This window comes from Pseudomonas sp. TE31087 (assembly GCF_057284075.1).
Genome location: NZ_JBXVNN010000001.1, coordinates 1,854,919 through 1,911,447 on the forward strand (window position 1 = coordinate 1,854,919; position 56,529 = coordinate 1,911,447).

The following is a 56,529-nucleotide window of genomic DNA, read 5'->3' on the forward strand; positions in this document are numbered from 1 at the left end:
GAACAGATCGGCCAGCCGCGTTTCTGGCGCCAGTTGATCCTGCTGTTGCAGCAGTGGCTGGTGTTCGACAACGCCCTGGCGATGTTCTACCCCCGCGCCGGCCTGCCCCGGGCGCTGGAGATCTTCGATGCCCGGGGTGAAGGCAACCCCGAGGCCATGGCCCTGTACCTGAGCGGCCTGTACCAGCTCGACCCGTTCTACCAGGCCTGCCAGGAGCGCATCGGCGACGGTCTGCACAGGCTCGAGGAAGTGGCACCGGACCAGTTCCGCCAGAGCGAGTACTACCTCAAGTACTTTCACGACCATGTGCTGGAAGACGAGGTGCAGTTCATCGTGCAGTTGGCTGACAGTGGCGCCCTGTCGCTGTCGCTGGGACGCCGCGAGCGGTTCGACAGCGCCAGCCATGGATTGCTGGCGGTGGTCTGCCCGTGGGTGGTTGCGCTGATGGCCCAGCACTGGCTGCAGCAGAGCCTGCGCCCGACGCCCGTGGCAGGCATGGCCCATCAGGTGCGCGACGCCATGAGCCTGTTCGGCGCCAAGGTGTTGTCCGAGCGCGAGCTGGAGATCGCCCGGCTGATCCTGCGCGGCTATTCATCCAAGGCCATGGCCGAGCGCCTGGCCATTTCCCCGGAAACCATCAAGGTCCATCGTCGGCATCTCTATGCCAAGCTGGATATCTCGTCGCAACCGGAGTTGTTCTCGTTGTTCCTGCAATCGCTGGGGCATGATCCGCAGGATCCCTGAGCCCGCCGCACAGCGTTTGCCAAGACGCTCACGGACGCGCCGGATCTGCCAGCCCCTGCCAGGCACGCAGCACGGCATAGCCACGCCAGGGCCGCCAACCCTGCGCAGCCTGTGTCGCGGCCTTGGCGCTGTTCACCCCCAGCGCCTTCTGCAGTGCCACGTCACCCGCCGGAAACGCATCGGGCCAGCGCAACGCGCGCAAGGCGATGTACTGGGCCGTCCAGTCGCCGATGCCGGGCAAGTCCCGCAACTGGGCGCAGGTAGCCGCGACATCGACACCGGGGCTCAGCAGCAGGCGCCCCTCCCCCACGGCCTCGGCCAAGCCCTTGAGGGCGGCCTGGCGCTGGCGCGTGATGCCCAGTCGGCCAAGGGCGTCACCACTGGCCGCCGCCAGGCTGGTCGGTGTGGGAAACAGACGGTCCAGCGCTGCAACGGGCGTCTGGATAGACTCGCCAAAAGCCGCGACAAGGCGCGCGCCCAGCGTGCGCGCAGCGGCCACGGTGATCTGTTGGCCAAGCACGGCACGCACCGCCAGCTCGAAACCGTCCAGCGTACCGGGCACACGCATGCCTTCGCTCGCCGGGAACGTCGCCTGCAACACACTGTGGATCGCCACCGGGTCGGCATCCAGGTCGAACGCGGCCCGCACGCGGTTGATCAGCGTGGGCAAAACGCCTGCCAGGCTGTCACTGATGGTCACCTGCGCCTGGGCACGCTGGTCGTCAAGGCTCACTCTCAGCCAGCCGCTGCACGCCTGCTGGCCCTGCACAAGGCGCAGGGTGCGCATGTACTGCCGGCCCTCCACCCATTCCAGGCCCGGGATGGCGCGCAGGCGCAGGAAGCCCAGCATCGCCTCCACGTCATAGGGCGGGCGCCAGCCCAGGCGAACGCTCACCCCTTGCCCATTGGCGGTCGAGCGGGCGCGACGCAACGTACTGGGATTCAGGCCATAGTGCTGGGAGAACGCATCGTTGAAGCGCCGCACACTGCCAAAGCCACTGGCCAACGCCACCTGGGTCATCGGCAGCTGCGTGTCGGCGATCAGTTGCTTGGCCGCCAGCAGCCGACGTGTCTGCAGGTACTGCAGCGGCGAAACCCCGAAATGCGCCTCGAAGATGCGTCGCAGATGGCGGTCGCTCACCCCCAGGTGCCGGGCGATATCGACCATCGTACGTACGTTCTGCGGCTCGTCCAGCATGCGCGCCGCCTGCACGGCCAGGATGCGCGAGGCATCCTCGGTGCTCCACGCCACCGCACGCGGCGCCAGCTCAGGGCGGCAGCGCAGGCACGGCCTGAAACCCGCCGCCTCGGCCTGGGCGGCATGCCGGTAGAACCGCAGGTTGTCACGCCGTGGCGTCTTGACCCGGCACACCGGCCGGCAATAGATGCCGGTGCTGGTGACCGCGGCGAAGAAGGCGCCATCGAAGCGCGCATCGTGCGCCTTGAGAGCCAGGTAGCAGGCATCGCTTTCGGGGGAATCGATGAGGTTGGTCATGAGCGACATCCTATGCCCTGGATGCGCTTGAGGCTCGCCATTTTCGGACATATGGCTCGCAGGGCTTCCCCTGTCTTGCAGACAACAAAAAATCCGATGCCTTGCGGCATCGGATTCTCATCGATCGATCACATCGGCAGGCCTCGACTGCCGGGCATCAGGCACGTCTGCCCGATGCAGGTTCGATCAGGCGCCGGTCGGTGCCTTGCGGGTGCGTGCGGGCGCCTTGGTGCCGTTGATCAGCGGCCCGTAGCGTCGGCTGAACTCCTGGTTGTAGGGCACGTGGTCCTTGTTGACCCCATTATCCCAGTTGACCGACCAGGTCATCAGGCCCTTGATCGACACGCCCTTGGCGTACAGGCGCTTGAACGCGTTGGTCACCGCCGTCGGGTTGACCACATAGCCGGTGGCGGCGGCATCGACGTTGGCCGGCAGGCCGATGACGAACTTGTCGGCCGGAATCCGGGTGAAGCCGCGGGTGCCGCTGACCAGGCTTTCGGTCAGGTAGAAGAGGAAGTCCTCTTTGAGCGCATCGTTGTTCTGGGCGATCCAGGCGCCCCTGCCGTTGTTGGCCTCCTGCACCCACAACCCGTCGCCACCCTGGTTGTAGAACTGCGGGGCGATGAAGTCGTAGTAGCCCTCCAGTGCCTTGAGGTAGTCGACGTAGCGCCCGGCGCTGGTCAGGTAGGGGAACTCCGGTGCCATGCTGATGATGAAATGCTTGCCCTCGGCGGCATAGTGATCCTTCACCAGCTTCAGCGCGGCGGGCAGGACGGTCTTGTTGGCGGCGAAGTCGATCGCGCTCTGTTCAAGATCGATGTCCAGCCCGTCGAAACCGTAGGTTTCCACCAGGCGGATGATTTCATTGGCCAGCGGCTGTTCGTGGCCCGGGTTCAGCGCGATATGCGCATCGGCACCGCCCAGCGACATCAGCACCGCCCTGCCCTGGCTGTTGAGCACGCCGACCTGACGGCGGAACTCGGCATCGGACAGGTTGTACGGCTTGAAGGTCGGAATGCCGCTGCCCTTCATGAATGCCACGGCCACCACGTTGTAGTCGCGCGGCACCTCCTCCAGGCTCATGTTGGCGAACTGCCCGCGCTGGTAGCCGTCCGCAGGGCCCGCCGGCCAGTTGTGCCAGTAGCCCATGAGGATCTTCTTGCCCTCGAGGCTGGGCATGCGCGAGGCGGCGTCGTCGCGCGCGGCCTTCAGTTGGGTAAAGTCAATCTTTGACATGTTCCAATCCTTTAGAACGTGTGGAAGATCCGCGGACTTACTTGAAGTCGACGTCGAAGGCCTGGTAGAAGGCGTTGCCGGTGTTGGCGACGATCCACATCAGGACGATCACATGACGGCCCTTCTTGTTGGCCGGCAGCTTCACTTCGTGGTCGACCTTGGCCTTCAACTCGCCGGCATGGCTGTAGTACGGCACCTGTGGGTAGAAGTCCTCGGCGAACGGCTTGTCCTCCAGCTGCGCACGGCTGATGCGCTGTTTCGGATCCCAGCCGTCCTTGGTGATCAGCCAGCGGTAGCCGCGGGTGGTGTGCGGCGCGGTGTAGCGCCAGGTCACCTTGAACAGCTGCCCGGGGTCGACGTTGACCAGCGGCCAGGTGAAGGCGCGGTTGAGCTTCTTGCTCATCTCCTCGTCGGTGAAGTTGACGCAGTCGCGGGCGTCGGTCTTGCCACCGCTGAGGATGTAGCCGTCGGCGGGCGGGGCGACGCTCGGGTTGTCCGACTGGAACGGTGCGGGGAACGGGCCGGCCGCCAGGGCCGGGAAGTTCTTGCCGCCTTCCATTTCGTCGACCTGCCAGCCGCTGAGCACGCCGAGGTCGATGGCGACGGCGCCGCGGGAGGCCGGAGAAGTGACGCGGCCGTGGCGAAGTGGGTTCTGGTTTTGTGGTTGGTTCATGTTCATAGCTCCATTTGATTTGAGAACTCTCCCTTTCCGAAGGAGAGGCCTTCAAACTAACGGAGCTGGATTTAATGTCCACGGGGCGATTTTGCGCACCGAAGCCGGGCGTTGGAAGAAACCCCAATGAATACTGGATATTCATACAGTATCGCTATGCTTCTCCTACCCATCATGGAGCAAATCACCTACATGCCCAGGCGGCGCATGGCCCTGTAGGAGCGGCCTTGTGCCGCGAAAGGGGCGCGCAGCGGCCCCAGGTTCTGAGTCATCCTCGAAATTGCCGGGGCTGCTTCGCAGCCCTTTCGCGGCACAAGGCCGCTCCTACAAGGGATTGCGCATGGCCTGTGGGACTGTCAGCCGACCAGATAGCGCCGCCGCTTCGACCGGTAGTTCGCCGGATCCAGGTGCGCGGGCAGCCATTGCCCGGCCTGCGGCTTGAGGTAGTTGCCGGTGCTCCCGGGCCGGGCCTGGTACTTCGCCGCCAGGTAGCGCGCATAGTGGTGATCGAACAGGCGCATGAACTCGCCGAAGTAGATGTCCGCCACCCGGGTATCGCCGTGGATCACCAGCATGTTCTCGTCGTTCTTCTCCTGGGAGGCGGCGCTGAAGTTCGCCGACCCGGTCACCACCGTGGGCTGCTCGCCCAGGGGGTCGACCAGCAGGTACTTGGTATGCACGTAGTCGTTGCTGTTCAGCGGGTTGTCACGCTCCTTGAGCGCGTTGGTCAGCGGGTTGTCCTCCCCCAGGAAGCTGCCGGCGGCAAAGATCACGTCACCGTCGGTGCCGATGTTCTCGGTCTTCCTGAGCGGGTCGTCCTTGATCACGTAGCGCAGCACGTCGTTCTGCGCCTGGAGCACCTCCTGGAACTCCCGAGCGATCTCGAACGCGGCGGTAAAACACACCAGCTGACGGGCTGCGCCGGCCAGGTCCGCGTACCACTGCAAGGTCTTCTGCGCCTGGGGCGTTTCCTTGCGCTCGCGGGGACTGAACAGCGGGTAGGTGCCCGGCTGCAACGGCAAGGCGGGCAGCGGGGTAGCCTGGGTATTGGGCGCACGCAGCCTGGCTGGGGTCATGTTCTGTTGCAGCCGCGTCCAGTAGTCCAGGTATTGCCGGGCGATGATGGGGTCGTGGACAACATGGCCGACATTGGAGTGGCCGAAGATCCCGCCAGCCGAGATATTGGTCGAGCCGGTCCAGACGCTGACCGGCTGGCCATCCTTGAGCAGCACGATGAACTTGTTGTGGCGGATGCCTTCGCTGACCGTGCGCGGATGCACCCAGGCCTGCAGGCCGGCCTGCTCGATGGTGCCCAGGTTGTTCGCCTTGTACTTGCTCTGGGCATCGAAGACGACCTGCACGTCGCCTTCACGGGCGGCCTCGCGCAGGGCCTGGGCGACCGGCAGGTACTGGAACTCGTAGAATGCCGCGCGCAGGCCCATGCCTTTCGCGCCGCCGCGCCCGATGAAGTCGAGCAGGGCCTCGTACAGGCCCCGCGAAAGCCATTTCATCGGTTTGGAGGCCGGCGCATCGGGATCGGGAGCGACGTTATCGAATTCCCTGGCATAAGCCTGGGAGCCGATCACGCCGCGGTTGAAATGGATATCGTGCCTCAGGCCCTCGCCGCCCGGCGCAAGCGTGGGCTCACAGCGCACGCGCACCGCGACGCCTCGGGCGTCGTCGATGCGCAGGTTCCTGGGCTCGCCGAACACCGGCTGCACCGTGTAGGCGTACTCCCCTTCGGGCGCGACGGTGTAGTCGGCCCACAGGAAACTCTGGATCGGATGCTCGCTGGTCGGCACCAGCGTGCCCGGTGGCAGCCCCTTGTCCTTGTCGGCGAAGCGCTTGAGGCCGCGCAGATAGTATTGGGTCCGCAGCTTGCCGGCCGCGTCGAAGTACCGACGGTGTACGGCAAAGCCCAGCAGGTTCTGCTCGCCGACCAGGGTCTCGAGGCTCGGCGGCGTGACGAAGTCCCAGGCCAGGAACACGACATGGGTGCCGGCGATGGCCCGTACCCGCAGATAGTTGCCAGTGGCGGATGCTCGCATGGGTGCACTCCTTGCAGGCCGGTTACTGGAACGGCGTCCTGACCTTGATCTGCTGATTGTCGGGGGTCCCGCCGCTCGGGCACGGGATCGCAGCGAGCTGCTTGTCCAGGCACACCCAAAGCTCCTTCAGACGGTTGCCCGAACCCACCGAGACCCGCAGGCTCTGTGCCGGCAATGCAGGGTTGCGGGCCAGGAAGGCCTGCTTGATGTCGCTGACCTTGGCGTTAACCAGTTGATTGGGGCCAGGGTTGCTGCCGAGCATGGCTTGCGTGTCGGGACGGCGCAGCGTGTCGTACACCCGCTGGATATCGGCGAAGTAGCGGTTGGCGGACGACCAGCCACAGGTGCCGTGGGCCTGCCATTCGTTCTGCATCAGGTCCGGCCCCGGCATCATGCACAGGTGCTGCCTGACCAGTGGCGCCGGCAGCGAGCCGACGCTCTGGCAGTTGCGAGGATGGTCCTGGTTGGACTTGGCATAACGGTTCTGCGGCCACAGGCCATGCACCACCCATTCGAAACGATTGCCCGAGAAGCACTGGAAGGCATGCTTGTCCCGTTGCGCCTTGGGCTTGTTGCGCTGGCTCTCGCAGTGCTCCGGCGACCAAGACAGCACCAGCGCCAGGTAGTCGGTGGGCAAGTCCTTGTTGACGTAGTCCACCGGGCGCACCGGCGCGGGCTCGACGGCGTCGGGCAACGCGCAGATTTCCTCGGCGAAGATCGGTGAGGTGGCGGCCAGCCAGCCCCAGAGCAGCGTTCTGACCCAGGCGCAATGCCGTGGTGATCCTTGCATGATGACCTCCTTGTCGGGTTCGACAGGCTCCGTGCCTGTCGCTCGTACAACCCCGTCAGGTGATGGTGTAGCGCGAATATGACGATTCGTCAGTGGCGCTTTGTTGTATCGTTCGTCCCTGCCGTACCACCAGGCGCCAATGAAGCGAAAAAACATGAACCGTCGTAAAAAGATCAACCAGCTGTTGAAAGCCCACGCCAAGAAGGCCAACGCCAAACTGGCGCCGAAAAACCGCAACACCTACATCTCCAAGGCCGACCGGCTGAAACTGGCGGCCGAAGCCAGCCTGGGCGCCGAGCAGGCCACCGCAGACAGTGCCTCCCCCGCACAGCCCTGAGCCTGATAATGACAACACCTGCCGATAGAGCGAGCGATGCAATGGACCTGAAATTCAGCCACGTGGATGTGCTGGTCGCCGATCTGCAGGCCGCTTGTACCTACTACGCCCAGGTGCTGGGCGCCGAGATCTCGCGCACGCTCGTCTGGGAGCGCGGCGGCCTGCATGTGCACTACGCCATCGCCCGGATCGGCCAGGAGCGTTTCATGCTGGTGCAGCCGCTGGCGGGCAACCTCAAGGACCTGCTCGACAGCCATGGCGAAGGGATGATCTACCGCCATTGCTACTCCACGCCGGACATCGAACAGGCCTATGACCAACTGACGGCCAACGGCATCCAGCCCGAGGACGAAAACGGCAAGCCACTGGCGCGCGAGCACCTGCAGTCGCCTGCCGGTGCCCGCATCATCTGGCTGCCGAAGCGTTTTGGGCATTTCTCGATCGAGATCATCGAGGCACAGGCGCTCGAAGCCTTCATCGAGGAGGCGTTCCTCCCGCAAGCCTGAATCAGAATGCGTACTGCACCCCGACGGTCGAGGTGACCGGCGTATCCCGGCGAATGATCGGGCTGTGGCGGACCTGGTCGGTGTAGTGCATCACGTTCACGCTGGCGATGGTCGACCAGTGCGGGTCGAACCGGTGCATCCACGACAGCTCGCCCGAGTAGGCATAGATGCCCTTGTCCGCCTTGAATCGATCGAAATCGGTGTTGTCGCTTTGCTGGGCAGTGACGCCGAAGTAGGTCTGGTTGTACTTGGCCTGCCCCGCATGCGCATTGAGGCCCAGGGTGACCATGTCGGCATCGCTCTGGTGCAGCGTGTTCAGCAGGCCGAACTGGTAGCTGTTGCCGCGCTTGTAGCCACCGGTGCGCAACTCGGCTCCGGCGGTGACCGCCAGCCAGGGCAGGACCTGCTGGGCCAGGTCGATGTTGACCACCGTCGCTCCCCCTACCGCCCCCATGCCTTTCAAATCGTCCGAGCCAGCGCGGTACTTGCTGTCACCGTCGGCACGGCCGAAGTCGTAGCCGAGCGAGAGACTGGCGCTGAAGCCGCTGTCGAACTGATGCTGGACGCCCAAGCCCTTGAGGCTGTCGGCGAAGAAGATGCCGCGCTGGAGGGTCACCGATGGCAACAGGTGGCCCTGGCTGCCCTTCGCGCCCATGTAGCGCGGCGCGGCATGCAGGGCGAAGCCTGCGGTGACCTGGGTCTCGTCGCCCCAGATGATGTCCGGCGCAGTCTTTTCCTGGGCACTGGCCTGGCTGCAGGCAAGCGCCGCGTTGAGGGCAAGCGAAGTGCCCAGTATCTTCCTGATGGACGTTGATTCGAACATGATCATGACTCGCTGGATAAGGTTTTCGACACTGCGGGAAACGCACCGGGATTGCCCGGCGCATTTCAACTGGCGCGCACTCTAGCGAGGGTCTGTCAATGTTCCTTCCAGCGATTGTCAAGGTCGTGTGAAGATGGCTGAATTTTCCAGGTAGGCCTCAGCTGTCCTGGCCCAGCACATAGCGGTCGAAGTGCTGGATATGCTCGTCGAGGTTGTCCTCGAGCATCATCCGGTACTGCTCGCAGAAGTACTTCAACAACTCCTCCCGCGCCGCGGCCATCTCCTGCGCTGACTTGAAGCTGCGCGCCGTCATCCAGGCGTTGAAGCGACTGGCGGCGAAGGTCATCGAAGCGCTGACCTTGCCGAGGTCTTCGAGCTTCTCGATCTGCTGGTTGGCCAGCTCGATATGCGCATCAGCGCGGTCGTAGAAGGCCTGGTCGGTGGCTTGTGCCATGGCGGTATACCTATTGGAGATGTTTGTCTCAGGCCGTCTTGGCCTGAACAGTGAACAGCCGGCTCATCAGGCGCGCACAGTTGGGTACGGCCTGCATCCCCAGACCGATAGATTGAGGCGGCGACTGTAACAGAATGCTGTCCTGCCCCGGATACAAGGCTCGAAATCCCTGCCTGTGGGAGCGGGTTTATCGGACCGCCGCACCGCCGCGAACACCGGCAGAGCCGGTGCCATCCACCGCGCCGCCTGCTTCGCGGGTGAACCCGCTCCCACAGAGGTCCCTTCGCCTTAAACCGAGCGCAGGTTCAAAGGGCTCGGATCAACAGACTGCCGCGCATCGTGGCCACAGGCGACGAAATCCTCCTTGCGCAGCACCACCAGCGCCACCAGCGACGCCACACCGGTGCCCACGTAGAAGTACCACGGCGCGGTGATATCCCCGGTCACCTTGATCAGCCAGGTAGAGATCAACGGCGCGCTGCCGCCGAACACCGCCACCGGGATGTTGTAGGCCATGGCGATGCCGGTGGAGCGGATCCGCGTCGGCAGCAGTTCGCTCATCAACGCGTAGGTCGACGAAGCGTACAGCCCGAACAGGATCGCCACCGCCATCAGCGGCCAGAACAGGGTGGCCGGGGTGGCGCCGGGCGCGGTCTTGAAGAACCAGTACATGGCCAGGGTCGCCAGGGTGCCGATCACCATCAGGAACGGCTTGCGCCCATAGCGGTCGGTGAAGGCGCCGCCCAATGGCATCACCAGCGCCGCCGACAGGCTGGCGACGAACACGTAGAGCAAGGTGGTGCCGCTGTCGAACTTCAGCGTGTTGGACATGTAGGTCGAGGCGAAAGTCAGCACCAGGTAGAAGATCGAGCTGTGCAGGGTGATGATGAAGAACACCAGGGCGATCGAGCGCTTCCACTGCCATACCTCGCGCAGCGGCGCCTTGGAGGTCTGCCCGGCTTCCACCAGGGCGAGGAACTCGGGGCTGTCCTCGAGCTTGAGGCGAATGTACAGCGAGATGAAGCCCAGGGGACCTGCGATCAGGAACGGGATCCGCCAGCCCCAGTCCTGCATCAGTTCGGCGCCCAGCGCCCAGGTCATGCCATTGGCCACGGCGCCGCCCAGCAGCAGGCCGAGCACTGCGGTGACCATCAGCCAGCAGGTGGCGAAGCCGCGTCGACCGGGGCCGGCGTATTCGGAAATGAAGCTGGTGATGGTGCCGATCTCACCGCCGGCAGAGAAGCCCTGCACGCAGCGGATCAGTACCAGGATCACCGGCGCGGCGATGCCGATGCTGGCGTAGGTCGGCAGCAGACCGAGCAGGAAGGTGGAGCCGGCCATCATCACCAGCACCGTGATCAGCGTGCGGCGACGGCCGATCTTGTCCGCCAGCGGGCCGAAGAACAAGCCGCCCAGCGGGCGGATGAAGAAGCTCAGGGCAAAGGCCGCGAAGCTCGCCAGCAGGCTGCTGGTGGGGTCGTCGGAAACGAAGAAGGCCTTGCCGATGTACAAGGCCAGGAAGCCGTAGACGCCGTAGTCGTACCACTCGATCAAGTGGCCGGTGGTGGCGCCGATAAAGGCCCGGCGCCGCTGGCGCTGGGTGTTGCCGGGTGACATGCCCATGTCGGGAACTCCTGTCGTGGTGCTTTCCATGAAAGATGCGGGTCAGTGGCTGGCGAACGCCCCGTCGGGGTCCTGCAGCCACTGGCGCACCTGGGTCTTGAGAATCTTGCCGTAGCTGTTCTTCGGCAGCTCGGCGCAGAACAGGTACTTCTTCGGTTTCTTGAACGAGGCCATGCGCGCCAGGAACCATTGGTTGAGCGCCTGGGCATCGAGGCTGCCCGGTGTGCGCGGCACGACGAAGGCCACCACCGACTCGCCCCACTCGGCGTCGGCCTCCCCCACCACGCAGGCCTCGAACACCTCGGGGTGCTGGATCAGCACTTCCTCGACTTCGCGCGGGTAGATGTTGCTGCCGCCGGAGATGATCACATCCTTGCTGCGGTCGGTCAGGCTCAGGTAGCCGCGCTCGTCGAGGTAGCCGATGTCGCCGGTGCGCAGCCAGCCGTCCACCAGGGTCGCCTGGGTGGCCTGCGGATCATTCCAGTAACCCTGCATCACCACCGGCCCGCGCACGCTGATCTCGCCGGGTTCGCCGGCCGCCAGCGGCTGGCCCGCGCCGTCCACCACGCGCACCTCGACACAGGCCTGGGCCCGCCCCACCGAGGCGGCGATGGCGGGCCAGTCGGGGTGCTCACGGTCGGCGATGACCTCACGCGACAGCGCGCTGATGGTCATCGGGCATTCGCCCTGGCCGTAGATCTGCACCAGGCGCGGGCCGAAGGTGTCCAGGGCCTCGCTGAGGTCCGCCAGGTACATCGGGCCACCGCCGTAGACGATGGTCTTGATGCCCGCGCCGTCATAACCCTGTTGGCGGGCCTGCTCGACCATGCGCTTGACCATGGTCGGCGCGGCGAACAGGCTGACCTGTCCCAGGGTCTGCGCCAGGCCGAACAGCTCGGCGGCCTGGAAGCCCCGGGACTGCGGCACCACGTGCCGGGCGCCGCAGCGCACGTGGACGAAGTTGTACAGCCCGGCGCCATGGGACATCGGCGCGGCGTAGACCACGGCATCGACGGCGGTTACCGGGTCGACGTCCAGCGGGTAGCACAGCGACATGGCGACCAGGTTGCCATGGGACAGCATCACGCCCTTGGAACGCCCCGTGGTGCCGGAGGTGTAGAACAGCCAGGCCAGGTCGCTGTGCTGACGCGGGTGCGGCTGCGCCAGTTGATCGCTGTCGAGCGCGCCGGGCGCGGCCAGGACAGGCGCAGCCAGCTCACGGCAGCCGACTGGCAGGGTCGCGCTGTCGAAGAGCTCGCCCTCGTCGGTATAGATCAGACGCGCCCCGGCATTGCCGGCAATCCAGGCCGCTTCCAGGGCGTGCAGCTTGCTGTTGATCGGCACCGCCACCGCCCCGCTCCACCAGATGGCGTAGAGCAGTTCCAGGTAGACGCAGCTGTTCTTCATCAGCAACGCCACCCGGTCGCCCGGTTCGATGCCATGCACGTCACGCAGTTCCAGTGCCCGTGCCCGCACCTGGGCGGCGAACATCCGGTAATCGGCCACCTGACGCTCCCCGTCGAACAGCGCCGGACGCTCGGGCCAGCGCTGGGCTGCATCCTGCAGCCAATGGGCGATGTTCATCCTCAGACCCTGACCGCTTGCAACACGCTGGCATAGTTGGCCACCGCCATGCCGCCCATGTTGAACAGCAGGCCGAACTCGGCGTTGGGCACGCCCAGGCCGATGGGCTTGCCGGTCAACTGGGCGAAGCCCAGGGCATGCATCGACACCCCGGTGGCGCCCACCGGATGGCCCTTGGCCTTGAGCCCGCCGGACAGGTTCACCGGCAGCCGTCCGCCCTGGCGCACGATGCCGTCGTCCAGCGCCCGGTGCCCCTCGCCCCTTGGCGCCAGGCCCATGGCCTCGTAGATCAGCAGTTCGGCGATGGTAAAGCAGTCGTGCACCTCGGCGAAGCTCAGGTCGTTCAGGGTCACCCCCGCCTCGCGCAACGCCCCGTGGATCGCCCGTTGCGGCCCCTCGAAGGCCAGCATGTCGCGACGCGACAGCGGCAGGAAGTCGTTGACCTGGACCATCGAGCGGATCGCCACCTGGCGGCGCATCGAGCGGGCGCGCTCGGGCGAGGCCAGGACGATCGCCGCCGCGCCGTCGCTGATCAGCGAGCAGTCGGTCAGGCGCAGGGGCGCGGCGATCAGTGGGTTGCTTGGCGACACCTGGTTGCAGTGCTCGAAATCCATCACCCGGTGCATCTGCGCCAGCGGGTTGGCCATGGCGTTGGCGTGGTTCTTCACGGCGATGGCCGCCATCGACGCCAACGGGCTGTGGTAGCGCTCGGTGTACTGCTGCGCTACCTGGCCGAACAGCTGGGCGAAGCTAAGCCCGGCTTCCGCCAGGTCGTTCTGGTAGCCAGCGCCGGCCAGCGCCCGGGTGACCTCGACCGTGCTGTTGCCGGTCATTTTCTCCGCGCCGACCACCAGCACCAGCTCGGCGGCGCCGCTGCGGATCGCGTTGATCCCGGCCTGGATCGCCGCCGAGCCCGAGGCGCAGGCGTTTTCGCAGCGGGTGGCGGGCTTGAAGCGCAGTTGCGGGTCGGCCTGTAGCATCAGCGAGGCCGGGAAGCCGTCGGCCACCAGGCCCGAGTTGAAGTGGCCGAGGAACAGCGCGTCGATCTCGGCGGCGTCGATGGCCGCGTCCTGCAGGGCATCGCGGGTGACCTGGACGATCAGGTCCTCGAGGTTCAGGCCATCCAGGCGGCCGAAGGGACTGTGCGCGGCGGCGACGATGGAGATGGAATCGTGGAGCATGGTGGTTTTCTTCTGTCCTTGAAGCGGGTATTGCATACAATGTGGCAGTACCCGAATCCCACGCTAGTTGGGGCAACTACGTACGCGAGTAAGTAGTGAGCCGTACGGGACACCACCACAAGCACCAAGGCAGGAAGCCTGATGACCGTACCCACCCACGCCTCCCCGGACCTCGAACGCCTGGCGTTCCAGGTTTCACCGGCGCCGCAACTGATCACCGGCCACCGGCGCATGCTTGACTGCAACGAGGCCTTCTCCCGGCTGTTCGGCTATACCCGTGAAGAACTGCGCGGGCATCTGACCTTGCTGCTCTACCCTTCCCACGCTGATTACCAGAGCATCGGCGAGCGCAGCGAGCACTGGCTGCGCAACGGGCTGGGCGCCTTCTACTCCGACGAACGCTTCATGCAGCACCGCAATGGCGAGGTGTTCTGGGCCCGGGCCCAGGGCTTCACGCTGACGGTGGAGGATCCGTTCAAGCTGATGATCTGGCATTTCGAACGGCTCGACCGGCAGCCGGCGCCGACGGTGCAACTGACGCCACGCGAGCGGGAGATTTCGTTGCATATCGTCAATGGGCTGACCTGCAAGGAGGTGGCGCGGCGGTTGGGGATCTCGCATCGGACAGTGGAAGTGCATCGGGCACGGCTGATGAAAAAATTGCAGGCGAAGAACAGCGCGGAGTTGGTGTCGAAGATCATTTTCATCAGTTGATTGCGGGTCATCAGCAACCCGCAAACAGGTCGCTTGCCTGAACGGACCCTACCTTTGCAGCAGGGCCACCATCTCCTGGTATCCGCGCTGGCGGGCATGCTCCAGCGCGGTCACGCCATCCTTGTCGGCGATCCGTGGATCCGCCCCGGCCGCCAGCAGCCGGCGCACGATCTCCACATGCCGCGGGCCGCCATCGCCGAGGATCACCGCCTCGAGCAGCGCGGTCCAGTGCAGGCGGTTGAGATGGTTCACGTCGACGCCGGCATCGATCAGCAGCTGCACGGTCTCGACATGGCCGCGCTCGGCCGCCGGGATCAGCGCGGTGCCGCCGTAGCGGTTGGTACTCCTCAGGTCGGCGCCATGGGCCAGGGTCAGGCGCAGGATGTCGTTCAGCCCGCGGGCGCCGGCATACAGGTAGGGGCTGTCGTTGATATTGTCCTTGGCGTTGACGTCGGCCCCGGCCTCGATCAGCACCTTGGCCACATCCACCTGGTTGGCGTGGGTCGCCACCAAGAGCGCGGTCTGGCCCTGCTCGTCGCGGGTGTCCGGCGGTGCGCCCTGCTCCAGCAACTGGCGCACGACTGGCGCATCACCCCGTTGGGCGGCATCGAGCAAGGCGGTGTTCATGGTCGTGGTCTCGGCATGGGTGGCAAGGCTCAGGCTCAACAGCAAGGCGGCGAACGGCAGGCGCATGGGCATCGGTTCCTTGTGCGACGAAGCTCCAATGTAGGGCCCTGATCGTTGTAGCAGAAGTGAATTATCTGGATGCAACCCAGTGTATTTGCGCATGTTGCCGGGTAGCGGTTCCCATGGTAGAAGTCAGGTTTGTCATTCAGAAGCTGAATACCAAGATGTCTTCCAGCGTAAAACCGAATAGGGCCCTGTTCGACCTCGACCTGCTGCGCGCCATCGTCGTGGTGGCCGACTGCGGCAGTTTCACCACCGCCGCCGCACGGCTGCACTCCACCCAGTCGACCATCAGCCAGAAGGTTCGCCGCCTCGAAGACATGGTCGGTCATCGCCTGCTGGTGCGCGGCAACCGCGACGTGCTGCCCACCGATGCCGGGCAGACCTTGCTCGGCTATGCCCGCCACATGCTGGCCTTGAACGACCAGATGCTCGAAGCCCTGGCCGGGGCCATGGTCGGCGTCACCGTGCGCCTGGGGGTGCCGGAGGATTTCGTCGGCGGACGCACCACCAACGCGCTGTCCGCGTTCAGCCGGCGCCATCCGCAGGTCAAGCTGGAGGTTACCAGCGGCCTGTGCCGCGACCTCAGCCAGGCCTACGACAACGGCGAGCTCGACCTGGTGCTGCTCAAGCAGCGGCGCAACAGTCGCGAGGGCGTGGCCTGCTGGCCGGAGCGGTTGCAGTGGATCGACAGCGTACGCACGCCGTCCTTCGAACTCGATCCGATTCCGCTGGTGACCTTCCCGCCACGCGGGCTGTACCGCGACGACATGATCAATGCGATCGAAGGCATGGGCCGGCGCTGGCGCATCAGCTTCACCAGTTCCAGCCTCAGCGGGATCCAGGCGGCGGTGGCCGACGGCATGGGCATCAGCCTGCTTCCTCCACGCGCGGCGCTGGCCGAGCACCGGGTATTGGGTGCCGAGCAAGGGCTGCCTGAAGTGGACAGCTACGAGATCGTGATCGTGCATCGGCCGACGGCGGACGTGATGGTCAAGGCGCTGGCCGAGGTGCTGACGGAGTTGCTGGCGCTGCGGGCGATCTGATACGGCCATCGCGACTTGCCCCGCGATGGCACTCTCTCAGTCCCCACAACAGTGGGGTTTGTCCTGGGCGTCCTCATAGCGATCATGATGCCGCACCCAGTCCATCGTCCCTTCCTCGTTGCGCCCCAGGGGCGCCAGGTCGAGGAAGTTGTAGGCGTTGACCAGGATGTCCAGCCCCCGGGCATAGGTGGAATAGGTGTGGTACAGGTTGCCGTCGGCCTCCCGGTAGAACGCGCTCAGCCCGGGCAGCTCCGCCTCGTTGCCGGTATAGGGTTCGTAGTTGTACTGGGCGCTGCCGTCGGTGGCGACACTGACCCCGAAGTCCTGGTTGAAGGGGCTGCCATGCGAGGAGTACCACGGGAAGCGCCAGCCCATGCGCTGGCGGAACGCCTGGAACTCGGCATAGGGTGCCCGCGACACCGCCACCAGGGACACGTCATGGTGGGCCAGGTGCAGGTTGGCGCCGTCGAAGTGGTCGGCGAGGAACGAACAGCCCGGACAGCCTTCGTTCCAGCCTTCGGCGAACATGAAGTGATAGACCAGCAACTGGCTGCGTCCGGCGAACAGCTCGGTCAGGCCCAGCTCGCCGTGCGGGCCGTGGAATCGATAGTCCTGTTCCACCCGCACCCAGGGCAGGGCGCGGCGGGCGGCGGCGAGTTCATCGCGTTGATGGGTGAAGGCTTTCTCGTGCAGCCAGAGCTGCTGGCGGGCGGCAAGCCACTGGCTGCGCGTGACCACGGCATGCTTGGGGATGGGATGGCTCATGGGCGTGACTCCACGCTGGGGGTTCACCAGGTGGTCGAACAGGTACCGAATGTTTCGACAGGCTTTGTGCCGTTACCGACGGATGGTCACGCAAAGCGGGGAAAAAGGAACCGCGGCGCCAGGGAGAGCAAACACCGCGGTCCAAGGGGGGAGCCCGTCACTGCTGGGTCACAGTCGCCGAGTTGGCATTGCCATACTGGGTAATGGTGGCGGTCTGGCTTGCGCCACTCTGGTCGACGAACGCCTGGTTGCCGTTGCCACCCTGGGTCACGTAGGCAAGGTTGGCCACGTCGGTCTGCTTGATGGTGGCCTCGTTGCCATTGCCGTACAGCTGGTAGGTGTAGCTCTGGTTGCCACTGCCCGACTGGTCGAGGGTGATGCTGCCGCCATTGCCGGCGGCCAGGCCTTCGGCGTAGTTGGCGGTGCCGCGCTGGTCGGCGATGAGCAGGTTGTCGCTGCCGTTCTGCTCGAAGTACAGCTCATTGTTGCTGTCGGCCTGGCGGGTTTCCATCTGGTTGCGGTTGCCGTTCTGGTCCAGCCGCGCGACCTGGGCGTTGCCTTCCTGGGTGATGTTGACGCCGTTGCCATTCCCGGTCTGGTTGATCTGCGCCTGTTGGCCGACGCCGAACTGCCCACCGGATTTTTCGCCCTTCCAGTTGCTGGCCATGATCTTGTTGGCATTGCCCGCCGTGCTGATGGTCAGGCTGTGGTTGTCGCCGGTCTGGTAGGTGAAATGCAGGTTGTTGTTGCCTACTTGGGAAATACTGGTCACCGCCTGGCTGGTCTCGTACTGGTCCGACCAGCTGGCATTGCCGCGACCGGTCTGGCTGAGGCCTGCGCTGTTGCCCTGGCCGAAGCTCTGGTCGATGTAGCCTTCGTTGGCCTGGCCATTCTGGTACACGCTGGCCTGGCTGGCGGCCTGGTTGTCCTGCCACACCTCCACCGAGTTGCCGGTGCCGTACTGGTCGATGCCGATGGTCCCGCCCAGGCCGTCGCGCTGGTCGCCATAGGCCCAGTTCTGCTTGCCCTCCTGGTAGATCGCGATATCGCCGTCCTGGTGAGTCATGTGCTCGGCGGCCGCCTGGTTGCCGGTGCCACCCTGCATGATCACGCTCTTGTTGTTGCTGCCGCCGAACAGCTGCTCGACCGTGGCGTCGTTGCCATGGCCCGATTGCAGGGTGGTGGCCTGGCTGCCCAGCTGGGTGTCCTGCCAGATGACCGAACGGTTGCCGCTGCCCAGCTGGATCTGCAGGGCCTCGTTGTTCTCGCCCACCGACTGGCTGGCGAAGGCGTCGTTGAGGCTGCCGCCGGACTGCTGGGTGATCTGGCTGCCGTTCTCGTACAGCTGCTCGGCGTAGCCGGCGTTGAACGAGCCGGTGGCGCTCTGCTGGATATGGCTGGTGCTGTTGTCCTGCAGCGCCATGTGGTTGTGGTCGTGGCCGGCCTGGTCCTGCGTGGCCGAGGCGAACGGCGCCTGGCTCTGCTTGACCTCGGCGATGTTCTGGTTGCCCTGCTGGGACTGGGTCGAGATGCTGTCGTCGGCCATGGCCTGGCCGGCAAGGGCCAGGACGATGGCAGCGCTCAGGGGGGCGAGCTTGTGCATGGTGTTGCCTCCAGATCTGTCGTGTTGGGCCTAGCGGTATTGGCTGACATGGACCTGCTGGCCGTTGCCGGCCTGGGTCACGGTGCTGTTCAGCCCCGTGCCGCGCTGGTCGATGGTGGCGCTGTTGTGGTTGCCGATCTGCTCGATGGCGGCGCTGTTGTCGCTGCCGGTCTGGCGGATCGTGGCGTTGTTGCCCTGGCCCTGCTGGCTGATCGCGGCCGAAAGGTCGCTGCCTTCCTGCAGGATGTACGCTTCCTGCGCGCTCCCGGCCTGGACGATCCGGCCCAGCAGGGCCTGGCCGTTCTGGTCGAGGGCGGCGCGGTTGCCCGTGCCCAGCTGCTCGATCACCGCCACCTGGCCGGCACCGGTCGGTAGCAGGCGCAGTACCATCGGTGCGCCAAGGTCGCTGCCGGCGGCGAGGTCGGCGTTGTCCATCAGGTCGTCGGCCAGGGCCTGGCCGGTGAGGGCCAGGCTCAGCAGCAGTGGGTACAGGGCGTTCATGGCATCCCTCCGGGGTTTACTGCACCACCACGTTGACCGTGCGCGTGGTGCCCTGGCTGCTGGTCACCGTGGCGGTCGGCGCGGCGGTGGGCACCAGGGTCGTGCTGTTGCTCACCGTCAGGCGCCAGCGGCCGGTGACCGGCACGGTGGTGGTACCGAGGGTCTGCACGCCGGTGGTGGTGGTCACGCGCACGGTGATGGTGTTGCCGGTGGTCACCGAGGACGTGCCGCTGATATCCCAGTTGAAGCGGTTGTTCGAGCGCGCCGTGACCGTCGCCGCGGTGACCGCGAAGGTTTCCTGGGCCGGCCGTGGCGACACCTGCACGGTGACCGTGCCGGGCGTCGAGGTGGCGCCGATCGAGTCACGGGCGACGTAGCTGAAGCTGGTGGTGAACGCCGCGCTCACCGTGGCCGGTGGCGTGTAGGTGATCACGTTGCCGTCGGTGCTGACCGTGCCGCGCCCGGCCGGGGTCGGCTGGGTGACGCTGGCGATGGTCAGCGGCAGGTTGCCTTCCGGGTCGGTGTCGTTGGCCAGGGCGTTGATGGTCACGGGCACGCCGAGGGTGGCGACGCTGTCGGCCACCGCGCTTGGTGGACGGTTCGGCGCGACGTTGACGGTCACCGTGGCCGGGGTCGACTTCAGTCCCTTGGCGTCCTGGGCGCGGTAGCTGAAGGTCGCCACCACGGGCGCGGTGGCGCCGGCCGGTGGGGTGTAGGTCACCGCGGTGGTGCCGTTGAGCACCACGCCGCCCAGGCCGGTGCCCGGCTGGGTAAGGTCGCTGATGCTCAACGGCACGTTGCCGTCCGGGTCGCTGTCGTTGGCCAGCAGGTTGAGGGTGATCGGCACCCCGACACTGGTGCTGCCGCTGTCGGCCTGGGCCACGGGGGCCTGGTTCTCGGTTGGCACCGGGGCATTGCCGACCACCACCACCGGCTCCACGTCGATACCGCCGTGGGCCGACTTGACGGTGATGCTGGCGGGTGGCTGGGCCAGGTCGTTGACCGTCAGGCTCTGCTGCACGCCGGACTTGGACATGCGCCCGAAGCCCTGTACCAGCAGGTCGGGCACCACCACTTCATCGCTGGAACGGGCCTCGACCAGCAGGCGCTTGGCGCTCCAGTCGTAGCGTGCGGTGGCGACCTTGACCACGTCGCTGAGCTTGCTCGACAGCGCCGTCGGCCGCGTGGTGCCGGCCGGGCTGCTGGCGGTGACCACCACCACCGACGGTGGCACGGCCTGGCTCAGCTGTTGGCTGAAGAACAGCCCGTTGTTGTCGGCAAGCATGCTGAACTGGCACGGTGAAGGCGGCGAGCCGATCAGCGCCAGGCCGTTGCGCAGGCACAGGCTGGCGCTGTTCGGCGCCTTGGCGAAGACCTCGACGCGGGTGCCCGCGACGTTGCGCTGGTAGGTGGCGCGCTCCAGCGTCACCGGGGTCTGCTGGCGCTGGTCGAGGACCTTGCCGGAGACGGTGAAGACGTTGGTCTGGATGGTGCCCGCCGGGCCCTGGATGCGCACGAAGTTGGTGTTGTTCGGGCTGCCGGTCACCGCCTCGGTGATGTTCGGGTCGCCGACGAAGGTCTCGGTGGCGCCGGTGTCCGGGTTGACCTCGGTGTAGGGGCCGCCGACGCCGCGCAGGAATGGGCCGAGGTTGCCGTTCAGGGCGCCGCTGAAGTTGCCCGGCGCGCCGATGCCGATGTCGCGGGTGATGTTGATCGCCCGTCGGCCGGCGGTGGTCACGTTGACTGTCTCGACCCCGAACGGGTGAGTGATGATGTAGGTGCCGGTGCGCGGCACCGAGGCACGGATGCGGATGCGGGCGAAGCTCTGCTGGTCGCCGTTGACCGGGTTCTCGGCGGCGAAGGCCGCCTCGAGGCCGGCGACATAGACTTCCAGCTCGTAGCCGCTGTTGCCCACCTGCGGGATCTCGGTCTCGGCCAGGAACCAGAACATCTCCGGCGGCCAGTTGTCCGGGAACACCAGCGGCAGGGCGTCGTCGTAGACCCCGGGCTCGGGCAGCAGGGTGCACATGTAGGCCGGGGCACCCGGAGCACCCGGTGCCCGCGAGCTGGTGGCGCGTGACTGGCACAGCTCCAGGGCAAGGTTGTTGGCGTCCTTGTACCACATCGGGTAGCCCCCGGTGGCGAAGGTGTAGGGGCCGGGATCGACCTCGCTCAGCGCGGCCCAGGCCGCGCTGCTGACGGTAAGGGTGAAACCGGCGGCGCACAGCGCCCGACGCGACCAAGTATTCATGCGGCCTCCTTGAAGGCGGTGTCTGTTCATGGCACCAGCACCACGTCTTCGTTGTCGCTGCCGCCGTGGCTGCTGGTGACTTGCACCTGCGCTGGCGGGATGGGTGACAGCCCGGTGGTCAGGGACTTGACCGCGCCGTTGCCGCTCAGGTTGCCGATCAGCGCGCCGTTGCCGGTGCGGGCGGTGAGTGCGGGCGGGCTGGTCTCGTCGCTGCTGCTGGCGACCAGGGTCAGCTGGCCGCTGGCCAGGCTGTATTCGGCGCGGCTGATGGTCACCAGGTCGGTCAGCGGCATGGCGGCGCTGGTCGGCGTGCTGGTGGCGATGGCCAGGCTGTTGTCGGCGGTCACCTGCAGGGTCAGCGGCAGGGTTGGATTGAGCGCCGACTGGGCGTACCAGGCGCCGGTGCCGTTGGCCTCGCCCAGGGGCAGGGTCGGCGTCTGGCTGGTCAGGGTGACCGTGGCCGGCGCTGGCGGCGCCATGACGAATACATCCTGCTGGGCGCGCAGGTCGCCGTTGACGGTGTGCCGCGAGTAGGTGCTGCGCTGCGGGATCAACGGCGTCGGACGGTTGACCGTGGACAGCTTGCCGGAGATGGCGAACAGTTCGGTGCGCAGGTCGATGCCGTTGGGGCCCTCGATGCGCACGAAGTTGGTATTGAACGGGCTGCCGGTGACCGGCTCTTCCAGGTTCGGGTCGCCGATGTAGCGTTCGCTGGCGCCGGTGCCCGGGTTGGTTTCGGTGTAGGGGCCGTTGACACTGCGCAGGAACGGCCCGACGTCGCCTTTGAGCGCGCCGCTGTAGTCGCCGGGAGAGCCGATGCCGATGTCGCGGGTCATGTTGATCGCCCGGCGCCCGCCCGCCGGCACGTCGAACACGTCGACGCCGTAGGGATGGGTGATGGTGTAGGTGCCGGCCACCGGCACATCGACGCGGATGCGCACCCGAGCGAAGCTGACCTGGTCGCCATCCACCGGCTCCTCGGCGCTGAAGGCGGCCTCGATGGCCGAGCCGAAGCTCAGGTCGATGCCGCGGGCGGCATCGACGATGGCGGCGTCGGCGGTAAACCAGAAGGCCTCGTCGGGGAAGTTGCTGGGGAAGACGATCGGTTGGGTATCGTCGAACACGCCGGGTGTGGGCAGCAGCGTGCACATGTACGACGGCGCGCCGGGGGCACCGGCGACCCGTGAGCTCACCGCCTTGGACAGGCACAGGTCGAGCACTCGGCCATGGCTGTCCTGGTACCAGGCGGGGAACTTGCCGGTGGGCAGGGTATAGGGGCCGCTGTCGACCGCATACAGCGCAGCCTGGGCCGGTAGCTGGAGCAGGCCGGCAAAGATCGCCACGGCCAGCGGGTGGGGAGTCGGTCGGTGCATGAGTTGCTTCCTCCTGCAAACGGGCCCATGGGTTGGGGCGTCTGCAGAGGCATCGGCAACTGTTGTGCCAGGTTTCCCATGGCCTTGAGAAATGGCTCTGGAGCAAGGGTTCCAGCGTGCCTGACCGGTATCCGGCGAAGTGTTGCAGATGGGCGGGTGGACCCAGCATTGGGGAATGGGGCCAGGGTGGCGTGGTATTCACCGCAAGGGATTGTGCGCCGGTTAGATCGAGCGCTATGCGCGTGGTGCTCGATCTGGCCGGCGTTACAAGGCGTGCAGCGAACGCCTTGAATACGCTACCTCTCGGTACGACGTTCCATCAGCGTGTGCGGCAGGACCCTGGAATACGCACCCTGGTGATAGAGCAGCGGCGAGCCGCCCAGGTCGTCGAAGGCCAGCACCCGGCCGAGGAGGATCCAGTGATCGCCGCCATCGATCTGCTGGAACTTCTCGCAGCGAAAACGCGCCGCGCAGCCTGGCAGCAAGGGCGCCCCACCCTCTCCGGTCTCGTGTTCGATTCCGGCGAAGCGGTCTTCGCTGGGGCGGGCAAAGGTGTTGGACAGGTCGATCTGGTCGGCGGCCAACACATTCACGGCGAAGTGCCCGGCGGCCTCGAACACCGCATGGCTGCCTGAGCGTTTGTCGATGCTCCAGAGCACCAGCGGCGGATCGAGGGATACCGAGTTGAAGCTGTTGGCGGTGACGCCGACCTTGCGCCCGGAGGCGTCGGCGGCGGTGATCACGGTGACGCCGGTGGCGAAGTTGCCCAGGGCGCGGCGGAAGGCGCGGCTATCGAAGGGAGTGGACATGCAAGGCTCCGTCATTGTTATCGGGCTGGGTCGGTTTGCGGGCGCGGGCTTGTCTGGTCGAGCGCTATCGCGGGGCAAGCCCGCTCCCACGTTGTTCCGTCCATGTTTATCGGTTGCAGATCAGGTCATCGCCGGGTCCGGCTCCAGCCCCATCAGCTCGCGCCCGAGGATCTGCGCGCAGACGTCGTAGTCGGTGTAGGCATGCGCGCCGGTCATGTGCGCATCGCGGAACAGTCGCTGCAGCTCGTTGCCGTCGAACCAGGCGCCGCCGCCGGCCGCCTCCATCAGCCGATCCACGGCCTGGATGCACAGCTTGACCGCGTAGCCCTGGTTGGTGCGCCAGTAGGTAAGCTCGGTGCGGGTCGGGTATTGGTGCCGGGCACTGTACTCGCCGATCTGCTCCCAGCTCTTTTCCAGCAGCGCACGCGCCGCGGCGACCTGGTGGGTGGACTCGGCCAGGCGCATCAGCGCCGGGGTGGCCGCGCCGACGGCGGCGCCGGTGTAGGCGCGCACGCGGTTGCGGGTCTTGTCCCTGAAGACCTCGAGCATGCGCTCGGCGATGCCCAGGCTGACCGTGGAGAATCCGCTGGCGAAGTACGGCCGGTACGGGTTGAAGTAGATCGCACTGTCCGGGTACAGCCCGAAGCCCGCCGACTGGCCCTCCATCATGTCCCTCGCCTTCTGGATACGGTGTTCGGGCACGAAGGCACGCTCGACGATCAGCGTGCGGCTGCCACTGGCGCGCATGCCGGCGGCGAACCAGTCGTCGCGGATCTGGTAGTCGCTGCGCGGCAGCACGGCGAAGCAGTAGTCCTGGCCGCCCTCGGGGTTGCCCCGGCGAAAGCCCATGATCGCCCACTCGGCGTGGTCGCAGCCGCTGCTCCAGCCCATCTCGCCGCTGAACAGCACACCGCCCTCGACCTCCTCGGTGCGGCCGAACGGCGCGATGCTGCTGCTGGCGGTGGCGTCCGGGTCGCGGCCCCAGATCTCGTCCTGCAAGCGTGCCGGGAACATCGCCAGCTGATGGCTGTGGGTGCACAGCAGGCTCATCGCCCAAGCGGTGCTGGCGCAGGCGCCGGCCAATGCGGCGATGCACTCGGCGAACTGCGGCAGGCTGATTTCCAGGCCGCCGTAATGCCTGGGCAGGAAGGCCTTGTGCAGGCCGATGGCCTTGAGCGCGGCGATGTTCTCGGCGGGCACGCTGCGCTCGCGCTCGGCCTGGTCGGCGCGGGCGGCGATGGCCGGCAACAGGGGCTTGAGGTCTTCGAGCAGGGAGTTTGGCTTTTTCATGGTCTGGCTCATTGTTATTGGACCCTGGCGAACGCTGCCTGGAAGGGGCCGCTCGCTGATGAATGCCGGGTCAGTATGGGAGCCGTGGCCGAGGTGGAAAATGCAACTTCCGCACCTCGGATTGCACTTTTCGTGGCGCCTGGCAGGCAGGGTCATGGGGGCGGCATGGGCAGACAAGATCACCAGTGTGTTGCGCTTTAAGCTGGGGGAAATCGGGCCGCGACGCGGCCCATCGCGGGGCAAGCCCGCTCCCACGAAGCCCTCGGCAAACCACCCGGAGCACTGCCATGAGCGACATCGCCCTCCTCCCCAGCGTCAGCGCTTTCCTGGCCCGCGACCACGGTCTGTACATCCATGGTGTATCGGTCGCCAGCCAATCCAGCGCCCGCATCACCGTGCACAACCCAGCCAACGGCGAAGCCATCGCCCAGGTCGCCGATGCCAACCTGGCCGACGTCGAGCGCGCCGTCGAATCCTCCCGCCAGGGCTTTGCCAGCTGGTCGCGCACCAGCCCCGCCAACCGTGCCGCGGTGTTGTTCCGCCTGGCCGACCTGCTCGAGGCCAACCGCGAGGAGCTGGCCCAGCTGGAAACCCTGCAGTCGGGCAAGCTGATCGGCATCGCCCGCGCCTTCGAGGTGGAGCAAGCCGCGCACTTCCTGCGCTATTACGCCGGCTGGGCCACCAAGATCACCGGCCAGACCATCACCCCATCCCTGCCCTCCTTCGCCGGCGAACGCTACAACGCCTTCACCCTGCGCGAGCCGGTGGGCGTGGTGGTGGGCATCGTGCCGTGGAACTTCGCCACCATGATCGCCCTGTGGAAACTGGCCTCGGCCCTGACCACCGGCTGCAGCATCGTGCTCAAGCCCAGCGAGTTCACCCCGCTGACCCTGCTGCGCATCGCCGAGCTGGCCAGCGAGGCCGGCCTGCCGCCGGGCGCGCTCAATGTGCTGACCGGCGGCGGCCTGGTGGGCAAGGCGCTGGTCGAACACCCCGGCACCGACAAAGTGTCGTTCACCGGCTCCGTGCCCACCGGCATCGCCGTCGGCCAGGCGGCCATGGGCGCCAAGCTGACCCGGGCGACCCTGGAGCTGGGCGGCAAGAACGCGGTGGCGTTCCTGCCCGATATCGGCGTCGACAAGGCGGTGGACGGCATCATCGAGGCCGGTTTCCTGCACTCCGGGCAGATCTGCGCCGCCGGCGAGCGCTTCTACGTCCATCGCTCGCGCCTCGATCCGCTGCTCGAGGCCCTGTCCCAGCGCCTGGGCCAGTTGAAGATCGGCTCGCCCCTGGACGAAACCACCCAGTTCGGCCCGGTGGCCAACAAGCCGCACCAGCAGAAGCTCGGCGAACTGTTCGCCACCGCCCGTGCCGAGGGCAACCGCATCGTCCATGGCGGACGCCTCGGCGACGGCCCGGGCTGCTTCGTCGAGCCCACCGTCATCCTCGCCAACAACGCGGGCGACACCCTGCTCAACCAGGAAACCTTCGGCCCGGTGGCGACCTTCCTGCCCTACGACCATGAGGACGAACTGATCCACCTGATGAACGCCTCGCCCTACGGTCTGAGCGCGAGCCTGTGGACCAACGACCTGGGCAAGGCCATGCGCCTGATCCCGGAGATCCAGGCCGGGACCCTGTGGGTCAACATGCACACCCTGCTCGACCCAGCGGTGCCGTTCGGCGGCATCAAGGCCTCGGGTATTGGCCGCGAGTTCGGCTCGGCCTTCATCGACGACTTCACCGAGCTGAAGTCGGTGATGATCCGCTACTGACCATGACCCACGCCAACCACGACCTGGGCCGCTACTGCCTGCAGGCCTTCAGCCAGCAGGTGCCGGCCTCGCTGGCGGCGTTCTACCGCATCGATGCCGGGCAGCAGGCCTGCGACTTCCTGTTGCAGGACCTGCAGGCACCGATGCATGCCCGCTACCTCGAGCACTACCGGGCCTTCGACCCGCTGCAGCCCGAGCGCTGCCTGGCCATCGGCCAACCGGTGGTGTCGCTGCGCCAGGGCCTGGCCTGCCTGCCCGAAGCCCAGGGCCAGACCTACCGGCGTTTCCTCGCGCAGCATCAGGTGCTGGACGTGGTGGAGATCATCGCCCAGGCCGATGGCCGCCCCGTGGCCGGCGTCTCGCTGTTGCGCTGTGCCAGCCTCGGTGAGTTCCGCAGCGACGAGCTCGAACGCCTGCTGCCCCTGCACGGGCTGATGCAGCTCGCCGTGGCCAGCCAGCCGCTGGCGAGCGCGCCCGCGCCCGTCGAACTGACCCCACGGGAACGGCAGATCGCCGAGCTACTGCGCCACGGCAGCAGCAACAAGCTGATCGCCCGCGCCCTGGGCGTCGGCCTGCCGACGGTGAAGACCCACCTGATCAACCTGTTCCGCAAGCTCGGCGTGCGCAACCGCACCGAGCTGGTGGCCAGCCTCTACCTGTGACTCAACCTTCCGGTTGATACCGCCGCCTGTCACGCCGTTGCACCCTGTGGCCACCCCAACCACAGGAGTCACCGCCATGCCCAACACCGCCGACTGGATCACCGTGGGCGCCCTCGCCGACGGCTTCGCGCCCGAGGCCTTCATCCTGCCGCAACTGGCCGACCTGTCCGGGCGCACGATCACCCTGCACTTCGCCAATGGCTGGGTCATCGAACACCGCTTCGACAGCGAGCGCCTGCACTGGCGCGCCGCGGACGGCCACAGCAGCGGCAGCGCCGGCTACCGGGCCACCTCGGTGCGCCCCGGCATCTACCTGGTCGACTTCATCAAGCACGAGGCCGGCCAGGCCTGGTCGGTGTCGCTGGTACTCGACACCCTCGAGCACGCCTTCACCGCCGTGCTTGGCCGCCTGCCCGACCAGGCCCGCACTCAGCGCGGCCTGTACGCCCTGGCCCTGGCCGGCGAAGCGCTGACCGGCGTCGAGGCCAGTTTCCTGCACGGCAACCTCGACCGCCCCTGGCAGGCCGGCGCCTGCCCCCACGCGCCGACCACCGAGCTGGTCGGCCTGCGCAACCACTACCGCTACAGCCCCACCGAGGAGTACGAGCACATCTACCTCAACGCCAACTACTACAGCTGGCAATGCCTCAAGGGCGTCGAACAGGGGCTGTGCGACACCGACCGGGCGTACTACTACAAGATCGCCGAGCAGCTGTACCTGTTCGTCTGGTGCGAGAAAATCGTGCCCACCCTGGGCCTGGTGATGATCGACCTGGCGCACCACCGCAGCGACGGCAAGATCTTCGGCTACCAGGGCGGCGGCTTCGATGCGCTGGCCAATTTCCCGGTGTCGTCCCACTGCCGGGTGCTCAACCGCACGGAGCCTGCGCAGTGAGCCGCAGCGTGCTGATCACCGGGGCCGGCAGCGGCATCGGTGAAGCCTGCGCCCTGCGCCTGGCCGGCCAGGGCTGGCAGGTAGCGCTGGTGGGCCGCCGCCGCGAAGCGCTGCAGCGCGTCGCGCAGCGGTGCGATGGCCTGGTGCTGGCTGGCGACGCCGCCGACAGCGCTGCCTGGGCCGGTTTCATCGAGCAGGTGCGCACCCGCTTCGGCGGCCTCGACGCGGTGATCGCCTGCGCCGGCGGCCATGGCCTGGGACCGGCCGAGCAGACCAGCGACGCCGCCTGGCGCGAGGCCCTGCGCGGCAACCTCGACAGCGCCTTCCACACCGCCCGGGCTTGCCTGCCATTGCTGCGCGAGCGGCGCGGCAGCCTGGTGCTGCTGGGCTCCATCGCCTCGCTGGCGGCCGGCCCCGAGGTCTGCGGCTACACCACCGCCAAGCATGCGCTGGTCGGCCTGACCCGCTCACTGGCCCGCGACTACGGGCCATTCGGCGTGCGGGTCAACTGCGTCTGCCCAGGCTGGGTGCGCACGCCCATGGCCGACCAGGAAATGCAGCCATTGATGGATCACTACCAGGAAGACCTCGACGCCGCCTACCGCCGGGTCACCGCCGACGTGCCGCTGCGCCGCCCGGCCAGCAGCGACGAGATTGCCGCCGTGTGCCAGTTCCTGGTCGGCGCCGAGGCCAGCATCGTCACCGGCGCGGTGATCACCGCCGATGGCGGTTCGACCGTGGTCGACGTGCCGACCCTGACCTACACCCGCCTGGAGCCGTCGGCATGAACGCGTGCTACGACTTCGAAGGTCGCACGGTGCTGGTCACCGGCGCGGCAGGCGGCATCGGCCAGGCCATCGTCGAGGGTTTCGCCCGTGGCGGCGCCCGGGTGCTGGCGCTGGACCTCGACCCGCAGGCGTTGCAGCGCCTGGTCGAGGACCAGGTGGCGTTGGGGCACGAGGTTCGTGGGGAGGTCCTCGACCTGGCCGACCCCGGCGCGATCCGCGCCTCGCTGGCCGGACTGCAACGCCTGGACGTACTGGTGCACAACGCCGCCTACTTTCCACTCACCCCACTCACCGAGATCGACCCGGCCCTGTTGCAGCGCACCCTGGCGGTGAACCTGGGCGCATTGTTCTGGCTTGTCCAGGGCGCCCTGCCCCTGTTCCGCCGCCAGGGTGGCGGATGCGTGCTGGCCACCTCGTCGGTGACCGGGCCCCGGGTGGCCTACCCGGGCCTGAGCCATTACGCGGCGTCCAAGGCCGGGGTCAATGGCTTCATTCGCAATGCCGCGCTGGAACTGGCGCCATTCAACGTGCGGGTCAACGGCGTGGAGCCGGGGATGGTGCGCACGCCGGCCATGGACAACCTCGGCGATACCACCCTGAACGCCCGGATCGCCGCCGGCGTGCCCCTGGGGCGACTGGGCGAGCCGGCCGATATCGCCGCGGCGATGCTGTTCCTGGCCTCTGACGCCGCCCGCTACATCACCGGCCAGACCCTGGTGGTCGACGGCGGCGCCACCTTGCCGGAGAACGCCGCGAGCCCGTGATGGCGGTGATATGCAAGACCGCTGGCAGCCACGGGCAAGACCGCCGCCAGCGTTCCACGCGCTAATAGCCCGTCGCCTTTCGACACTGCCTCCACAACAACGCGGCACCCAAGACCGCACACAACAAACGAGGATCGATCCATGCGTCTCACCACCACGTCGCACCGCAATGGCCGCGGCCCTGGCCCTGCTGGTCCATGGCCCGGCCAGCCCGGCCTACGAGCTGCACGCCGACGACGACAGCCACCTGAACGCCGACCTGCTCGCGGTCTGGGGCATGTTCAACAGCCGCCACAACTACGACGGCACTCCCGGCGGCTCGACCTGGCGCGAGGGTTTCATCAAGTACGGCCTCAGCGGCGACCAGGGCCTGGGCGGCAACGGCACCCTGTACGGCGCCTTCAACTGGGTCAGCTCCGGCGCCTGGGGCGACGGCGACGCCGGCGGCAACCAGGACGGCTCCGAACGCACCACCAAGATCGAGGACGCCTACCTGGGCTGGCATTCGGGTGATCTGTTCCCGTTGCTGGGCAAGGATGGCGTGGACCTGTCCGGCGGCCGCCAGGTGATCCGCCTGGGCAGCGGTTTCCTGATCAACGACGACGGCCCCAACCTGGGCAAGGGCCCTGCCGACGGCCAACTCAACCGCGGCGGCGGCTTCTACCTGGGCGCGCGCCACGCCTTCGACCGCACCGCGGTGCTGCGCCTGGGCGGCAAGCAGGGGCTGCATGGCAGCGTACTGTGGCTCAAGTCCGACAACCGTGCCCAGGCCGAAACCGAGCTGGCGGCCGGCACCCTGGACTACACCCATGACCTGGGCACCCTGGGCCTGACCTATATCCACGGCATCGACGTGACCGACCAGTGGGCCAGCGAGTTCCAGAAGGCCCGTGAAGGCATGGATGTGTACAGCCTGCGCGGCGAAGGTGGCGTCGGGCTGGAAAACACCCGCTTCGCTTTCGAGTACGCCTGGCAGGACAAGCGCGGTGGCCGCGAGACCGCCTGGTACACCGAGGCCGCCTACACCTTCGCCGAAGCCCCCTGGGCGCCGCAGCTGACCTACCGCTACACCCGCTATTCGGCGGGCTGGGACCTGCTGTTCACCGGCCTGTCCAGCGGCTACGGCACCTGGATCCAGGGCGAGGTCGCCGGCAACTATGCCGGGCCGTTCAACACCAACAGCGGCATCCACCATGTGGGCCTGAAGGCCACGCCACGGGACGATCTCACCCTCGGCGCGCTGTTCTTCGACTTCGACACCGTGCGCACCCGCGACACCCTGAACCTGGATGCCCAGGAGTTGGACCTGTATGTGGAGTGGGCAGTCAACGAGCACCTGATCGTCACCCCGCTGCTGGGGCTGTTCAAGCCGCGCAAGGATCAAAGCAATGGCGGCAATCAGGTGGGGAGCGGAACCAATATTTATAGTCAGTTGACGGTGGCTGTGCCGTTCTGAGCCATCGCGGGGCAAGCCCGCTCCCACGCCAAGCTGGGCATCAAGCTCAAGGCGTGGGAGCGGGCTTGCCCCGCGATGAGGGCCTGTCAGCCCAGCAGCAAACGCAGGTCGGCACCGACTTCAGCCAACGGCGGGCACCAGTAGTACCCCCCTGTCAACGGCCGGCTGAAACGGTACAGGCCATCGATCACGCCATCCTCGAGCCCGCTCATGCGCCGTAGCTGCACCTCGAAGGCATCCAGCGAGAAGCCCAGGGCGACGAACGCCAGGCCGGCGCCACGCTCGTCGGTCCACGCCACCGAACGACGTACAACGAACGCCTCCGGCGCGAAGCTTTCCTGGGCGGTACGCTTGACGTGGGCCGATTCGGGTGCATCGTCGAGCTCTTCGTTGTCGCTCAGGCGGCGGCCAATGATGTTGTCCTGTTCAGCCTGGGGCAGCGACTTGAAGTACTCCAGGTCGTGCTTCCACAGCTGGAACGCGGCAAAGCTGGAGCCCGCCAGGCCAGGCGCCTCGCCCGGCACGATGGCGGCGGCGACGGCCTCTTCGTCCACCGGGTTCTCGGTGCCGTCTTCGTAGCCGGTCAGGTCATGGCCACCGCGGTGCAGGAAACCGTCGACGCTGTCGACCAGGCGCAGCGCCGGCGCCAGCGCCTGCTGCAGGGCCTGGGCGCGCAGGAACAGCTCGCCGCGTTCGGCGCCGCGCAGCCACAGCCACAGGGCGTGCTGGGTCGCCGGGTTCTCCACCACCGCGTCCAGTTGCGGGAAGCTGCGCAGGCCCGGCACTTCGCGGCCCAGGGCCTTGACCAGCGGCGCGCCGACGCCCAGGATCAGGCTCTGCCCATCGACCTGCGGCAACAGCTGGTCGAGGACGGCGGGCAAGGCCTCGAGCGAGTCGAGGGCGAAGAACAGGTGGCGGGCATGGGCCGGCACCGGAGTGGCAAGCAGACCTGGCTGGAACGGCATGACAGGCGAATCCTCGGCAAAAGGTCGAATGCTACTGCGCCGTGCGATGCACCGCAACGCGACACAGGGCCGCTCGCCCCGGTAACAATCGGTTACCAAGGTAGGCCAGTTGCGATTAGCTATCGTTGCGCCACCACCTACACTCCTCGGAATCCTTCGCCCGAGAGACCGCCCATGACCGCCTCCCCGCTGCTCACCGCCCTTCTGCCGCTGGCCCTGGGTATCATCATGCTCGGCCTGGGCCTGTCGCTGACCCTGGCCGACTTCGCCCGGGTGGTGAAGTACCCCAAGCCGGTGGTGATCGGCCTGATCTGCCAGATCCTGCTGCTGCCGCTGGTGTGCTTCCTGATCGCCAACGGTTTCGGCCTCGAATCGGCACTGGCGGTGGGCCTGATGCTGCTGGCCGCCTCTCCGGGCGGCACCACCGCCAACCTGTTCAGCCACCTGGCCCATGGCGACGTGGCGCTGAACATCACCCTGACCGCGGTCAACTCGCTGATCGCCATCCTCACCATGCCGCTGCTGGTGAACCTGTCGCTGGTCTGGTTCATGGAATCGGACCAGGCCATCCCGCTGCAGTTCGCCAAGGTCATGCAGGTGTTCGCCATCGTCCTGCTGCCGGTGGCGCTGGGCATGCTGATTCGCCACTGGACGCCGCGCTTCGCCGCGCGCATGGAAAAACCAATGAAGATCGTCGCGGCGCTGTTCCTGGCCTTCACCATCGTCCTGGCCCTGGCCAAGGACTGGCAGACCGTGGTCGAGTACGCGCCGATCGTCGGGGGCGCCGCGCTGCTGTTCAACCTGCTCAGCCTCGCGGTGGGCTACTGGGTGCCGCGCCTGCTGAGCATTCCGAAGCGCCAGGCGATCGCCATCGGCATGGAGATCGGCATCCACAACGGCACCCTGGCCATCGCCCTGGCCCTGAGCCCGACGCTGCTCAACAACGCGACCATGGCGGTGCCGGCGGCGATCTACAGCCTGATCATGTTCTTCACGGCGGCGGGGTTTGGCTGGTGGGTGAGCCGGGGGCACAAGGCCGCCGACACCGTCAGCGATTGCGCCTGAGTACCAGCCCTTTCAAGGTGTGTGACGTTAGAGTTGCAGTGCCTATCAGACCGAGCGCCGCCCACGCGGCGCTCGATCTTGCAGACGCTGCAAAGGTTGCGACGAACACTTTCCGAGCCCCGTTTCGGGGCGGGCTCGGGATACTCACCACGCCTCGATGTTGGCGCCCCTGCCGGCGAATACTTCGCAACCATTGGATTCAGGCAAAGAAATGTAACAGCCTGCCATTCGCAAGCCCGGCGATCGCGACTAGGCTCAGAAGCATGTGATGCCGGGCCCCTCTGACGGTTTGCGCCGCCATGTCGGAATCACTGTTGCCTTGCAACGTCGACAATCAAGGAGGGGCTCATGACGGCTCTGCAGCATTTCCTCTTCACGCCTTTTCTCGGCACCAGCGCCTGGTTGTGGCTGGTCTTCATCACCATCGTCATCGCCTTGCTGGTTCTCGACCTGGGTGTGCTGCACCGCCAGGACCGCGAGATCGAGATGCGCGAAAGCCTGTTGCTGTACTCGGGCTACTTCAGCGTCGGCGTGCTGTTCGGCCTGTGGGTCTGGCATGAGCTGGGCGCGCAGCCGGCGCTGGAGTTCTACACCGGTTTCCTGGTCGAGCAGTCGCTGTCGATGGACAACGTGTTCGTCATGGCGATGATCTTCAGTTTCTTCGCTATCCCTCGCCGCTACCAGCATCGCGTGCTGTTCTGGGGCATCCTCGGGGTGGTGGTGCTGCGGGCGATCATGATCGGCGTGGGCGCCGCGCTGGTGCAGCACTTCGCCTGGGTGCTGTACCTGTTCGGCGCCTTCCTGCTGTTCACCGGGGTGAAGATGGCCCTGTCAAAGGACGACGCCCACCCGGACCTGGCCAACAACCCGGTGCTGCGCTTCGTGCGCCGGCACATGCGCGTCACCGACCAGCTGCATGGCCGGCACTTCTTCGTCCAGCTCACGCCGCCCGGGGCGACGCGGGCGATCCGTTATGCCACGCCGCTGTTCCTCGCCCTGGTCTTGATCGAGCTGGCCGACCTGGTGTTCGCCGTCGACAGCGTGCCGGCGATCTTCGCCATCACCCAGGACCCGTTCATCGTCTACACCTCGAACATCTTCGCCATCCTTGGCCTGCGTTCGCTGTACTTCGCCCTGGCGGCGCTGATGCACCGCTTCGTCTACCTCAAGTACGCGCTGGCGCTGGTGCTGATCTTCATCGGCTGCAAGATCTTCTGGCACGGGCTGGTGGGCAAGGTGCCGGCCGGGATATCGCTGGGGGTGACGTTCGGATTGCTGCTGGGCGGAGTGCTGTTGTCACTGCTGCGCACCCGTGACCAGCCGCCACCCGCCGATACCGACGCCGTGCAGGACACGCCGCTGCCCACCACGGACATGCCGGCGACTCCACGCCCTGCCGGCGAAAACCCGGAAAAGAAAGACCCGCACCTGCGGGTCTGATCAGGGGGCGAGCCCCTCGACGATGATCACCTGCGCCAGCGCCACGCCCTGGCAATGGCGGCAGGCATCCTGGTACAGGTCCGACCGGTAGCGGGCCCCGCGGCACTGCAGAAGGTCGCCGGGAGGGGGTGATCCTGGCCAACCACGAAGAGCGACCTGAGCAAGGGCGCCGTGGCCCATTGAACGCGACGGCGCCCACAGGACCTGTGGGCGCCGCGATGGGGATTCAGCGCGGATTTACTTCTTCGACGGGACACGCGGCGTGAAACGCCCCTTCTTGGCCCGCTGCAGGTGCGCCGGTTGCAGTTGTTCCGACTCGTCCAGGGTCATGTTGGCAAAGCCCAGGCGCACGGCTGCCTGGCCACAGCGCACCTGGCTGTTGATCGGAAACGCATCGTTCAGGTCTTCGAAATAGGATTCGCTCATGCCCTGTCTCCCTCCAATGGCGACCGTGCCGGCAGGCAATACGCCTGCCTAGTGAAGCGGCGGTCCGTTGAAGTGAGACTAGCCGGTCATTTGCAGACCAGCCGGACAAAATTTCCTGGCCCGACCAGTGGCAACTGGCCTTACTTCAGACGCACCGCCGTGCCGGTGGCGAACACCACGACCATGCCGCCCTGTACCGACGGCATGCTGATCTCGAAGTCCACGCCTACCAGCGCATCGGCCTGCAACTGCCGTGCCCGCGCCATGAGTTCCTCGGTGGCCTGCTCGCGGGCCAGCTTCAGCGCGCCCTCCAGGGTTTGTGAGCGGCCGCCGAAGAAGTCGCGAAAGCGTGCGAAGAAATCGCGCACGAAGTTGATCCCCTGCACCGATTCGGCGCTGACCACGCCGAGGTACTCGGCAATCGGGCGGCCGTCGAGCTGGCTGGTGGTGCTGATGATCATGGGTGACGCTCCTGAAACAAGACAAAAGAGCACGATCCTAGCAAAAACATCACCGCCAAATTACACAAGCAAAACCTTGAATAATGATTTTCCGACTCCTAGACTCCCAGCGCAGGACCACGCAAGGAGCGTACATGACCGCAATCCCCGAACAGCCCCCGGCGCGCTGGAGCGAACTGCTCAGCGGCGGCAACGCGCTGCGCTCGATCGCCCTGGCCGGCGGCGTCGCCCTGCATGCCATCAATGTCTACATCGTCACCACCCTGCTGCCGACCGTGATCGAAGAGATCGGCGGGTTGGCCTTCTATGCCTGGAACACCACCTTGTTCGTGGTCGCCTCGATCATCGGTTCCACCCTCTCCACCCGCCTGCTGGCCCGCAGTGGGCCGCGAGTCGCCTACCTGCTGGCGCTGGTGGTGTTCACCATCGGCTCGCTGCTCTGCGCCCAGGCCGGGAGCATGCCGATGCTGCTGCTCGGACGCAGCGTGCAGGGCCTGGGTGGCGGCATCCTGTTCGCCCTGAGCTATGCGCTGATCCACCTGGTGTTCGACAGCCGCCTGTGGCCCCGCGCCATGGCCCTGGTCTCGGCGATGTGGGGCGTGGCCACGCTGTGCGGCCCGGCCGTGGGCGGGGTGTTTGCCGAAGGTGGACACTGGCGCTGGGCGTTCTGGTCGCTGCTGCCGGTGGCTGGCGCCCTGGCGCTGATCGTCTGCCTGCGCCTGCCGGCGCGCCAGGCCGTGGACGACCATGGCGCGCGCCCGGCCTACGGGCTGATCGCCTGCCTGGTGGCCTCGGTGCTGGCGATCTGTGCAGCCAGCCTGGCCGATACCTTGTGGATCAACCTGGCCGGCATCGTCGTGGGCCTGGCCCTCGCCGCGCTGATCGCCCGCCGCGATCCGCGGGCGCGCCATCACCTGTTGCCCACCGGGGCCTACAGCCTCAGGCAACCGATGGGCGCGCTGTTCGCCATGATGTGCCTGCTGGTGGCGGCCATCACCACTGAAATCTATGTACCTTACTTCCTGCAGCGCATCCATGGCTTCGGCCCTCTGGCCGCCGGCTACCTGACCGCCGTGATGGCCGCAGGCTGGACGGTTGGCGCCCTGGCCAGCGCCGGACGCGACCGCGATGGCGGCGCCTGGCAGATCCGCAGCGGGCCGCTGGTGGTGGCCGTGGCGCTGCTGGCCCTGGCCGTGCTGACCCCCGCCCCGACCTGGATCGCCAGCGCGCCGGGCCTGGCCCTGTTCGCCCTGGCCCTGGCCGGCGTCGGCTTGGGCATCGGCCTGGGCTGGCCGCACCTGCTCACCCGGGTGCTGCAGGCAGCGCGCCCCGGCGAGGAAAACCTCGCCTCGGCCTCGATCACCACCGTGCAACTCTACGCCACCGCCCTGGCCGCGGCCCTGGCCGGCCTGGTCGCCAACGGCGCCGGGCTGGTCGAGCCCGGCGGCGAGCAAGGCGCGCGCCAGGCGGCGCTATGGCTGTTCGCCGTGTTCGCCTGCGCGCCGCTGCTGGCGCTGCCGTTGGCGCTGCGACTCACCTCTGAAAACAAGGAGCGCCCATGAAGGAATCCAAGGAAGTCTACGAGCGGATCAGCGAGCAGTTCGAAGACTTCACCAGCCACGCCAGCCAGCGCGGGGTCGAGGTCGACACGTTTCGCTACATGGCCGGCGAAGTGACCGGCGAGGAAGTTCTCGACCTGGCCTGCGGCCATGGCTTCTTCAGCCGCCGCCTGAAGGACTGGGGCGCGGCGCGGGTACACGGCGTGGATATCTCGCCGAGCATGATCTACCAGGCGCGCCAGGCCAACGACGGCATCGCCTACGAAGTGCGCGACGTGGCGCAGATGGGCCGCATTGGCCAGTTCGACAAGGTCACCGCCGCCTGGCTGTTCAACTACGCCGGCAGCGTCGAGGAATTGCGGCGCATGTTCGAGAGTGTCGCCCTTAACCTCAAGCCGAACGGACAGCTGATCGCCTACACGGCGAACCCCGCCTTCGACCTGGCCCGGGGCAATTTCACCGAGTACGGCATTCGTGTGCTGGAAGAACAGCCGGTGGAAGGCGGCCTGCGCTGCCGGGGCCAGTTCATGAGTACACCGCCTGCGGACTTCACCTATTACCGCTGGCAAAAGTCGGTCTACGAACAGGCCGCCCACGATGTCGGCCTGCGCAACGTGCGCTGGATTGCCCCACTGATCAGCGGGATCCGCAAGAAAGCGCATCCGCCTGGGTATTGGGACCTGTTCGAGCAGAACAGCCTGCAGGTCGGGCTGATCTGCAGTCGCTAGGTTGCGCGTTTCCCAGATCACCTGTCGCAGCGGGAACAAAGTTGTAAGCATCACCAGCGTGGGAGCGGGCTTGCCCCGCGATCACCGGCAAAGCCGGTGCCACACATCGCATCGCGGGGCAAGCCCGCTCCCACGCTATTGCAGTTAAATCAATAAGGCCCCAAGGATCTGTGATGTGAACACGATCGCCGGGGCTGCTTTGCAGCCCTTTCGCGGCACAAGGCCGCTCTACAGGGAAAGCACAGGGCGCTAGACCTGGACCAGCCACTCATCCACCAGCCCCTGGCGCGCCAGGGCCTCGCACCAGGCCGGCTCGGCCTCCACCTGGACTTCGTTGCAGTCGAGTTCATGCAGCGCCTGTAGTACCTGCAAGCCACCCAGATCCTCCAGCACCTGGCAACGCGCCCGGGCATAACGACCGTCCCGCCTCGCCTGCGCCCCATGCAACACCAGCGTCGCCGCACGCCCATCGAGCACCTTGGCCGAAGCCGGGCAGTCCAGCCCCTGGTCGAGCAGCACCCGCAAGGGCACCACCGGCTCGGCCCTTTGCCCGGCAACCTGCGCCACCAGCGAGGTGTCGCAGGCCTTCACCCAGTCACAAGTGGTCAGCAACGCCGAAGCCCTGCCCCGCCAGTGCGCCAGGGGCGTCTGCTCGTCGCAATGGCTGAGCATCGTGCCTTCGCCCAGCGCACCGATCTCCAGCGCCGCCGGACGCAACACCCGCACCCAAGGGCGCTGGCGCTCGATGCGCGAGAAGAACCCGCGATTGAGCGCCCGTGCCCGTGGGCAAGGCAATGCCTCGACCGCGATGCCCGCACCACGCAGGCGATCCGCGCCGATGCTCTGCGAGACATCGCCGCTGGCCGTGACTACCCGACTCACCCCCGCCGCCACCAGGGCATCGGCGCACGGCGGCGTGCGCCCATGGTGACCACAGGGTTCCAGGGTCACATAGGCGGTCGCACCCCGCGCCGCCGTGCCCGCCTCGCGCAGGGCGTGCACTTCGGCATGGGCCTGGCCGGCGCGCTGATGCCAGCCGCGCCCCACCACCTGCCCGGCGTTGACGATCACGCAGCCGACCCGCGGGTTGGGCATGGTGCTGTACAGGCCCTGGCTGGCGAGCGCCAGGGCCATGTCCAGGTAGTGGCGATCAATTGCACTCACGTGCGAACCAGCGCCAGCAGGTAGCGAGCCTCGCCATGCTGGCGCTCGATCACCTCCAGCCCCTGCCAGGTGAAGCCATGGCCCTCGAGGGTCTGGCGGATGCCGTCGTCGGTGAAGAAGTAGCCCTGGCGCTGGTTGTCCATCTCGCGCCAGCCCGGCTGCGGATGGGCCGCGTCGACCCCGAACACGTTCAGCCCCACCAGCGCGCCGGGGCGCAGCAGGCGGCGCACATGGCCCAGGTACGCAGCCCACTCATCCGGGTGCTGGTGGTGGAAGCAGCCATTGTCCAGGGCCGCGTCGAACACCGTGCCCGGCGCCGGCTGCCAGTCCTGCATGGCCTTGTTCACCAGGTCCAGGCGATCGCCCCAGCGCTTGCGCAGCAACGGCCAGCTGGAGTTCTCGACGATATCCAGCCCGGTGACCCGGTGCCCGGCGAGGATGAAGGTGGAGGCGTCACGGCCACGGCCCACGCCGATGTCCAGTACATGCTGGTCGGCACGCGGGTCGAGCCGTTCAAGGAAGGCCTGGGCCGCCTGGATCATGCCGATATCCCACGACCACTCGTCCTCGCCATGGCTGTAGCGGTGCACGAACGAAGTGTCGAGGGCCTTGCGGTAATCGCCCTGGGCCATGAAGTCGCTTGCTTGCTTGCTCATCGTGCTGCTCCTTCAGGACGCCAGGCGGGCGTCGATACCGTAGATGCGCCCGTCATAGGAGCTGGCCAGGAAGGCGTCGCTGACGGCGTCGTGGGTCAGGCAGGAAATACCGCTGGCGGTCGGCCGCTGCATAGGCAGCCAGCGCCGCGAGGCCAGGTCGAACAGCGCCACGGTACCGTTGTAGGCCGCGGTGGCGATCACCCGGCCATCGCCGGAGGCGGCGATGCACTTGATCGAGTGCTGGTGCGGCGAGTCGAACACCTCGTCGCCGGTCTCCAGCCACAGGCGCAACTTGAGGTCGCGACCGATGCTGGCGAAGCCGCCAGTGATCGGGCAGCAGCCATTGGAAATACGCGTGTGCGCCCCTTCGATATGCCGCACGCTGCTGAAATCCTCGATGCTGTGCAGCGCGGCATCGGCCGAGGCGCAGACGCTGAACAGGTGGCGCTCGTCGGCGGCCACGCCCTTGATCGCGTTGTCGTGCATGGGGATCGACGCCACCAGGCGCAGTCCGCCCTGGCCGTCATGGCCGAACACCAGGCCTTCGCCGGTGTAGGTGCCGATCAGCGCCAGGTCCTCGCCGTTCCTGACGAAAGTGGCGCCGCAGTTGAGCGGCGAACGGTGCTGGTACAGCATGCGCCCGGACAGGCCGTCGAACACCTGGCCCATCTGGCCGCCGGTCAGCAGCAGCGGGCCGAACGGCAGGAGGAAGTTGCACAGGCTGCCGACACTGGTCACCGGCTGGTCGTCACGGTGCAGGATGCCGGCGTCGCCGATGCTGTACTGGCGCTCGTCGCTGCGCACCACGGCGTTGATGCTCACCGCCGGCTCGATGCCCGACACCTGCCACTGGTCCTGCTCGTAGTTCCAGGTGGCGTAGCGCGAGCCGAAGGTGGCGAACACCAGCTGTTCGTCACCGACGAAGGCGCAGCTGCGCGGCCAGACGATGCTCGGCAGCGCGGTGCTGCGGCGCTTGACCAGGTTACGCCCGGCGTCGAAGGTCCAGAGGATCGCCGAGCGGTCGTAGCTCAGGCTCACCAGCAGGCGCTTGTCGTCGTTCCAGACGATGCGCTTGATCCCGGCGGCGTGGGCCGGCACGGTCTGCACCTGGCCCTGGGCGATGATCGAGATACGCCCCTCGTCGTCCCCGGCGAACACCACGCCTTCGCGGGTGATGGCAATGGTGTCGGTTTCCACGCCGCCGATGTCCACCTCGTCGCATTGCTGACCGGTGCGGGTGTCCCACTGGCGCACGGTACCGTCGTCGCTGCTGGAGATCAGGCGCTGGCCGTCCGGCGACCAGACCACCGAGATGACGTCGGCCTGGTGGCCATGGAACGCCTGCAGCTGCACGCCGTCGAGGTCGAAGATGCGCAGCACGTGGTCACGCGAGCAGGTGGCCACGCGCTGGCTGTCGGGCGAGAACACCGCCATCTCGACGTCGTCGTTGTGCCCCTGCAGCACGGCTTTCAGGCGCATGCTCGGCACTTCCCAGATGCGCGCGGTGTAGTCGCTGCTGGCGCTGACCAGGTGCTTGCCGTCACTGCTGAACGCGCACTGGTTGGCCAGGTGGTCGTGGTGCACGCGGTGGATCGGCTCGCCGGTGGCGGCGTTCCACAAGATTACCTGGTTGTCGTAGCCGGCGGTGGCGACGAAGCGCGCGGCATGGGCGGCGATACCGCTGATAGGGCCAATGTGTTTCATCGAAAGATCCTTTTTCGCTGGAGTCAGAGCTTGATCGAATGGCTGGACTTGACCGCCTTCGCCTGCAGGTAGTTGCGGTTGTGATTGGTCAGGAACACCCCGGTGGGCACCTGCTCGATCACATCGATGCCACCGGCGCGCAACTGGGCGACCTTCTCCGGGTTGTTGGTCAGCAACCGGCACTGGTCAACGCCCAGGGCGCGGAGGATCTGCACGGCCGGGTCGAACGAGCGCGAGTCGGCCAGGTGGTTCAGACGCAGGTTGGCCTCGTAGGTATCCAGGCCCTTGTCCTGCAGCAGGTAGGCCTCGAACTTGGAGTACAGGCCAATGCCGCGCCCTTCCTGGCGCAGGTAGATCAGGTAGCCGCCCACCTCCTTGAGGGTGCGCAGCGCCTCCTGCAGCTGCGGGCCGCAATCGCAGCGCTGCGAGCCGAACACATCGCCGGTGATGCATTCGGAGTGCACCCGCACCAGCGGCACGTCACACTGCTCGCGGCCGATGCCGACGGCGAAGTGCTCCTGGTCACGCTCGAAGCCGTGGAAGCCGAAGAAATGGGCGTCGACGTCGCCGCCGAGGATGGAAATCGGCACGATGGTGTGAAGCGAAACATCCTTGTTCATGGAATCAGACCTCTTGCACGGAAGACGGAACAGCTCAGTTGTGGTTTTCAACCAGGCGAAAACCCATGACGTAGATCGGTCGCGGGTAACGCCCGTGGCGGCGCGCGGTGCGCGCCAGGTCGCGGAAACGGGTGAAGCTGCCACCGCGGGCCACGCGGTGGGTGCCGACATCGAGCACCAGGTCGTCCTCGATCTGCGGTCCGCCGGGGTATGGCCGGTAGTCCTCGGCCACGTACTCCTCGACATTGCCGGCCATGTCCAACACGCCGAAGGGCGAGGCGGCGTCGATGAACACGCCGACCGGCGTGCTGTCCAGGTAGCCCAGCTCGGCGGTGTTGGCCTGCTCGACCTGGTAGGCGTCGCCCCAGGGGAACTGGCGGCCTTCAGGGCCGGCGGCGGCGTACTCCCATTGCGCCTCGCTGGGCAGGGCGAAACGCCGGCCGGTGCGTTCGCTGAGCCACCGGGCGTAGGCGTCGGCGTCACTGGCCGAGACGCTGTACACCGGATGGTTGGCGTGATGCCGCGGGTAGCGGCCGAACGCCCAGCCGTCAGGGATGCCGGCATGCCCGCTGTCGAGCAGGAACTGGCGGTACTCCTGGTGCGTCACCGGAAAGCGGGCGATACGAAATGCCGCCAGCTCCACGGCGTGGCGCGGGGTCTCCTTGTCGATCCAGCTGCGGTCCAGGCCGAGCCCGTCGAACTGGTCCATCACCTGCTCGACCGCGCGCGGATCGAGGCCGATGTGCACCCGCGCGGCGGGAATGTCGATCATCTGCGGGGCGAAGGTGTCGATGCGCGGGTCGCCACGCAATGCCAGCACCTCGCCGGCGGCAATGCGCCGGGCCAACGGCTGGCGCGGCTGCTCGAGCAGCGTCAGCAGGCCGTCCAGCGGCGCCTGGAGCAGATCGTCGAGCGCCGTGGCGACCTGCGTCTGCAATGGGTGCTCCTGGTAATGCTGCGGGTAACCCATCAATGCCCGGTCGCTGACATCCTTGGGCAACGGGCTGGGCAGCCGTGGCCAATGCCACTGTTTGTAGCTGTTCATGCAAATACCTGCCTGGGCACAGGCCTGCCCGATGGCAGGCCTGTGACGACGTGGGATCAGAGGCGGTCGAGGAGCAACCGTGGGTTGCTTTCGATCATCTCCACTTCAGCGCTGTAGACTTCGATCACCAGGCCATCCGGGTCCTCGAAGTAGACGGCGCTGCGCACGTTGTCCGGCCCATGGTGGTAGCCCGGCGCCGGGCCGTTGCCCTTGACCAGCTTGATGGTGCCGGCGGCGCTGACCTGCTCGGCGATCCGCCGAACGTCCTCGGGCAGCGCCCGCACACCGATGTGGTAGCCGGCCGGGTAACTGAACGACTCGCTCTGCTCGATGAAGAAGTCGAAGCCGTTGAGCTCCATCACGGCCTTGCGCGGGCCGAGGTTGTAGCAGTAGTTGGCGCCGAGGATGTCGCTGTAGAACGCCTTGGAGGCTTCCAGGTCGCGGGTGAGGATATTGACGTGGTTCATCTCGGGGCGCTGCGCGGCCCGCGCCGCTTCGTCCAGCCCCAGGCCGTCGAGCGAGCGCCACAGCTTGGTCGCGGCTGCGAACTTGGCGAAGCCCGCCAGCCAGTCCTTGATCGCCAGCTCCGGCGCCTGCCCGGCACCGATATCCAGCGAGTAGGGATAGAGGAAGCCCTGGCTCGCCTGCTGCCACTGGGCGATCACGCCGCTGGCAGGCGGCAACTGCGCCAGTGCGCCCTGCACGCGGACCAGCACCAGCGCGGTGTTGCGGCACAGTCCGCTGGCCTCGTTGAGCAGCGTGTTCAACGCCGCCGGCGGCGTGGCGCTGTCGAGCAGCAGGCAGACCGCGTCCACCGGTCCCTGGCCGGCCGGCTTCTGGCTGACCTGCAGGCTGAAACCCGCCGCCGCAGCAGCGCTGCCCAGGCTGTCCAGGGCCTGGGCCGCCGCGTCGCCGAGCGGCGCGGCATGCAATGCCAACAAGCGCAGCATCAGACAGCCCTCCGTCCGATCAGCAGGGTGTAGCGGCCGATCGGCTCCTGCTCCACGGTGAGCCCCGCCTTCGCCATGCTGTCGATCAGGTAGCGGGTCGAGTGCAGCTCGCCGTTGACCGTGTTGAGCATCATGTGCAGGGAGAAGTCGGCCGACAGCGCCGGATGGATCTCGTCATCCTCCAGGGCCATGCTCAGCACCAGCAGCGCGCCGTCACCCTCGACCATGCCGGCGGCGCCGGCGATCAGGGTGCGCACCTGCTCGCGGGTGAAATAGTGCAGGCAGTCGTTGAGCATCACCACGTCTGCCCGCTCGCCCTGGTACTGCGCCAGGTCCAGCAGGTTGCGGGCATGGAAGCCCAGGCGGTCGTCGAGACGGTACTTGGCGAAGGTGGCCGCAGCCGCCTCGCGGGTCGGCTCCAGGTCCCAGACCTCACCCTTGACCTGCGGATTTCGGCTGGCGATCTCGGCCAGGTAGGTACCGTGGCCACCGGCCAGGTCGATCACCCGCCGGGCCTTGTCGAACAGCGGCAGGTCACGCAGCACGTCGACCATGGGCTGGCTGAAGCGGACCATGGCATCGTTGAAGGCATCGCGAGCCGCCAGGTCGTGCTTGAAACGGTTTTCCTGCTGGAAATCCAGCGAGGTGCGGCTGCGCAGCACTTCGTCCAGGCGCGGCCAGTTATGCCACTGCAGACGCTGATGATCGATGATCGGGCCGATGAACTCGGCGCTGTCGCTGACCAGGAAACGCTGGCTCAGCGGCAGGTTCTCGAAACCTTGGGCAGTGCGTTTCAGCAGGCCCATGGCTACCAGCGCGTTGAGGAAGATGCGGCCCTTGTTCGGCACCCAACCCAGCGCATCGCTCAGGGCCTGGGCGCTGACCGGCTGGCGGGTGTGGTCGAACACACGCTGGGCCAGCGCCGAATGCAGGATGGCGGACTGGCGGTACTGGTCGGAGAGCTTCACCAGGTCGACCACGCCTTGCAGACTGTTCAGTTCGTCGGCGTGTTCGTAGATGGTCACGGGTTTCTGGGCATTCATGCACTCACATCCCTGTCGAGTTATTGTGGGTGAGCCCATGCCCGGCATCTACCAGCAAGGTGTCGATTGACTTGCACGCACCCCTCCCTGGGACCGGCAAGCACAGGCTCCGCAATTGAGCCTAGACGCAGACCCAATAAATACAACTAATACCTTTTATATTTTTATCGCATATAAATTTTCTTATCGATAATCGTTCATCTTGCACAATTCACCGCGAATCCGGGCTATCCTTCGCCCACTTGCCTGCGCAAAGGATGGCCCAGGAGAGTGCCCGATCCGTTCATTCACGCCCGGTTTCCAGCGCTCCATGACCTCGACCACCGTTGATACCAACTGCACCGCCGACCGCATCCTGTTCCTGCTCAAGACCCGCGGGCCGCTCAAGACCGCCGACCTGGCCCAGCTGCTCGCCATCACCTTCGAAGCCACCCGCCAGCAGGTGCAGAAACTGCAGGCGTCCGACCTGATCAGCGGTATCAGCGTGCCGGCCAAGGGCGCCGGGCGCCCTTCGCAAAAATGGGCGCTGACCGCCACGGCCCAGCGCCGCTTCCCCGATTCCCACAGCGTGCTGACCCTGCAACTGATCGAGAGCGTCGAGCAGGTGTTCGGCAGCGACGGGGTCGACCGCCTGATCAGCCGCATGGAAGACAGCAACAGCCGTGAGTACCAGCAGGCCTGCGCCGATGGCCAGAGCCTGGAAGACAAGGTGCGCATCCTCGTGCAGTTGCGCGAGCGCGCCGGCTACATGGCCGAGATGCAGGCCGACGGCAATGACTGGCTGATCGTCGAAAACCACTGCCCGATCTGCATCGCCGCCACCCGCTGCCAGGGGTTCTGCCGCAGTGAGCTGCAGGTGTTCCAGGCGGCGATCGGCGAGCAGGGGCTGGTGGAACGTTGCGAGCACCTGATCTCGGGGGATCGGCGCTGCGTCTATCGCATTTCGCCGAAATAATCCGCCGACCTACCAGCGTGGGAGCGAGCTAGCCCCGCGATCACCGGCCAAGCCGGTGCCATGCAGCGCCTCGCGGGGCAAGCCCGCTCCCACGCCCCCTCGCCAGGTCAACGTGACTCATCAGATCCGCCGCCTGCCCTTCAGCGCCGGAATGGTGGTCTGCGCAATCGCCACCTGTTCCTGCTCACGCCGGGTGTTGGCCGCCAGGCCCGCCAGGGTCGGCTGGCTGAACAACAGGCGCGCATCGGCATGCAACCCCGCCTGGCGCATGCGCGCCACCAGGCTGACCGCCAGCAGTGAGTGTCCGCCGAGCTCGAAGAAGTTGTCGTCACGGCCGACCTGCTCGATCTTCAGCACCTCCGTCCAGATCTGCGCCAGCGCATGCTCCAGCTCGTCGCGGGGCGCCTCATAGGCCCGGCTGATCACCGCCTCCGCGCCCGGCGCCGGCAAGGCGCGGCGATCGACCTTGCCGTTGGGGCTCAGCGGCAGCTCGGCCAGGAGCACATAGGCCGAAGGCACCATATAGGCCGGCAGGCGCGCCGACAGGTACGCACGCAGCGCTTCCAGCGTCGGCGCGGCATGGCCGTCGCGACAGCTGGCATAGGCCACCAACCGCTCCTCGCGCACCAGTACCACGGCCTGGCTTAAGGCCGGGTGGGCGGCCAGCAGCGCCTCGATTTCGCCCGGCTCGATACGCAGGCCGTTGAGCTTGACCTGGAAGTCATTGCGCCCGATGAACTCCAGCTCGCCATCGGCGCGATAACGCACCAGGTCGCCGGTACGGTACAGGCGGTCGCCGGCCACGAACGGGCTGGCGATGAAGCGCTCGGCCTGCAACGCCGGCAAGCCCAGATAGCCGCGGGCCACGCCGATGCCGCCGATATGCAGTTCGCCAGCACAACCCACGGGCACCGGACGGTCATGGGCGTCGAGCACGTACAGGCGGGTATTGCCGATCGCCCGCCCGATCGGCGGGGCGACGGCGGGCAACGGCTGGCGCGGCTCCAGGGTCCAGGCGGTGCTGTCCACGGTGGCCTCGGTGGGGCCATAGACATTGTGCAGGCGCACCTGGGGCAAGGCCTGGCGCACCTGTTGCGCCAGCGCCAGGGTCAGCTCGCCGCCGCCACAGAAGACATCGCGCAGGCTGCTGCAACGCTCGACGCCCGGGGTGTCGAGAAACGCCTGCAGTAGGGCCGGGACAAACTTGACGGTAGTCACCCGGCGCGTCTGGATCAGCTGCACCAGATAGGCCGGATCGCGGTGCCCGTCGGGGCGCGCCAGCACCAGGCGCAAGCCGGCGCACAGCGGCCAGAACAACTCCCACACCGAGCCGTCGAAGCTGAACGGCGCCCGTTGCAGCAGCGCGTCGTCGGCCTGTGGCGGGCACAGCTCGCTGCCCCAGCGCATCAGGTTGCACAACCCGCGATGCTCGACCATCACCCCTTTCGGCGTACCGGTGGAGCCCGAGGTGTACATGACATAGGCCAGGTGCCCGCCGCCCAGTTCCGGCAGTTCGGGCGCAGGGTCGCCATGCCCCTGCCAGTCACCGTGATCCAGGTCCACCAGCGGTGTCGACAGGCCCTCGAACAGGCCGCGGGTGGCTCCGTGCACCAGCAGTGCCAGGGGCGCGCTGTCGGCAAGCATGTAGTGCAGGCGTTCGTCGGGGTAGCCGGGGTCCAGCGGCACATAGGCGCCACCGGCCTTGAGCACGCCGAGCAAGCCAACAATCAGCGAGGCGCCGCGCTCCAGGCACACGGCGACCCGGCTGTCGGGCCGCACGCCCAGGCCGATCAGGTGATGGGCCAGCCGGTTGGCCAGGGCATCGAGCTCGCGGTAGGTGAGCTGTGTCTCTTCGCTCTGCAGCGCCACGGCATCCGGCGTGCGTCGCACCTGGGCGGCGAACAGCGCCGGCAGGTGCGGATAGGCGGGATCCAGCGCCACCTCGGTGGCATTGAGGGTCTCCAGCAGATAGACGCGCTCCGTCTCCGGCAAGGTCGACAGCGATTGGAGCGCCACTGGCGGCTCGCTGACCAGGGCATTGGCCAGCGCCTGCAGGGCGCAGCAAACATGCCCGAGCACCCGTTCGGCGCCCAGCTCGCGAGGCGCCCGCACACTCAGCCGCAGGCTGTCGCCCTGCTCGTCCACGGTCAGCACCAGGGCGTGGCTGTGCACCTCGCTGGCATCGAGCAACGTCACGCCAGGCAGCGCCACGCTGTCGTGCGCGGCGCCATGCCGATAATTGAGCAGGCTGTCGAACAACGCCACCCCGGCAGGCAAGCCGCTGCAGCGCTGGGCCAGCACCAACGGCGCATCCTCGTGCCCGAGCAGTGCCGCCAGCTGGCCGTGGATTCCGGCCAGCGCCTGGCCCACATCACGACCGGCCAGCGACACCCGCAGCGGCAGGCTGTTGATGAACATGCCCAGCGCCCGCTCGGCGCCCTCGCCCGCCATCACCCGACCCAGCAGCACGGTGCCAAATAGCACCTCGTCGCGACCGCCCAAGGCTCCCAGCACCTGGGCCCAGGCCAGGTGCATCAGGCTGCCCAGGCCGACGTCGTGCTGACGCACGCGCTGGCGCAAGGTCGTGGCCAAGCCCTCAGGAACGGTCAGGGCGCAGGTTTCGACGGTGGCCTGGCCCTCCTCGCCCATGCCGGCCAGCCTAGGGGGCGCTTCCACCCCGGCCAGGGCTTCGCGCAGGAAGGCTTCATGCCCCGCCTGCCTGGCCTCGTCGCGGCTCAGGGCGACGTAGTTGCGATACGGCACGGGCGCTGGCAGCGTGTGTCCCTCGCCCGCCATCAGCGTCGCCAGCTCGGCCAGCAGCACCTGCACCGAGACCGCGTCGTTGACCAGGTGGTGGAAGTGCAGCAGCCCCAGCCAGCGCTGCCGCGCGCTGTCCTCGACGCAGGCCAGGGCCATCATCGGCGCCTGGCGCAGGTCCAGCCGCAGGGCCTCTTCGCGCAGCCGCGTGGCCGCGTCGCCCGGACCGGGCGCAAGCACCCTCAGCGGCAACCAGGCCTGGCGCCACACCACTTGCTGCGGCTGCGCCAGGCCTTCCCAGGCCAGGCTGGTACGCAGGATGTCGTGACGCTCGATGACCCCGGCCAAGGCGCGGTTGAACGCCTCCAGCGCTGCCTGGCTGGCAAAGGCAAACAACGCCTGTTGCTGGTAGGGGTCACGGTCTTCGGTAAGGTGGTGATACAGCAGGCCTTCCTGCAGCGGTGCCAGCGGGTAGATCTCCTGCACATTGGCCGCGCCACCCGGAACCATGCCGACGATGCGGTCGATGCTGGCCTGATCGAGGCGGGTCAGGGTCAGCATCTCGGGGGTGATCCGCTGGCTACCCGGGGCCACGTGGTTGGCCGGTACCGACTGCGCGGGGGTACTGCCGAGCGATGCGGCCAGGCTCGCCAAGGTCGGCTGACCGAACAGGACCTGTGCATCTACTTGCAGCCCCGCCTGACGCATGCGCTCGATCAGGCGCACCGCCAGCAGCGAATGGCCGCCCAGCTCGAAGAAGTGATCGTGCCGCCCAACCTGCTCCACCTCCAGCAACTCGCCCCACAGCGCGGCCAGGCGCAACTCCAGTTCGCCCTGGGGCGGCTCATGGGCGCGCCGCACCGCGGCCTCGCTGCCCGGCGCGGGCAAGGCGCGACGGTCGAGCTTGCCATTGGCGGTCAACGGCCAGGCCGTCATCGCCACAAAGGCGCTCGGCAGCAACGCGGCCGGCAGGCGCCTGCGCAGGTGCTCGTGCAACTGCAATGGGGTCGATGCGTGTTCGCCGAGGTACCAGGCCACCAGCTGGCCGTCGCGCAGCAGTACCAGCGCCTCGCGCACGGCCGGGTGGCTGGCCAGCGCGCTCTCGATCTCGCCCAGCTCGACCCGCACGCCGCGGATCTTCACCTGGTCGTCGCCGCGCCCCAGGTACTCCAGGGTACCGTCGGGCAACCAGCGCACCAGGTCCCCTGTGCGGTACATCCGGGCGCCGTGCTGCGGGGTGAACGGGTCGTCGAGGAAGCGCTCGGCTGTCAGGTCGGGGCGATTCAGGTAGCCGCGGGCGACACCCGCACCGCCGATGTACAACTCACCGACGGCGCCTATCGGCAGTTGCCGGCCCTGGGCATCGAGCACATGCAGGCGGGTATTGGCCACCGGCGCGCCGATGTGCAGCACCTGCCCCGGGCGCACCTCGCCCGCGCTGGCCACCACCGTGGCCTCGGTCGGCCCGTAGTTGTTGATGATCCGCCAGCCTTGCTCCCGGGCCAGGCGACGCAGGCGATCACCGCCGACCAGCAAGGTGCGCAGGGTAGGATGCGCCTCGCCCTGGGCGAAGGCGTGCTCTGCCACCGGCGTGGGCAGGAAGCTGACCTGCAGCGGCTGGGCGCGCCACCAGCGCAGCAGCGCGTCGATGTCCTCGCCGCTCTCGCCCACCGGCGCCAGGTGCAGGGTGGCGCCGGCGCACAGGGTCGGCCAGATCTCCCAGGCCATGGCATCGAAGCCAAAGCCGGCCAGGCTGGAGGTGGCGCTGCCAGGCTGCAGGTCGAAGGCGGCGCAGTGCCAGTCGACCAGGTTGGCGAGCATGCGCTGCTCGATCATCACCCCCTTGGGCTGGCCGGTGGAGCCGGAGGTGTAGATCACATAGACCAGGCTTTCGCCCGATAGCCCAGGCACCTCGAGGTCATCAAGCACTGCCGTGGGCAATGGCAAGCGGTCCAGCTCGATCACCGGCACATCGATGGCCGGCAAGCGCTCGCGCAGGACGGACTGGGTCAGCACCACCTTTGGTGCGCAATCGTCGAGCAGGTAGCGCAGACGCTCGCCCGGGTGCGCCGGATCGATCGGCACATAGGCCGCGCCAGCCTTGAGCACCGCCAACAGGCCAACCAGAGTGTCCAGGCCTCGGCGGGCGACCACCGCCACCCGCTGCTCCGGCGCCACGCCCAAGGCCTGCAGTTGCGTGGCCAGCTGATTGGCGCGGTTGTTCAGCTCGGCATAACTCAGGTGGCGCCCCTCGTGCACGGCGGCCGTCGCCTCGGCGCGCAGCGCGGCCTGGGCCTCGATGCGCCGATGGATCAGGGCCGGGCCTTGGGCGGCGCTGGCCGTGGCATTCCACAGCCGCAGGCGCTGGTGCTCGTCGGGCAACAGCAGGTCGTAGTCGTCGATGGCCGCCTGCGGCCGCTCCAGCCCCTGGGCCAGCACATGCAGCAGGCGCGCAGTGAACACCTCGACCTCTTCGGGGGCCAGCCAGGCCTGGTTGTACACCAGGTGCAGCCAGGCCTTGCCATTGTGCGGGTTGCTGCGCAGGTAGATCGACAGCGGCGTCGGCTCGTGATCGTTGCATACCTTCACGCTGTGGGCGCCGAGGCTGCCAAAGCGCAGGTCGTGGCCCTCTTCCTCGTAGGACACGGTGATCTCGAACAATTGCCCCCGGGCCTCCCGGGACAGCCCCAGCGCCCGGTTAAGGTCGCTGAGCGGCAGGCGCTGGTGGCGCAGGTCACGCCGCAGGGCATCGCCGATACCGCGCACCAGCTCGGCGAAGCTCAAACTCCGGCCGAAGTCCATGCGCAAGGCATTGACCTGGACGAACATACCCAGTGTCGCCTTGGCCCGCGCATTACCGCGGTTGCGCACCGGCAGGCCAACCACCCAGTCGTCCCGTTGCCAGGCCCGGGCACAGCACACGTGCAAGGCCGCCAGCAGCACATGGGCGACCGATCCCTGCAGCTCGTCGGCCAGTTGCCGCATGCGCGCCAGCAGGTCGCCATCGAAACTGCGCTCCAGCGCATGGCTGGGCGTGGCACCTGGCGGCAGGCCCTGCTCCCTGGGGCGCAGCAGCGCATCGGGCAGTTGCGGGTAACGGCTTTGCCAATAGGCAAGATCGCGCTGCTGGCGGGCCGATCCCTGGTAGGCCAGGTCATCCTCGATGAACGTCCGGTAGGACGGGGCGGTGTCCGGCAGTGCCAGGCCCTGCTCGAGCAGACCGTAGTACTGGCCCAGCTGGTGGAGCAATTGCTCCAGGCCCCAGCCGTCGAGGATCAGGTGATGGGCCTGCAACATCAGCAGGCTGCGCCCGCCGCCCACATGCAGCAATGCCATGCGCAGCAACGGTCCGGTTTCAAGGGCGAAGGGCTGTTGCAGCAAGGTCTTGGCCAGACGCTGTGCAGCGGCGAACGGCTCAGCCTGCCCGCGCAGGTCGTGCTCGTCCAGCGGCACCTGCAAACCGACCACAAAGCGCTGGCGGGCCACGCCATCGTCCCCCGCCTCGCGCACCAGCACCGTGCGCAACCCGTCGTGAAGCGCGACCAGATGCGCCAGCGCGCGCCGCAGCAGGCCACTGTCCACGGTACCGTCGAATTCGAGATAGCCGCCGACATTGTAGAGCGGCGAGTCGCCGTGGCTGATCTGGTCCAGCCAGATGTCGCGCTGGGCGCAGGTCAGGGGGAAGCTATCGGCGACGGACATGGGCGGGTCTTCCTTGAAACGGGATCGTCCGCGGATTCAAGCACCCACCCCGCGCCCTGTATGGCCCCCCAAACCCGGACACTGGCCATTACCTTTTCGCTCCGCCTGAGCCTGCTGAATCTTTTGTAGGAAATTGACGATAGTCGGCAGCCGGTACCTGCCTACCCCTGTCAGCCGGCGGGGCAATCGCCGGCGATCTGGTCGGTTTCTGGCGCCAATTGTCCGACAATCCATCGATTCAAGCTGCATGAGCCCGGGGAAATACCGACTTTTCTTGTCGGATAATTTGGCATTTCCTGTCCCCGCTTTCCGCTACAGACGCAGGCTCGGAGCCTGCTATTCAATAGCGCCAAGCCCCAGCACAGAGAGGACTCGACCGCGAGACCCACCGCGTTACCGGATCAAGGAAGACAACGACATGAAGCTGATCGACAGCCTCGAACACCGCCACGACCCGCACCTGTACCTGCAGTTGGGCGCACTGGTTGCCAGCACCGGCGATGCCACCTTCGCCGAACAGATGTTCCAGCTGATCGACGACCAGGTACCGATCCATCGACTCGACCTCAGCGAATGGACCCTCGACAGCGACCAGGCCAGCATCCGCCAGGTCAAGGTGCTGGGCAGCGCCGGCCTGCCCGAGGCGACGCCCGCGCAGGCGCAGCTGCGCCATCCCCTGCTGCAAAGCATCATGCGCATGGAGGACCCCTTGCTGATCCAGATAAACGCCCCCGTGCACCAGTGCAACCTGGTGTCGCGCAGCGGCGACCGGCGCTGGGTCATCTGCTGTCATCGCCAGCGCAGCGAGCGGATGTTCTCCCTGGCCGAACTGTCGCTGCTCAAGCGCCTGTCCGACACCCTGTTGCCTCTGGTCGAGCACCATGCCCAGCTGTTCCTGCAGGCCGCCCAGCGCCGCCCGGGAAGCCTGCAGGCGGATGAGGCCGGCTCGCTGCGCCAGGTCTTCACCGAGCGCCTGGAGCAGGAGGCAATCCGCCTGTCCACCCGCGAACAGGAAGTGTGCATCGGCCTGCTCACCGGAGCCACCGTGCCACAGATGGCCCAGCGCCTGAATGTGAAGAACAGCTCGATCGAGACCTACCTGAAACGCGCCACCGCCAAACTCGGCGTCAGCGGACGCCATGGCCTGGCCCGCTGGATGGCCGGCACCTGATCCCAGAGACCCTGTCATGCCGCGAATCACCCTGCCCTTGCTTGTCCTCGTATTGACCGGTTGCAGCCTCGCCCCCGACTACCAACGCCCACTCTCGCCCAGCGCCGAGCAGTACCCCACGGGTGTCGCCTACCGGGGCGGGCCACCCGCCACGGACGTGACCGGCGACTGGCGCGGGGTGTTCCGTGACCCGGTGCTGCGCCAGTTGCTCGACAGCGCGCTGGTCAACAACCGCGACCTGCGCGTGGCCGTGCTCAACGCCGAGGCCTACCGTGCCCAGTACCGCATCCAGCGCGCCGAACTGCTGCCGAAGATCGCCGCCAACGCCCAGGGCACGCGCCAGTACCTGCCACGGCGGCGCACCGGTGGCGAAGGCATGATCAGTTCCCAGCAATCGGCCACCGTCGGCATCAGCGCCTATGAACTGGACCTGTTCGGTCGATTGCGCAGCCTCAGCGACCAGGCCCTGCTCAACTACCTGGCCACCGACGAGGCCCGGCGTGGCGCCGAGCTCAGCCTGCTCAGCAGTGTCGCCGGCGCCTACCTGACCTGGCGCGCCGACCAGGAGCTGCTGGCCCTGTCGCGCCAGACCCTGCAGGCCGACGAGAAGAGCCTGCGCCTGACCCAGCGCCAGCGCCGCACCGGCACCCTGTCGGCGCTCGACCAGATCCAGGCCACCACCCGCGTCGACAGCACCCGTGCTGCCGTGGCGCGTTACACCCGCCTGGCCGCCCAGGACCTCAACCAGTTGCAGCGCCTGGTCGGCGCGCAGGTCGACGAACGCCTGCCGGCGCTGCCGCTGGCCGACGAGCAGATCGCCCGGGTGCCCGCCGGCCTGCCCGCCGACCTGCTGCAACGGCGCCCGGACATCCGCCAGGCCGAGTACCAGCTGCAGGCCGCCAACGCCAATATCGGCGCGGCGCGGGCGGCGTTCTTCCCGAGCATCAGCCTGACCGCCAACGCCGGCAGCAGCAGCCGCGAATTGGCCGACCTGTTCGATGCCGGCAGCGGCACCTGGCTGTTCCAGCCGCAGGTCAACCTGCCGCTGTTCAACGCCGGCAGCCTGCGTGCCAGCCTCGACTACGCCAAGTTGCAGAAGGACATGCAGGTGGCACGCTACGAGAAGTCGATCCAGACCGCCTTCCAGGAAGTGGCCGACGGCCTGGCGGCGCGCAGCACCTACCAGCAGCAGTTGCAGGCCCAACGCGACTTGGTGGAGGCCAGCCAGCGCTACCACGACCTGGCCGAGAACCGCTACCGCACCGGCATCGACAGCAGCCTGACCTTCCTCGACGCCCAGCGTTCGCTGTTCAGTGCCCAGCAGGGCCTGATCAGCGACCGCCTGGCACAGCTGTTGGCCGAGGTGAACCTGTTCACCGCGCTGGGCGGCGCCTGGGACGAGGCGCCGGGGCTGGCCTACCAGCGCTCCGCGGCCCTGCCGAAGTAGACCGACGGCGACACCCCGAGGGTGCGACGGAACATGGCGCTGAAGGCGCTGGGGCTGTCGTAGCCCAGGTCCAGCGCCACCTCCAGCACCGACTGCCCGGCCGCCAAGGCATCAAGGCTGGCCAGCAGGCGCATGCGCCGCAACCACTGCACCAGGCTCAGGCCGGTCTCGCGCTGGAAGGCTCGGGTCAGGGTGCGCGGGTTGAGGCCGCTGTGGGCGGCGGCGCGAGCCAGGCTCCAGTCCTCGGACGGTGCCTGGCGCAGGGCCTCGCACAGGCCTTGCAGATGCGTCGAGTGCGGGCTGGGCACATGCAGGGCGAACACCGGCAGCACGCGCAGCTCGTCGAGAATCAGTTGCATGATCCGCGCCTCGCGCCCCTGGGCCGGATGGTCGGGGGCGATGTCCATGGCGCGGATGATCAGTTCGCGCAGCAGCGGTGAGATCTCGATCACCTGGCACTGGCGCGGCAGGTCCGGGCGCGCGCCAGGGTCGACGAACAAGGTACGCATGCGCACCACGCCGGCCATGCGCAGTTCGTGATCGACCGCCGCCGGCACCCAGACCCCGCGCCCCGGGGGAACCACCCAGCTGCCTTCACGGGCGCTGACCGTGACCACGCCGCTGATGGCGTGGATCAGCTGGGCGCGGTCATGGCAGTGCGGGGCGATGTGCTCGCCATGGCGGTAGTTCTCGGCGAGCGGCAGGATGATCGGACGCGGCATTGGTGCGGGTCTGGCTAGGGTGGAGGGGGGATTATGGCGATGTGGGGGGTGAAGGGGAAATCGGGCGGGCGTGGGAAATTGCAGATGGTGGGGTGTTTCGAGGTGTTCGGCGACAGGATTGCAGCGCCCATGAGATCGAGCGCCGCCCGCGCGGCGCATCGCGACGCAAGGCCGCTCCTACATCTGTTTCGGGCCAGTCAATCCTGTGCCATTACCGAGTCCGCCTTGTTGGTATGACGCGGTTTTGGGGTGTGCACCACTGGCGCCTCACCTGTCTCAAGGCATGCACCAAGGCGGGCAACCATGGCCTGACAGGTTCGGCACGTTGCAACAAATAATGAAATGGCTACCCCCGCCCCACCCTGTGTCAGCCCTCTAAGCTTTCACAGGGTGCCTATCGGAGTGCAACGCCATGAACACTGTCGCCATCATCGCCATCGACCTGGGAAAGTTGAGCTTCCATGTACACGCTCAGGATGATCGGGGTCATGAGCTCTATCACCGCAGGTTCAACCGTGAGTCACTCATTCGCCACCTTGCCAATCTTGCGCCCTGTACGGTGGCGATGGAGGCCTGTGGTGGCTCTCATTTCATGGCGCGAGAGGTGACGAGACAGGGTCATACGCCCAAACTTATTCCCGCACAGTTCGTTCGCCCCTACGTGAAAAGCAACAAGAATGACTTTGCCGATGCTGCCGCTATCGGTGAGGCGGCAACCCGCGATCAGATGCGCTTCGTGCCTCCCAAAACCGAGGCCCAGCAGGCGCTGGCGATGCTCAATTCACTGCGCGACAGCTTCATCAGAGACCGTACTGCCACCATGAACCGCATCCACGCTTATTTGCTCGAGGTGGGGGTCAGTTTGGCACCCACCTTCAAGGCGGTCCGGGAGCTCCCCATTCTGCTGGACGACAGTACCTTCTCACCGTTGATCAAGAAGCTGTTGCTGGACCTACATGCCCACTTCCGCTATCTCGATGATCGGATCAAGGCTCTGGACAAGGAAGTGCATAGCCAGGCCGTTAGCGATGATCTTGCTTCCCGTTTGATGTCGATACCTTGTATTGGCCCGATCA

Annotated in this window: 48 protein-coding genes and 2 pseudogenes (2 of these 50 cut by a window edge); 19 read left to right on the top strand and 31 right to left on the bottom strand. The window is 67.0% G+C overall.

Translation table 11 applies throughout. The annotated features are described in order from the left end of the window. On the top strand, positions 1-744 hold the 3' portion of the coding sequence (locus tag ACZ899_RS08365; protein WP_234561434.1) for a helix-turn-helix transcriptional regulator. 54 nt of this gene lie to the left of the window's left edge; only the last 744 of its 798 coding nucleotides appear in the window; the start codon falls outside the window, past its left edge; its stop codon occupies positions 742-744. Positions 745-772: 28 nt separating this feature from the next. Here ACZ899_RS08365 and ACZ899_RS08370 read toward each other — a convergent pair whose 3' ends face one another. The 5 genes from ACZ899_RS08370 to ACZ899_RS08390 all read right to left on the bottom strand — a co-directional run bounded on the left by ACZ899_RS08370 (position 773) and on the right by ACZ899_RS08390 (position 6,986). Then, a complete protein-coding gene (locus ACZ899_RS08370) occupies positions 773-2,239 on the bottom strand; it encodes an AlkA N-terminal domain-containing protein (protein ID WP_234561435.1) in 1,467 nt (488 codons plus the stop codon). Positions 2,240-2,425: 186 nt separating this feature from the next. Further along, positions 2,426-3,475: a chitinase gene (locus ACZ899_RS08375; protein ID WP_050706034.1), complete on the bottom strand. Its 1,050-nt coding sequence runs from the start codon at positions 3,473-3,475 to the stop codon at positions 2,426-2,428. A gap of 37 nt (positions 3,476-3,512) precedes the next feature. Next, positions 3,513-4,148 carry a lytic polysaccharide monooxygenase auxiliary activity family 9 protein gene (locus ACZ899_RS08380; RefSeq protein ID WP_203647037.1) on the bottom strand — a complete coding sequence of 212 codons (636 nt, stop codon included), beginning with the start codon at positions 4,146-4,148 and terminating at the stop codon, positions 3,513-3,515. Between the two features lie 356 nt (positions 4,149-4,504). Beyond that, complete coding sequence (locus ACZ899_RS08385) at positions 4,505-6,196, bottom strand: phospholipase D-like domain-containing protein (protein ID WP_234561436.1); 1,692 nt, start codon at positions 6,194-6,196, stop codon at positions 4,505-4,507. 22 nt (positions 6,197-6,218) lie between these two features. Next, positions 6,219-6,986 (bottom strand): ribonuclease T2 family protein, encoded by a 768-nt coding sequence (locus ACZ899_RS08390; protein WP_234561437.1) that lies wholly within the window; start codon positions 6,984-6,986, stop codon positions 6,219-6,221. Between the two features lie 154 nt (positions 6,987-7,140). Here ACZ899_RS08390 and ACZ899_RS08395 point away from each other — a divergent pair, with 154 nt between their 5' ends. Further along, a complete protein-coding gene (locus ACZ899_RS08395; protein WP_234561438.1) occupies positions 7,141-7,323 on the top strand; it encodes a DUF2986 domain-containing protein in 183 nt (60 codons plus the stop codon). A 41-nt stretch (positions 7,324-7,364) separates the two neighbouring features. After that, a complete protein-coding gene (locus ACZ899_RS08400; RefSeq protein WP_234561439.1) occupies positions 7,365-7,829 on the top strand; it encodes a VOC family protein in 465 nt (154 codons plus the stop codon). Between the two features lies 1 nt (position 7,830). On the opposite strand, the gene ACZ899_RS08405 is transcribed toward ACZ899_RS08400, so the two are convergent. From ACZ899_RS08405 to ACZ899_RS08425, 5 genes are all read right to left on the bottom strand, one after another. Further along, on the bottom strand, positions 7,831-8,652 hold the full coding sequence (locus ACZ899_RS08405; protein ID WP_234561440.1) for a MipA/OmpV family protein: 822 nt from the start codon (positions 8,650-8,652) through the stop codon (positions 7,831-7,833). A 157-nt stretch (positions 8,653-8,809) separates the two neighbouring features. Beyond that, positions 8,810-9,106, bottom strand: coding sequence for a DUF3144 domain-containing protein (locus ACZ899_RS08410; RefSeq protein WP_110737748.1), 297 nt, complete (start codon positions 9,104-9,106; stop codon positions 8,810-8,812). A gap of 288 nt (positions 9,107-9,394) precedes the next feature. After that, positions 9,395-10,729: an MFS transporter gene (locus ACZ899_RS08415; protein ID WP_203647050.1), complete on the bottom strand. Its 1,335-nt coding sequence runs from the start codon at positions 10,727-10,729 to the stop codon at positions 9,395-9,397. A 42-nt stretch (positions 10,730-10,771) separates the two neighbouring features. Further along, positions 10,772-12,313, bottom strand: coding sequence for a class I adenylate-forming enzyme family protein (locus tag ACZ899_RS08420; RefSeq protein ID WP_234561441.1), 1,542 nt, complete (start codon positions 12,311-12,313; stop codon positions 10,772-10,774). 2 nt (positions 12,314-12,315) lie between these two features. Further along, positions 12,316-13,494, bottom strand: coding sequence for an acetyl-CoA acetyltransferase (locus ACZ899_RS08425; RefSeq protein ID WP_203647052.1), 1,179 nt, complete (start codon positions 13,492-13,494; stop codon positions 12,316-12,318). Positions 13,495-13,635: 141 nt separating this feature from the next. On the opposite strand from ACZ899_RS08425, the gene ACZ899_RS08430 reads away from it, so the two are divergent. After that, complete coding sequence (locus ACZ899_RS08430; protein ID WP_203647054.1) at positions 13,636-14,208, top strand: LuxR C-terminal-related transcriptional regulator; 573 nt, start codon at positions 13,636-13,638, stop codon at positions 14,206-14,208. Between the two features lie 48 nt (positions 14,209-14,256). Here ACZ899_RS08430 and ACZ899_RS08435 read toward each other — a convergent pair whose 3' ends face one another. Next, complete coding sequence (locus tag ACZ899_RS08435) at positions 14,257-14,901, bottom strand: ankyrin repeat domain-containing protein (RefSeq protein WP_203647056.1); 645 nt, start codon at positions 14,899-14,901, stop codon at positions 14,257-14,259. Between the two features lie 158 nt (positions 14,902-15,059). On the opposite strand from ACZ899_RS08435, the gene ACZ899_RS08440 reads away from it, so the two are divergent. Then, the gene (locus ACZ899_RS08440; RefSeq protein ID WP_203647059.1) at positions 15,060-15,941 is read left to right on the top strand and encodes a LysR substrate-binding domain-containing protein; all 882 of its coding nucleotides are present in this window, start codon (positions 15,060-15,062) and stop codon (positions 15,939-15,941) included. Positions 15,942-15,977: 36 nt separating this feature from the next. On the opposite strand, the gene ACZ899_RS08445 is transcribed toward ACZ899_RS08440, so the two are convergent. The 7 genes and pseudogenes from ACZ899_RS08445 to ACZ899_RS08475 all read right to left on the bottom strand — a co-directional run bounded on the left by ACZ899_RS08445 (position 15,978) and on the right by ACZ899_RS08475 (position 24,533). Then, positions 15,978-16,706: a DUF899 domain-containing protein gene (locus tag ACZ899_RS08445; protein WP_203647061.1), complete on the bottom strand. Its 729-nt coding sequence runs from the start codon at positions 16,704-16,706 to the stop codon at positions 15,978-15,980. A 157-nt stretch (positions 16,707-16,863) separates the two neighbouring features. After that, on the bottom strand, positions 16,864-18,309 hold the full coding sequence (locus tag ACZ899_RS08450) for a curlin (protein WP_234561442.1): 1,446 nt from the start codon (positions 18,307-18,309) through the stop codon (positions 16,864-16,866). A gap of 30 nt (positions 18,310-18,339) precedes the next feature. Continuing rightward, on the bottom strand, positions 18,340-18,810 hold the full coding sequence (locus ACZ899_RS08455; RefSeq protein ID WP_186713989.1) for a curlin: 471 nt from the start codon (positions 18,808-18,810) through the stop codon (positions 18,340-18,342). A 16-nt stretch (positions 18,811-18,826) separates the two neighbouring features. Further along, positions 18,827-21,061, bottom strand: coding sequence for an Ig-like domain-containing protein (locus ACZ899_RS08460; RefSeq protein WP_234561443.1), 2,235 nt, complete (start codon positions 21,059-21,061; stop codon positions 18,827-18,829). 26 nt (positions 21,062-21,087) lie between these two features. After that, positions 21,088-22,434 (bottom strand): hypothetical protein, encoded by a 1,347-nt coding sequence (locus ACZ899_RS08465; protein ID WP_234561444.1) that lies wholly within the window; start codon positions 22,432-22,434, stop codon positions 21,088-21,090. 302 nt (positions 22,435-22,736) lie between these two features. Next, positions 22,737-23,243 (bottom strand): annotated as a pseudogene (locus ACZ899_RS08470) (flavin reductase family protein); the annotation flags it as partial. A gap of 120 nt (positions 23,244-23,363) precedes the next feature. Then, positions 23,364-24,533, bottom strand: a complete 1,170-nt coding sequence (locus tag ACZ899_RS08475) for a p-hydroxyphenylacetate 3-hydroxylase oxygenase component (protein ID WP_234561445.1) — start codon at positions 24,531-24,533, stop codon at positions 23,364-23,366. A gap of 287 nt (positions 24,534-24,820) precedes the next feature. On the opposite strand from ACZ899_RS08475, the gene ACZ899_RS08480 reads away from it, so the two are divergent. The 6 genes from ACZ899_RS08480 to ACZ899_RS08505 all read left to right on the top strand — a co-directional run bounded on the left by ACZ899_RS08480 (position 24,821) and on the right by ACZ899_RS08505 (position 30,873). Beyond that, positions 24,821-26,308, top strand: a complete 1,488-nt coding sequence (locus tag ACZ899_RS08480; RefSeq protein ID WP_234561446.1) for an aldehyde dehydrogenase family protein — start codon at positions 24,821-24,823, stop codon at positions 26,306-26,308. Between the two features lie 2 nt (positions 26,309-26,310). Further along, positions 26,311-26,970 carry a helix-turn-helix transcriptional regulator gene (locus ACZ899_RS08485; protein WP_234561447.1) on the top strand — a complete coding sequence of 220 codons (660 nt, stop codon included), beginning with the start codon at positions 26,311-26,313 and terminating at the stop codon, positions 26,968-26,970. A gap of 76 nt (positions 26,971-27,046) precedes the next feature. After that, entirely contained in the window at positions 27,047-27,865 is an 819-nt protein-coding gene (locus ACZ899_RS08490) for a molybdenum cofactor biosynthesis F family protein (RefSeq protein WP_234561448.1), read from the top strand. Then, entirely contained in the window at positions 27,862-28,653 is a 792-nt protein-coding gene (locus ACZ899_RS08495) for an SDR family NAD(P)-dependent oxidoreductase (protein WP_234561449.1), read from the top strand. Before ACZ899_RS08490 ends, ACZ899_RS08495 begins: the two co-directional genes overlap by 4 nt. Then, positions 28,650-29,417, top strand: coding sequence for an SDR family oxidoreductase (locus ACZ899_RS08500; protein ID WP_234561450.1), 768 nt, complete (start codon positions 28,650-28,652; stop codon positions 29,415-29,417). The genes ACZ899_RS08495 and ACZ899_RS08500 overlap by 4 nt, the downstream gene beginning before the upstream one ends. 169 nt (positions 29,418-29,586) lie before the next feature. After that, complete coding sequence (locus ACZ899_RS08505; RefSeq protein ID WP_234561460.1) at positions 29,587-30,873, top strand: alginate export family protein; 1,287 nt, start codon at positions 29,587-29,589, stop codon at positions 30,871-30,873. 86 nt (positions 30,874-30,959) lie between these two features. On the opposite strand, the gene ACZ899_RS08510 is transcribed toward ACZ899_RS08505, so the two are convergent. Next, positions 30,960-31,838 (bottom strand): Dyp-type peroxidase, encoded by an 879-nt coding sequence (locus ACZ899_RS08510; protein ID WP_234561451.1) that lies wholly within the window; start codon positions 31,836-31,838, stop codon positions 30,960-30,962. 174 nt (positions 31,839-32,012) lie between these two features. Between ACZ899_RS08510 and ACZ899_RS08515 the strand changes: the two genes are divergently transcribed. Continuing rightward, positions 32,013-32,903, top strand: coding sequence for a bile acid:sodium symporter family protein (locus ACZ899_RS08515; RefSeq protein WP_234561452.1), 891 nt, complete (start codon positions 32,013-32,015; stop codon positions 32,901-32,903). Between the two features lie 348 nt (positions 32,904-33,251). Next, on the top strand, positions 33,252-34,343 hold the full coding sequence (locus ACZ899_RS08520; RefSeq protein WP_234561453.1) for a TerC family protein: 1,092 nt from the start codon (positions 33,252-33,254) through the stop codon (positions 34,341-34,343). Here ACZ899_RS08520 and ACZ899_RS08525 read toward each other — a convergent pair. The 3 genes and pseudogenes from ACZ899_RS08525 to ACZ899_RS08535 all read right to left on the bottom strand — a co-directional run. Beyond that, positions 34,344-34,439, bottom strand: a pseudogene (locus tag ACZ899_RS08525) (DUF1330 domain-containing protein); the annotation flags it as partial. It abuts the gene before it with no gap. Positions 34,440-34,580: 141 nt separating this feature from the next. Beyond that, complete coding sequence (locus tag ACZ899_RS08530) at positions 34,581-34,769, bottom strand: hypothetical protein (RefSeq protein ID WP_028691681.1); 189 nt, start codon at positions 34,767-34,769, stop codon at positions 34,581-34,583. A 140-nt stretch (positions 34,770-34,909) separates the two neighbouring features. Next, positions 34,910-35,230, bottom strand: a complete 321-nt coding sequence (locus tag ACZ899_RS08535) for a heavy metal-binding domain-containing protein (RefSeq protein WP_050705861.1) — start codon at positions 35,228-35,230, stop codon at positions 34,910-34,912. Positions 35,231-35,364: 134 nt separating this feature from the next. Here ACZ899_RS08535 and ACZ899_RS08540 point away from each other — a divergent pair, with 134 nt between their 5' ends. Together ACZ899_RS08540 and ACZ899_RS08545 are read left to right on the top strand one after the other, a co-directional pair. Beyond that, a complete protein-coding gene (locus ACZ899_RS08540; protein WP_234561454.1) occupies positions 35,365-36,792 on the top strand; it encodes an MFS transporter in 1,428 nt (475 codons plus the stop codon). Next, positions 36,789-37,517 carry a class I SAM-dependent methyltransferase gene (locus ACZ899_RS08545; protein ID WP_234561455.1) on the top strand — a complete coding sequence of 243 codons (729 nt, stop codon included), beginning with the start codon at positions 36,789-36,791 and terminating at the stop codon, positions 37,515-37,517. The genes ACZ899_RS08540 and ACZ899_RS08545 overlap by 4 nt, the downstream gene beginning before the upstream one ends. 249 nt (positions 37,518-37,766) lie before the next feature. Here ACZ899_RS08545 and ribD read toward each other — a convergent pair whose 3' ends face one another. From ribD to ACZ899_RS08580, 7 genes are read right to left on the bottom strand one after another with little or no spacing between them, the layout of a single operon-like run. Next, positions 37,767-38,681, bottom strand: a complete 915-nt coding sequence (ribD, locus tag ACZ899_RS08550; RefSeq protein WP_234561456.1) for a bifunctional diaminohydroxyphosphoribosylaminopyrimidine deaminase/5-amino-6-(5-phosphoribosylamino)uracil reductase RibD — start codon at positions 38,679-38,681, stop codon at positions 37,767-37,769. Continuing rightward, a complete protein-coding gene (locus ACZ899_RS08555; protein WP_203647086.1) occupies positions 38,678-39,337 on the bottom strand; it encodes an SAM-dependent methyltransferase in 660 nt (219 codons plus the stop codon). Before ACZ899_RS08555 ends, ribD begins: the two co-directional genes overlap by 4 nt. A gap of 12 nt (positions 39,338-39,349) precedes the next feature. Beyond that, positions 39,350-41,041, bottom strand: coding sequence for a WD40 repeat domain-containing protein (locus ACZ899_RS08560; protein WP_203647087.1), 1,692 nt, complete (start codon positions 41,039-41,041; stop codon positions 39,350-39,352). A 23-nt stretch (positions 41,042-41,064) separates the two neighbouring features. Beyond that, positions 41,065-41,661, bottom strand: a complete 597-nt coding sequence (gene ribA, locus ACZ899_RS08565; RefSeq protein WP_028691687.1) for a GTP cyclohydrolase II RibA — start codon at positions 41,659-41,661, stop codon at positions 41,065-41,067. Positions 41,662-41,695: 34 nt separating this feature from the next. After that, a complete protein-coding gene (locus ACZ899_RS08570) occupies positions 41,696-42,706 on the bottom strand; it encodes a formylglycine-generating enzyme family protein (RefSeq protein ID WP_203647092.1) in 1,011 nt (336 codons plus the stop codon). Positions 42,707-42,762: 56 nt separating this feature from the next. Next, the gene (locus ACZ899_RS08575) at positions 42,763-43,656 is read right to left on the bottom strand and encodes a VOC family protein (protein ID WP_234561457.1); all 894 of its coding nucleotides are present in this window, start codon (positions 43,654-43,656) and stop codon (positions 42,763-42,765) included. Further along, positions 43,656-44,699 carry a methyltransferase gene (locus ACZ899_RS08580; protein ID WP_203647098.1) on the bottom strand — a complete coding sequence of 348 codons (1,044 nt, stop codon included), beginning with the start codon at positions 44,697-44,699 and terminating at the stop codon, positions 43,656-43,658. Before ACZ899_RS08580 ends, ACZ899_RS08575 begins: the two co-directional genes overlap by 1 nt. Positions 44,700-45,009: 310 nt before the next feature. Here ACZ899_RS08580 and ACZ899_RS08585 point away from each other — a divergent pair, with 310 nt between their 5' ends. Continuing rightward, positions 45,010-45,654 (top strand): helix-turn-helix transcriptional regulator, encoded by a 645-nt coding sequence (locus ACZ899_RS08585; RefSeq protein ID WP_203647100.1) that lies wholly within the window; start codon positions 45,010-45,012, stop codon positions 45,652-45,654. A gap of 120 nt (positions 45,655-45,774) precedes the next feature. Here the strand turns inward: ACZ899_RS08585 and ACZ899_RS08590 are convergent, their stop codons facing one another. Further along, on the bottom strand, positions 45,775-52,113 hold the full coding sequence (locus tag ACZ899_RS08590) for a non-ribosomal peptide synthetase (RefSeq protein ID WP_234561458.1): 6,339 nt from the start codon (positions 52,111-52,113) through the stop codon (positions 45,775-45,777). Between the two features lie 418 nt (positions 52,114-52,531). Between ACZ899_RS08590 and ACZ899_RS08595 the strand changes: the two genes are divergently transcribed. Beyond that, complete coding sequence (locus ACZ899_RS08595; RefSeq protein WP_232856474.1) at positions 52,532-53,284, top strand: helix-turn-helix transcriptional regulator; 753 nt, start codon at positions 52,532-52,534, stop codon at positions 53,282-53,284. Positions 53,285-53,300: 16 nt separating this feature from the next. Continuing rightward, a complete protein-coding gene (locus ACZ899_RS08600; RefSeq protein ID WP_234561459.1) occupies positions 53,301-54,731 on the top strand; it encodes an efflux transporter outer membrane subunit in 1,431 nt (476 codons plus the stop codon). On the opposite strand, the gene ACZ899_RS08605 is transcribed toward ACZ899_RS08600, so the two are convergent. Continuing rightward, the gene (locus ACZ899_RS08605; RefSeq protein ID WP_232856472.1) at positions 54,701-55,453 is read right to left on the bottom strand and encodes an AraC family transcriptional regulator; all 753 of its coding nucleotides are present in this window, start codon (positions 55,451-55,453) and stop codon (positions 54,701-54,703) included. The two genes, ACZ899_RS08600 and ACZ899_RS08605, sit on opposite strands and share 31 nt — an antisense overlap. 412 nt (positions 55,454-55,865) lie before the next feature. Between ACZ899_RS08605 and ACZ899_RS08610 the strand changes: the two genes are divergently transcribed. Beyond that, on the top strand, positions 55,866-56,529 hold the 5' portion of the coding sequence (locus ACZ899_RS08610) for an IS110 family RNA-guided transposase (protein WP_203646634.1). 362 nt of this gene lie beyond the right edge of the window; 664 of the gene's 1,026 nt are visible here — the first part of the coding sequence; its start codon is at positions 55,866-55,868; its stop codon lies off the right edge, out of view.

Bases quoted from the DNA above. Each gene is read 5' to 3' on its own strand.
- ACZ899_RS08570 (WP_203647092.1), bottom strand. From the start codon at position 42,706: ATGAACAGCTACAAACAGTGGCATTGGCCACGGCTGCCCAGCCCGTTG.
- ACZ899_RS08455 (WP_186713989.1), bottom strand. From the start codon at position 18,810: ATGAACGCCCTGTACCCACTGCTGCTGAGCCTGGCCCTCACCGGCCAG.
- ACZ899_RS08505 (WP_234561460.1), top strand. From the start codon at position 29,587: ATGGCCGCGGCCCTGGCCCTGCTGGTCCATGGCCCGGCCAGCCCGGCC.
- ACZ899_RS08475 (WP_234561445.1), bottom strand. From the start codon at position 24,533: ATGAAAAAGCCAAACTCCCTGCTCGAAGACCTCAAGCCCCTGTTGCCG.
- ACZ899_RS08435 (WP_203647056.1), bottom strand. From the start codon at position 14,901: ATGCGCCTGCCGTTCGCCGCCTTGCTGTTGAGCCTGAGCCTTGCCACC.
- ACZ899_RS08535 (WP_050705861.1), bottom strand. From the start codon at position 35,230: ATGATCATCAGCACCACCAGCCAGCTCGACGGCCGCCCGATTGCCGAG.
- ACZ899_RS08465 (WP_234561444.1), bottom strand. From the start codon at position 22,434: ATGCACCGACCGACTCCCCACCCGCTGGCCGTGGCGATCTTTGCCGGC.
- ACZ899_RS08405 (WP_234561440.1), bottom strand. From the start codon at position 8,652: ATGTTCGAATCAACGTCCATCAGGAAGATACTGGGCACTTCGCTTGCC.
- ACZ899_RS08375 (WP_050706034.1), bottom strand. From the start codon at position 3,475: ATGTCAAAGATTGACTTTACCCAACTGAAGGCCGCGCGCGACGACGCC.
- ACZ899_RS08410 (WP_110737748.1), bottom strand. From the start codon at position 9,106: ATGGCACAAGCCACCGACCAGGCCTTCTACGACCGCGCTGATGCGCAT.
- ACZ899_RS08510 (WP_234561451.1), bottom strand. From the start codon at position 31,838: ATGCCGTTCCAGCCAGGTCTGCTTGCCACTCCGGTGCCGGCCCATGCC.
- ACZ899_RS08450 (WP_234561442.1), bottom strand. From the start codon at position 18,309: ATGCACAAGCTCGCCCCCCTGAGCGCTGCCATCGTCCTGGCCCTTGCC.
- ACZ899_RS08390 (WP_234561437.1), bottom strand. From the start codon at position 6,986: ATGCAAGGATCACCACGGCATTGCGCCTGGGTCAGAACGCTGCTCTGG.
- ACZ899_RS08580 (WP_203647098.1), bottom strand. From the start codon at position 44,699: ATGAATGCCCAGAAACCCGTGACCATCTACGAACACGCCGACGAACTG.
- ACZ899_RS08585 (WP_203647100.1), top strand. From the start codon at position 45,010: ATGACCTCGACCACCGTTGATACCAACTGCACCGCCGACCGCATCCTG.
- ACZ899_RS08605 (WP_232856472.1), bottom strand. From the start codon at position 55,453: ATGCCGCGTCCGATCATCCTGCCGCTCGCCGAGAACTACCGCCATGGC.
- ACZ899_RS08575 (WP_234561457.1), bottom strand. From the start codon at position 43,656: ATGCTGCGCTTGTTGGCATTGCATGCCGCGCCGCTCGGCGACGCGGCG.
- ACZ899_RS08540 (WP_234561454.1), top strand. From the start codon at position 35,365: ATGACCGCAATCCCCGAACAGCCCCCGGCGCGCTGGAGCGAACTGCTC.
- ACZ899_RS08440 (WP_203647059.1), top strand. From the start codon at position 15,060: ATGTCTTCCAGCGTAAAACCGAATAGGGCCCTGTTCGACCTCGACCTG.
- ACZ899_RS08560 (WP_203647087.1), bottom strand. From the start codon at position 41,041: ATGAAACACATTGGCCCTATCAGCGGTATCGCCGCCCATGCCGCGCGC.
- ACZ899_RS08515 (WP_234561452.1), top strand. From the start codon at position 32,013: ATGACCGCCTCCCCGCTGCTCACCGCCCTTCTGCCGCTGGCCCTGGGT.
- ribA (WP_028691687.1), bottom strand. From the start codon at position 41,661: ATGAACAAGGATGTTTCGCTTCACACCATCGTGCCGATTTCCATCCTC.
- ACZ899_RS08485 (WP_234561447.1), top strand. From the start codon at position 26,311: ATGACCCACGCCAACCACGACCTGGGCCGCTACTGCCTGCAGGCCTTC.
- ACZ899_RS08415 (WP_203647050.1), bottom strand. From the start codon at position 10,729: ATGGGCATGTCACCCGGCAACACCCAGCGCCAGCGGCGCCGGGCCTTT.
- ACZ899_RS08490 (WP_234561448.1), top strand. From the start codon at position 27,047: ATGCCCAACACCGCCGACTGGATCACCGTGGGCGCCCTCGCCGACGGC.
- ACZ899_RS08425 (WP_203647052.1), bottom strand. From the start codon at position 13,494: ATGCTCCACGATTCCATCTCCATCGTCGCCGCCGCGCACAGTCCCTTC.
- ACZ899_RS08420 (WP_234561441.1), bottom strand. From the start codon at position 12,313: ATGAACATCGCCCATTGGCTGCAGGATGCAGCCCAGCGCTGGCCCGAG.
- ACZ899_RS08395 (WP_234561438.1), top strand. From the start codon at position 7,141: ATGAACCGTCGTAAAAAGATCAACCAGCTGTTGAAAGCCCACGCCAAG.
- ACZ899_RS08430 (WP_203647054.1), top strand. From the start codon at position 13,636: ATGACCGTACCCACCCACGCCTCCCCGGACCTCGAACGCCTGGCGTTC.
- ACZ899_RS08460 (WP_234561443.1), bottom strand. From the start codon at position 21,061: ATGAATACTTGGTCGCGTCGGGCGCTGTGCGCCGCCGGTTTCACCCTT.
- ACZ899_RS08520 (WP_234561453.1), top strand. From the start codon at position 33,252: ATGACGGCTCTGCAGCATTTCCTCTTCACGCCTTTTCTCGGCACCAGC.
- ACZ899_RS08530 (WP_028691681.1), bottom strand. From the start codon at position 34,769: ATGAGCGAATCCTATTTCGAAGACCTGAACGATGCGTTTCCGATCAAC.
- ACZ899_RS08545 (WP_234561455.1), top strand. From the start codon at position 36,789: ATGAAGGAATCCAAGGAAGTCTACGAGCGGATCAGCGAGCAGTTCGAA.
- ACZ899_RS08500 (WP_234561450.1), top strand. From the start codon at position 28,650: ATGAACGCGTGCTACGACTTCGAAGGTCGCACGGTGCTGGTCACCGGC.
- ACZ899_RS08555 (WP_203647086.1), bottom strand. From the start codon at position 39,337: ATGAGCAAGCAAGCAAGCGACTTCATGGCCCAGGGCGATTACCGCAAG.
- ACZ899_RS08385 (WP_234561436.1), bottom strand. From the start codon at position 6,196: ATGCGAGCATCCGCCACTGGCAACTATCTGCGGGTACGGGCCATCGCC.
- ACZ899_RS08380 (WP_203647037.1), bottom strand. From the start codon at position 4,148: ATGAACCAACCACAAAACCAGAACCCACTTCGCCACGGCCGCGTCACT.
- ACZ899_RS08590 (WP_234561458.1), bottom strand. From the start codon at position 52,113: ATGTCCGTCGCCGATAGCTTCCCCCTGACCTGCGCCCAGCGCGACATC.
- ACZ899_RS08400 (WP_234561439.1), top strand. From the start codon at position 7,365: ATGGACCTGAAATTCAGCCACGTGGATGTGCTGGTCGCCGATCTGCAG.
- ACZ899_RS08600 (WP_234561459.1), top strand. From the start codon at position 53,301: ATGCCGCGAATCACCCTGCCCTTGCTTGTCCTCGTATTGACCGGTTGC.
- ACZ899_RS08445 (WP_203647061.1), bottom strand. From the start codon at position 16,706: ATGAGCCATCCCATCCCCAAGCATGCCGTGGTCACGCGCAGCCAGTGG.
- ACZ899_RS08370 (WP_234561435.1), bottom strand. From the start codon at position 2,239: ATGACCAACCTCATCGATTCCCCCGAAAGCGATGCCTGCTACCTGGCT.
- ACZ899_RS08595 (WP_232856474.1), top strand. From the start codon at position 52,532: ATGAAGCTGATCGACAGCCTCGAACACCGCCACGACCCGCACCTGTAC.
- ACZ899_RS08480 (WP_234561446.1), top strand. From the start codon at position 24,821: ATGAGCGACATCGCCCTCCTCCCCAGCGTCAGCGCTTTCCTGGCCCGC.